This is a genomic window from Undibacterium pigrum, from assembly GCF_003201815.1.
In the GTDB taxonomy this organism is placed as follows: Bacteria; Pseudomonadota; Gammaproteobacteria; order Burkholderiales; family Burkholderiaceae_D; genus Undibacterium; species Undibacterium pigrum.
In genome coordinates this window covers 115,344-173,014 of sequence record NZ_QJKB01000004.1, presented here as the reverse complement: position 1 = coordinate 173,014, position 57,671 = coordinate 115,344, and the positions used below count along the sequence as shown (strand labels likewise).

Sequence of the window (57,671 nt, the reverse complement as noted above, 5' to 3'; positions counted from 1 at the left end):
AGGCTGAATGGCTGGCCAATAGGAAATAAGCAAAAATAACGAAGAAAGAAGCTCAATCTGCCGCAACGACAATACAGTTGCGACCACTCTCTTTTGCGCGATACAAGGCCATGTCGCTGGATGAGAGTGACACATCGGCATCCAGGTCGCTGGCCTGCATCATGGCTATACCTATACTGACAGTAACAGGGATGATATGGGTGTGCGCATTGACTGGAGTGTCGAGCAATTGCTTTTGCACGCGCTGCGCAAAAACAGTGGCATCAGTGATGCTGGTGCCTGCCAATACCACAGCAAACTCTTCACCGCCTACCCGGCCAGCATAATCACTCTTGCGCAATTCATCGTGCAGGATATGGGCAAAATGCCTGAGCACCAAATCACCTACCGCATGCCCATAAGTGTCATTGATGAGTTTGAAATTATCCAGATCACACATCAGTACTGCAGCAGTCTTGCTGGCACCGCGCTGTATGCGTGCCAGTTCTTCTTCGATGCGCCCCATGAAACTACGCCGATTGGGGATTTGCGTTAAGAAATCGATGGTCGCCAGTTCCTGCAATTCCTGCTCTATGCGCTTGTGTTCGGTGACATCGGTAATAAAACCATGCCACAAGGTAGCCCCATCTGGCAGGCGACGTGGCCTGGCGTCCATCTGGCGCCAGCGTATGCCTTGTTGTGGCAAATTGACGCGGTATTCCAGGTGCAGGTGCTCCAGCCTGCTGGCTGACTTTAAAACCGCATTGCGGTAAGCCGGAAAATCATCAGGGTGGATACGCGCATGCACCAGTGCCACGCTGTCATGTATTTGTGACGGACTTAACTCATAGATATCGCGTATGCCCTCGCTGACATAGCCAAAGCTTTCATCGCCATTGGCCTGCATGCAGTATTGGTAGGCCAGACCGGGCACTTCATTGGTCAGGCAAGTGACCAGATCGGCACTTTCCTGCAGACGTTGTGACAAGGCGCGCATGGCAGTGATGTCAGTGGTAGTGCCTATCATGCGCAGCGGGCTGCCATCTTCTGCCCGGCTGACGACTTTGCCACGACTGGATATCCATTTATAGCTACCATCCTTGCAGCGTACCCTGTGTTCAACCACATATTGCTCAGTCTGGCCTTCAAAATGCGCCTTGATGGTGGCCTGTACATAGGGCAAGTCATCTGGATGCAACCTGGCATAGCTGTCTTCTATGCGTCCCGTTATTTCTGAATCAGCATAACCCAGTATGGCTTTCCAGCCGGGGGAATAATGAATGCGGCCAGCCGGTATATCCCTGTCCCAAATGCCAGTGGCACTGCCTTCTATTGCCAGTGCCATGCGCAACATGCTGGCCTGGCTTTGCTCGGCCAGTGCCTGTGCCTGCCGGTTTTGCTGTTGGTGTAACGTATGTTGCAGCAGATCGGCAAGCAGGCTGGCCAGCTCTTGTCGCATTTGCTCACTGGGCGGTGTGGATGAAGACTCAGGCGGGGTTATCAGGAAGAGCGCGCCAAGCAATGGCTGTCCGGCGTTGCAGAGCGGGATGCTTGCCATCATGCTCAGGCCATGGTTTTGCAGGGCATCCTGCCAGGCAGCTTCAGCCTCTGGCACTTGGAAGTCTTCTGCCACCAAAGGAATATGGAGCGTATTTTCCAGAACAGGGGTCAGCAAATCAGAAGCGCTCAGCAAACTATCAGCACCAGTAACAAGGCTGTTAGCCACCACTACCACCTGCAAATGAGGATAATGCGTCTCCAGGCTGTTGATAATTTGACGCAGGCTGATCTCGAGTGCAGTATTGTCCGCGATAGCACTCATACATAGCTTATACAAGCTCAATAGATATCGAGCTTCATCATTACTTTTATGCAAAGTATCAGAACTCATATCTGCCCAATATCCCCGCAGGGAAGCCGCTTGCACATGCCAGAACTCATTTTCTCGCTATAGATCATCATATACTAAAGCGGCTGTGCCTGAATATGAGCGAGATTTTTTCATCTTAGTGGGTTTTACAACAAACAGCATGGATTAACTGATCATAATCCTTCCACATAAAAAGCTTCCGGCTTCCCTTTCCCGTGCATGAATGCAGAAACCTCGTCTTGCCACACTTGTGGCTGCAAATTCGCTGTACTGCGGGTAATGAAACGACGCATGGGCCTATGGTCAAAAGCCTGGGCCAACAGTTTTTGCATACCAGCAAAACTGTCCGGATTGATATGTATACCCTGAGCAATGCGCTCAGCAACCAGATTCACCTGACGCAGGATAGCCTGTTCCCGCCTGGGGTCTCCTTGCACAGCAACTTCATAAAATGAAGTAAGCACAGCAAAGCCGGGGCGCACGCCTTCCAGCAAGCTGGCTTGTAATCTGTCATGCCCATCGAGTATTAGATAAGCATTCAAGCCATGGATATACCAGACCAGGATGGGTGGCAATTGCCCGGCACGTGCCAGCTTGCGCCACCATTTGACACGACCGCTATCCTTGTGCTGAGCAGCAAATACGTTCAATACCTGTCCATTGCCCGACATGCACCAGTCCAGATAAACGACAGGAGCATGCAATAACTGGACGTCTTCTTCTCCACCACCAAGATGCCAGTCACGCAGACGGTATTTGCCACGCCAATGAGGATGATATACCTGGCTGCCATCACAATATTCAAGCGACCACAGACCGTCGGACAAGCAACTGATATCTACATTACGCAATGCCTTTGCAAAATGCTTCAGCCATAATCTTTGTTGTGACCCGGAAGCGGCAGATGCAATGTGCTGGACCTCTGCCGAGCTGATGGCTGGCAACCATTCCTGATGCTGCGGCAAATTTCGATAGACGCTTACGCCAGAATAGCCCTCATCAATTTCGGCCCACAATAAAGGCAAATCGCCTGCATCCAGCCGCATGCGCTTGCCCGCCGCGGTACGCAAACGCAAAGCTGGCTTGGATGCATTGCTGACATTCAGCAATAATCCGCGCCATTGCTCGTAGTCGCGCTCATGGTCGCCAGTATCGTCCTGATAATGGATGTTGATAGCCATATTGCTGCGCCTTATCCTGATGACTTCACAAACCCTGCTTTTTCAAAGCCTCAATCTCAAAATCACCATCATCCACCAGGCGCTCCCAACCGGTAAACTTGCCCAGACCCAGCGTCCTGCTCATGGATAACAACAAACTCTGCCCAGCCGCTTCACGCTCAGGTGCCAACTGATACACAGGATCATTGAAAGCTGCTGCTGGCGTCACAAACTTCCAGCCCATGATCTTGAACTGGGCCAGCACGTCATCAAGCCACAGGGCATTGATCAGATTGTGATGCATGAGCAAGACTTGGGGAATATCACGTCCCTGCAATTGCCATGACAAGGCACGATAGGCTTCGGCACGCTGGCGTATATGAGCCAGGTAAGCCAGCTTGACAGGTGTTACATCAGCCTCAGGATTTTTCTTGAGGACGGCTATCAATTTCTCATTCAGACGCCAGTCGCTGGTATCGAGACTGACATAGGCATTACGATAACTTTTTTGTTTTAAAAAATCGCGCATGCCATCGCGTTTTTCCGGTGTATTACCTTCGCGCAGATAAGTATAGCGATACCATTTCTGGTAACCCGGCAAAGTGCTGATGATAGCGTCGCAATCCAGAATTTCTTGCTGATATTGCGCCAGGCTGACTTTATCGCTATGCAAATCAGGATGACTCATGCTGTGGTTGCCAATCGCATGACCGGCGTCACCCCATGCCTTTGCCAGCGCATAACCAGCAGGTTCTTTTGCGGCATAGTCCGCGGTCACAAACAGTGCTGCCGACACACCATGTTTAGCGAGCGCATTCAACATGGCCTGATTGCGTTGCGCCGGGCTCAATCTTGGTGTTTGTTCCAGATCGGGACCATCGTCAATGGTGATGGCTACCGTCTGAGCGCTGACATTGGCCGCCAGTGATATGAAAGCAGATAAAAATACAGTGCTCGCTGCGCGAGTTAAATGACAAAAGAGGTTCAATTTTTTCGTTTTCTGGGTAAGGTTTAATCCACGACATAGTCGGCAGATTTTTTAGCGGCATCCGCAGTATCTGTGGTGTCGGCGGCTTCAATCAGCATGAATTGCTGGCCATTCCATTGATAAAGACCGGCTTGCTCTCCAGGATTTGCAGACAAGGCCAGCAGTGCTTTTTTATTTTTCACGGCATCGTAAGTCCACTCAAATGCCCCGGCCACCAGGGTCTGCAGGAGCTTGTATTCATTTTGTTGCATGCCATACACTTGCATTTCTTCATAAGCTGCGCCTCGCTGTATCCTGGCTATGAATACCGGTTTGCCTGCAATGGTAAATTCAGTATGCAATTGCAGGCGTGGATTATAGCTATCGTCAAACTGCTTTTGTGATACGACTCGCCAGGCCTGATTTTCTTTTTTAAGAATGCTGACAGTGCTGAAAATCCATGCCTTGTTTTTATTACCCGGTTCGCCTGATGGCTTGCTGGACCAGGTCACAAGCTTCCAGTCATCTTGCATGCTGAGCATGCTGTAGTTCTCAATTTCACTCAGATTGGTCTTGTTCAATGCGGGGGTAAAGTCTTGCTGGGTTGACTGACTGGTGACAGATTTGTCGCCCGAGTGGCAGGCAGTAAAAGTCATCAGAATGAATAGAGTAAGCAGTGCTTTTTTATAAGGCATGAATGAACAGTGTCGGTGGCGTCTGAATGCCAGTGAATTACCAAAAGGCAACAAATAATAGGCGATAGCATAACATTAAGTTTTATCAAGCGCAGAACTTGCATGAATACACATAGATTCTCATTTCAATTCCTCAACGACGACTTATAATTCCAAAGCTGCACCGCTATTTCTGAACTTGTTTGATCACACTTTCCACAAAAAATTGAAGGAGATATCAGCATGAGTATCGTTAGCTCGCACGAACCCGGCGCGTTTTGCTGGGTAGAACTTGGCACCAGTGATCAAAATGCCGCCAAGGCGTTTTATGGCGAACTGTTCAGCTGGACCGCACAGGATAATGAGATGGGCCCGGGAAGTTTTTATACCATCTTCCAGCTCGAGGGAAATGATGCCGCAGCAGCATATACCCTGGATGCCCAGCAACAAGCGGGCGTGCCGCCCCACTGGACAATTTATGTGTCTACCGATAATGCCGAAGCAACAGCAAAGCGCAGTGCTGAACTGGGGGGTGAAATTGTCATGCCCGCATTTGACGTGTATGACCTGGGGCGTATGGCAGTATTAAAAGACCCTACCGGTGCTTTCCATAACATCTGGCAACCCGGGAAAAATACTGGTGTAGGCGTACAAAACGAGCCGGGATCATTTTGCTGGGGCCAGCTCAATTGCAGTGATACGGCAAAGGCTGAAGCCTATTACAAAGCCCTGTTTGGCTGGGGAGCCAATACAGGCAGTGACGGTGGCATGACTTACACAGAATGGCAGCTCAATGGCACGCCCATAGGTGGCATGATGGACTTGCCACCAGGTGCCATGGCCCCTTCGCACTGGCTGGCTTATTTCAGTGTAGAAGACTGCAATGCCAGTGCTGCCAAAGCACGGTCACTAGGCGCTGCCGTCTACGTCGCCCCTACCGACATCCCCAACACGGGTCGTTTCGCCGTGCTGGCTGACCCACAAGGTGCAGTATTTGCGATATATCAGCAAGCTTAAAGGCAGACGACAGGGTTCAGCAGATGTTGCGATTACATACGCTGCAAGAGTCTGATCGCATGCGCCACGCCCAGTCTGGGACTGGACAAGACCTCCTTGTCCAGGTCCTGCAGTTCCAATGCTACAGCTGCCATTGATGCCTGCGCCAATACGACGACATCAATGGCGGTATTATTCTGCAACTCCCGCCTGACTGCACTTGCTATGCTCTGCCGGTAAGCTTCGCTATCACCTTGCTGGAAAAACCCCCAGGCATCTTCAACCCACAGATTGCTGATTGCCACTGGTTTGTTCAATGCTGTTGCAGATTCCTGTAATAGTTCAGTCGTAGGCAGCAAGGTAGTTTCTAGTGCCGCCACCAGCAAGATACGTGGCCCCAGCGTCACTGCACGATCAGCCATGGCGCGATCTATCCTCACAGCTTGCCAGCCTGCCATTCCAGACATGCGCTCAGCCACACCGCCAATACTGGAACAGGTACAGACCACAATACGTGCGCCACTAGCTGCAGCAGCTTGCATGGCTGCCTGTATATCGTTTATCACACCCGCATCAGCAACCCCAAGCTGCTGGGCAGCCGCAAGCAAGGATGCATCAACATGATGATGCATTTTGAGACCCGGTGCCAGTTCTTGCACCAGGGCCTCAAAAGTAGGAATGTGTACTGCAGATGTATGCAGGAAAGCAAGTTCGTGCAGCATAGGGGCCTGCGATTTAATTGAGTTTCTTCATATGGGCAACCAGTTGATCCAGCGCCGCCCCCCAGCCCTGATGGAATCCCATGTCCTTATGCTTTTGCATGTCTTCAGCATTTTTATGCATGACCACAGCCTTGTATTTTGTCCCAACTTCGTGCGCCTCAAATGTAACAGTGGCAGTCATGAAAGAGTTGCCCGTGGGACGAAAATCTGGTCCCAGGGCATCGGTGAACACCAGTTTTTTGCCCTGCACGACTTCTAGGAAGCAACCCGTATTATCATGATCCACACCCTCAGGTGAGCGCATGACGCTACGGAAGATACCACCCGGTCGCAAGTCAATTTCGCAATCGACGGTTTTCCATGGCGCAGGCGTAAACCATTCCAGCAAATGTGCGGGCGTAGTCCAGGCAGCCCACACCAATGAAGGCGGGATATCGACTGTACGTTCAAGCACCAGATCGAATTTGTTTTCTTCCGTTGTTACTTCCGTAGTTACTTCTGTATTTACTTCAGACATCCAGAGTCTCCTTGATTTTATTTGTGGTCGCCAGTGCACATTGGCGAAACGAGCGTTTTTCAACCAGTTCGCTGATACCAACAATTTAGAATATGTATGTCTTTAAAGCATACCAGGCTACGTCATCAACAAAATGCTGCTTACATAGATCAGGGCCAGCAGACATGCTGGCAAATATATCGCAAGCGTAAATGTAGATAAACACTTTTATGTGGAAATTTAATTTACTGTGCGATTTTTTCTTCTGCCCGCAGTTGCCTGATGCTTTGATCAAACTGTTCAAGCAAGAATTTGTAGCGGGGTGACAGATAGAGGTAGATGGGCTTGAAAAACAGGTCTTGCAAGAGATAACTGTCCGGTGCCAGCTTGCTATTTTCCATAATCTTCAGCGCCAGGGATTTGGTCATGATGCAAGCATCGCCATGTTTTCTCAAGACCATAAAAGCGCAATCAGCTTCGGAGGCAACTGGTATCAGGTGTTCCATTTCCTTGTGTGCAGCGATAACAGCATTGCCACGCACATAAAATACTTTGTGCTTGCTCAGATCACTCATGGACTTTACGGTGAGATTCTTGTCATGGCTAAGTACGCTGAAACTCAATTGTCCCAAAGGTGTTGGCACCCGTATTGCTGTCGGTGCCATTTGCTGGAATTCTTCAAAACGCGGCATTTCACCCACGCTTTCACTCTCTTGCAACATGCGCAATGCACGCCCGGGTGGATAAGCTGTCAGCTTGCATATCAAGCCATTTTTTTGACATAGCTTGTCCAGCAATGCCTTGCTGTCAGCAAAGACTTCGCTGGCATCACTAAGAGAGGATGTAAAACGCAATGTTTCCTGGTGCAATACCTGCTCGCGAGTATGCCCAACAGCGCAAATACAAAACAGTAGCAGTAAAAAACATGCGCGCACAAACACAGCTTTCTGGTTGAGTCTGGCTAATGATCTGGAAAATCATCTGAGAAATAAGCGGTGCATGCGAATACAAAGAACAGCGATTGCGCAAGCAGCGCCATCTCAGTATTCAACAATAATCAAGGACTTACAAGCGAGACTTGGGAGAGTGTTGCGGCACAGATGCAGCTTGTTAATTTCTGTCAAAAATCTTATGGCTCTGACATATCAAATCCATCATTTTCAGGTAACACAATCATATTCCATATGCGTTACCGGAATTTTTCTCATCTCGTCAGCAATGCTCAATGCGCTGGCAACTCTGCTTCCAGCGCCTCTGCAGTACGTTTTGCATTATAGAGTTCCAGATTCAACAAACCCAGACGCTTGGCAACAATGGTTGGCACCAGTGCCTGTCCTGCGACATTGACTGCAGTACGCCCCATATCGATAATGGGCTCAACTGCCAGCAACAGGCCCACGCCTTCCAGCGGCAAACCTACGGTAGACAAGGTCAGTGTCAGCATGACCGTGGCACCGGTAGTGCCCGCGGTTGCAGTAGAGCCAAGCACAGAAACCAGGGCAATCAAACCCAGTTGCGTAACATCCAGATGCAAGCCATAGAATTGCGCAATAAAAATCGCCGCGATTGCCGGGTAAATCGAAGCACAACCATCCATCTTGGTCGTTGCCCCCAGAGGCACGGCAAATGCTGCATATTCACGCGGCACACCCAGATAACGCTCGGTAACACGCTCAGTCAATGGCATGGTGCCCATGGATGAGCGCGAGACGAAACCCAGTTGCACCGCTGGCCAGACGCCACTGAAATACTGGCGCACAGACAGCCCATGCATTTTGACGAGCAGTGGATACACCACAAACAGCACCAGCAACAAACCCACATAAATAGATGCACTGAAACTCGCCAGCGAACCCAGGGCATCCCAACCATAACTTGCCACCGCGTCACCCAGCAAAGCCAGAGTACCTATAGGCGCCAGGCGTATGATCCACCACAGGATTTTTTGTACCACGGCACCAACCGCATCAGTAAAGCGCAGCAGTGGTTCGGCACGTTCACCCACCTTGAGTGCAGCAATGCCAACCGCGATGGCTATCACCAGCAATTGCAAGACATTAAAACCCAGCTGGGTACTGGCGACTGTGCGCTCACCTACCTGCTTTACAGAACTGCTGGCTGTCATGCCGAGGATATTGCCCGGTATCAGTTGATTCAAAAAAGCCCACCAGGACCCAGTTCGGGATGGCGCACCTGCCTTGGCAGCATCGACTAAAGCACCAGCACCCGGGTTAGCCAGCAAACCGATAGTCAGGCCGATGGCAACAGCAATGAATGCGGTAATGGCAAACCAGATCAAGGTCTGCGTTGCCAGTTGCGCCGCATTTTGCAAGCGTCGCAGATTGGCGATGCTGCTGACTACCGCAGTCAGTATCAGAGGCGGGATCATCAACTTCAACAAGCTGACATAGGCATTGCCGATAGCACTCAAGGCAACTTGCAGCCAGTTTGCCTCCGACCCCTGCGTACCCATTTGCCTGGCGATCAAACCCACCACTACACCAGCCACAAGGCCGATGACAATCTGTGGGCCGAATGATTTCCACCAGCGTGCGCCATGCCCGCTGGGCAGGGCTGCAATACTGCCCTTGTTATCCAAGTTTTGCATGCATGATCTCCAACTCTTTATTCAAATACCGAATAATCAAATGCTGGGGCCGCATGATGAAAACCATGAAGCAAAGGGCAAGTCAGTTACCTGCTTCACATGCCATGTATCCAATTGACTATGGCATCATCACTCATTACACCGCCGGGCCAGCGCAAGGATGGATCATACCATTCGTTGTTCCCGCGTACACGCTTGCGATAGACTTTGAGTGAATAAGAAAGACGCGCTATACCAGTCGGCAACATGCTACCGGTATTATCGATATACACGGCATCAGCCGCCGTGGGCAAGCCTATATGTTTAACACCTGGCAGGCGACGCGCCAGGTCTGCAAAATCCAGACAGGCGCTGAAACAATGCTGGTCTGTCAGGAAATACACTTTGCCCAGGAAAGGCGAGGCAGCCAGAGTGCCATTGGCAGGAGTCGGCGGAAAAGCTGTATGCAGTAAAAGCTGTTTATTGTGCAGGGCAGTCTTCATATCATCTGCCACGGCCTGGCGATATTGTGCGGCCTCAGTCAAGCCAGCAGCGCGCATGCGTGCAGCTTCTTTTTGCAGTGCCTGCAAATTTCCGGCTGACACGCGCCAGTCGGTAGTTTCATCAAAATACGAGCCTATATGATCGACAGCTTCCTGGCTAAACAGGATGGCCAGCATTTGCTCTGCCCAGCTACTATTGCCACCGTGATTGCCACGTACATCTATCACTACAAGCGGCGCTTTATGCAGTTCTTCCCGATGCGCCTTGAGTGCAGCCACCATCGATTGCAGTCGTGCCAATGCCGCTGCACCGCTATCGTCAAAACTTGGAATAGAGACGAACCAGGTATCCTGCACACGCCGAATACCCATCTCGGGAAGCACATCTCCGGCAGCCTGCTTCAACAATTCACCGCGCCTGCTTGTATCCAGGTTTGTCCATTTCAAACTTACATTCCGCACAGATTTATCAGCAGACTCAAAGCGACAGGATGTGATAGGTGCTTGCGCCCGCCCCGCCCACAACATCAGTTGCGGCAAATGCATATGACGCTGATGCGGGATGTCCCGGTTCCAATAATAAGGATCAACAAATTCCTGCAGCAGTTGGTCCACATTCTTGCCATCGCAATCAAGCAATTGAGCATCTTTCAGTGCACGCTGGCTGTCGTCAGCAACGGTCACTCTTGCCGGGTTTCCACCTACCAGAAATTGTGGCCAGCGTAGCGAGGTGGATTCCAGATCATAACTGACCGAAATATGACCATCACGAAATCCGTTTGTGTAAAACTGCAAGACCCGTCTGTAATCTTCAAAACTTTGAGCATTTCGAGCCCGCGTCCTGGCTTTTTCAAACCCTTGTTTCAGCCACAATTTAAAACCAGGGTTTTGTACATCGACTGGCCCTGGGTGATTTGCTTCCAGCGTATCGCGTACACCTTGCAGATCAGCCAGTGCAGCCTGAGACCAGGAAATTGCTGTGGATTTTGGAGTGTTGTTGCTTGTCGCATTGCTTAAAGCTGGCAACAGAAAAAAGCCAGCAAGTACCAAAAAATTGGGTGTCTTCATATCGTTACTCTTGAGATTCAGGATTGTCAACAAGGCCGTTTATGTGTCATCTGCAAAAGTAATTATTTTCCTTCCACCTGCAGAAAATTGGCTTATACACATTGCGAACTATGACACTTTTTAACGCACTTTGTTCCAGAAAATCACCCTTACTGGTCAAGCAAAAAACAATGAAACACCTAATAATTTATGAGCACATAAAACGGAATTCAAATGCATGTGATCTGGTATTTTTTATCCTTCTGCGCTTGGTGTTATCGGTTTCAGTTTTTCATTTCCGCCATTCAAAAAAACTTCTATAAAACTGTGCCTCACAAAAAAATGATAAGTGAGTAAACAAGATAAGCTCGTCAGGAGAATATTGCATACCATACGTCCCAACGCATCAAATGGGCTGTGATACAGCAAAATACCAAATCCCAAAGTACCCAGCATATGCACCAGATAAACCCAGTAAGAACTGTCTGCCATATAAGCCAATACACGGTTCTGTTTCGACAGGTAGCGCAGGAACAGACCTATCAAAGCAAAACTCCAGAACCAGCTTACGCAATTGTATAAATACGCCATTACTGCCTGAATGAAAAAACTGGCAGATGGCTGGCTGCCATATTGTTTACTCAAACCCAGAAACAGAATAAGCAAAGGAAAGCCAGCCATCAGAAAATACCAGCATTTACGAGCATAGATATCCAGCAAATCTCCCTGGTAATGGTGAATGAAAATTCCACATGTAAAAAATATACCACTATGAACAAACTCTGCAGCGTCAGGCAAAAACGAACCTAGTGGCGTCACTACCCCATTGCGATAAAACCCTCCTGCAATTGCCAGAGGCAGGGCCAGCATGAACACGCCCCACCAGTTTTTGCACAGGGTCTTCCAGACTTTGGCAAATGCCTCATTCCATTGAGCCGGAATATAAATTGAGCAATGCAACAACAGGGCATACACCAGGCAATACAAGAACAGGTAGTAGATGAACCACAAATGCAGCAATGCTATTGTCGGCCGTCCAGGTATGCGTGGCACAAGTGCAAAGTCGATTCCCAGGCTGTTAAATGCATTCAAATACGCATAGACCGCTACCAGCAAGCCCATGAAGATATACAAGAGTGGCCAGAACAACAGAAATGGCCAAACCAGTTTACTGACACGTTGCGTCAGCATGGCAGCGACTCCCCTTTTCTCAACCAGCATCGCAACGAAAAAGCCCGCCAGGATGAAAAACACTGGCATGCGAAAAGCATGAATAAAAATAATCAACAAATCTGCCACGATACTGGTCTGAACATCACGCCACGGCGTAGGCGAAGGATTGACCATGTAATTGACAGATACATGAACCACAATGCCTAGCCACATCATGACGGCCCGGAGATTATCGAGGGAATGCAGGCGCTGATCAGAATTCATAGGGTATATTCAAGCTTGGTGTGGGACTGCTCCGGCTGGCATCTTGCTTAAAGGCGGTAAATCCAGTCACTTTCATTTTTCCTTGCATCGTTGAGCAATTGCTGCGGGCTGCGCCCTGATACTTCCTTGCAGTCACGTATCAAGTGGGATTGATCTGCATAACCCAGGGCATCCGCATGCTCCACCCAATTTGGAGTTTGCCCCAGCGCCAGGTCACTCAAGACCTGGCTGTGGCTGCGCTTGGCGCGCCATAAACGCGACAAACCCAGCAAAGGCAGGCCTGCTTCCTTCCGGACCCGTCGTTGTAACTGGCGCGCGCCTACACCAAGCAGGCTGCAACTCAGGCGCAGACTCAGGTTCTGCCCCATCTTGCGCAAACGTGACCAGGGGCTGGAGAGCAGGAAGCTGCTGTTATGTGCGATATAGCTTTCAATCAGCGAGCGCCTGTCAGTATGAGTATCAGCCAGAGCAACTGCCTGAAGCAATGCCAGTCCTGAGGGATTCAGCACCTCCCTGGCATCGACAAACCTGTCCTGCAGTGTCGTCAGATCCAGTTCAAACAAGGTATGAAAGGCATCCGAGTAAAACACCGCCATGAAACTGTGTCTGTCCCCCAGGTTTATGGTCACTCCATACTGGCTCTGGCAACCAGCCACAAAGATCTGCGGCAAGTGCTGCTCAAGCTTGGTTTCCCCCTGTTGCAGCAAACTCACCTCACCCTCCAGCATCCAGGTGATGCAACAGAATGGCGTAGCTGGGTAGCGGTTCAGTTGGTCCGCCCCATCCAGATGACAGCCACGAGTGTCGCGCGCAATATACATCAGCACATGCTCTGCCGCCTGGCCACTGGCTGGCCAGATATGCGTTTGCGCTTTAGGGGTAATGTAAGTCTTGTGCATGTAGTGGATGCTACCTGCTTACGTGGTGGATGTATTGGACGTTTACGACATTTTTGAAGTTTTATGAGGGCCAGTGTTTGATTTGCCTGGCCATTGTTGGCAATTTGCTCAGATCATATGGATTGCTGCCGGGGGGGTGCTGTTGCTGTTGCGTTTGACGTTGGGGTGGTAGTTGTTTTTGACGTTCGGCAGTTCCCATGTGTCGACGCCGTTTGTGCTGTACAGAAAATGGAAAAAGAAGGACCGCTGTTTGAGCCGCAGGCGAGTTTCGGGCCTTCCCATTTTTTGTACTGCACAAACGGGAACCCCCTTCAGGGGGCGACGACGCCTGGGTCGCCTTTCTTTGAATTCTTTCTTTGGCGACGCAAAGAAAGAATTTCGGCCGCCGGGCCGAGACCCGGCCTGGTTCTACAGAGGGCAATCGCTTTAATAACGCCCCAAATGTACAGCGAACGCCGCTGGGCTCCTGTCTGCGCAGGAGCGACATTGACATGAATGCTGCATATCAAGCATATCTCATGTCCATCTTATACTGAAGGGAAGAGATCAAGACAATCCAGCAATTGCAACGATGCCTGATAACCAAGAGCCGCGAACGACTCCCTGAAATCACTCAGCCTTCACCCCCACAGGCTTAAACTGCCCCATCACATCCCTCTTACCGCGCTCCAGATAAGGCACAGGCTTGTCCATCCATTCAGGACGCGGGCTACCCAGCAAATAATGATCAAAGAATTCTGCCATATGCACAGTATAAAATTTCATGTTGTCACGTTCTTTGAGGCCATGTTTTTCGCCATTGAAATTGAACCAGTAGGCTTCCTTACCCAGCTGACGCAAGGCGGTGAAAAATTCTATCGCCTGATACCATGGCACTGCATCATCATCATCGTTATGGATGGTCAGGTAAGGCGTCTGCACTTTATCGATATGGAATATCGGTGAATTTTCTATGTATTCTGCCGTTTTGTTCCAGGGTGCGCCACCAATACGGCTTTGCTGTTTTTCATACTGGAAGGCGCGGCTCATGCCTGTGCCCCAGCGTATGCCGCCATAACCGCTGATCATGTTGGCCATCGATGCACCAGCCTCAACCGCACGGAACATATTGGTTTGTGTGATCAGGTAATTGATCTGGTAAGCACCCCAGCTATGGCCTTGTATGCCTACGCGCTTGGGATCGACATAGCCTTGCGCCAGCACTTTTTGTACTGCTGGCACAACTGCGTTATAGGCGCTCTTGCCTGGATGACCGGTTTTATAGACGATGTCCGGGCGCAGCACAATATAGCCATTACTCAGGTAGCGGGTGACATTGATGTTCTGGCTGGGTGCAGGTGGGACATATTTATGCAAGCCATCCGACATGTTTTCATAGATGTAGACCATCATCGGATATTTTTTTGCCGGATCAAAATTCTCAGGCTTGGCCAGCAAGGCTTTGAGCTTCTTACCATCCAGGCTGGTGTATTCAATCATTTCCTGCTTGCCCCAGTTGTATTGGGCTTGCTGGGGATTGGCATTACTGATTTTTTGCGGATTTTGCAAAGCCAGGTTACTGGTCCACACATCCGGGAATTCTGTAAAGCTTTGCTGTGTGAATACCACCGTATCAGCCTTCTTGGCCTTGATCAGGCCTGCATACAGTTTATCGCCGTGTATGAGCTTGACTGGCTCGCCAGATTTTGGATTTTGCTGGTAATAACCGGTGGAGCGATTGCCCTCATTGGTGGCGGCCAGTATCCATGAATCTGCAGGCAAAGCCTTGGCTTCAGCCACTGGTGAGGGTTCGTCAGCAGGCGGCTTTTTCTCCATATCGACAGGAACATAACGCAGTTCCAGATTATGCTTGCGGCCATAGCCAGCAGTCACATTACGGCTGGTTTGAGTCTGAGGATTGACTTCCCACAAGTCGAACTGATCATACAAAACCACGCTGGCATCACCCTCAGTCCAGCCTGCAAAACCATAGGCATCCTTGACTTCTGGCGTATCGCGCTTGGCATCTTCAAAACGCACCTTGATTTTTCCTGTCAGGTTGATCTTGCTGCCATCTGCCGTTGACCAGCAATACCAGATACTGGTATTGGCATCGAAGGCCATGACGTATTTGCCACCTGGCGACAGGCTGGGCACATAGCGCAGTTTTTGCGCCAGCAAACGTGCCTGACCAGTCTGCAAATCTACTGCATAAGCATCGTGATACAGGGCATCCCAAGACTGCTGCATTTTGTATGGCACATCGCTGGCACCCATGGCAAAACGCGGATTATCATTGATCAGCACATTTGGAATATTCTTGTTGGCAAGCTGAACAAAGCGTTGCTCAGCGATATGGAAAACCGCTTTATAACTGCGTTGTTTTTCTTTCTCTGCTCTGACCTTTTGCATGGATTGCAGCTCAGGATCTTTCCAGTGCCAGAGGTCTACCTTGAAAGGTTCTGGTGCATCCTTGGGATCGGCCTTGGCCAGCTCTGCGGTACCGAAGAACAGGCGCTGGCCGTCCTTGCTAAAACTCAGACTGGCGTGTTCACTTGGCAGCCAGCCTGCTGGCAAACCTGCCGTATCAGCTGTGACAATGGCTTTGGCTTCGCTATCACCGGCGCGCCAGTAATACAGGTTGAAAGCTGTAATTTCTTTTTCAGCCTTGTCAGTCTTGTCTGAGTCAGCATTTTTCTTGCCAGACTTATCTGCTTCGGCGTGTTTCTTTGCCAGGTCATCACGATTGCTGACGAAGGCAAGTTGACGGCCAGCTTCATCAAAATTCATGTGCTTGTAACTGCCTGCACCTGCCATGATTGCACGTGGAGTCAGGTCTTGCGGACTGATCAGGTAAACACCTTCACGCGCACCGTCTTTTTGTGCATCTTTGGTGATGACGCTAAAGGCCAGCAATTCACCATTTTTTGCCCAGGTAAAATCAGCGACATCCTTGAAACTGCTGCGTTTGGCATTGGCAACATCAATCAACAAGAATTCTGTGCCCGTGTCTTTTTTCTTTGCTGCGGCTGAGGCGGCAGCAGCTTGCTGATCTTCATCATCCTTGGCGGCAGGCTCGGCATCTTTCTTGGTATCTTTCTTTGCTTCCTTGGGCGCGTCGAATAAGACTGCCAGGAAATTGCCACCCTCTTCTGGCCAGGCAAAACGTTTTACCCGGTCCAGGTTTTCGATTTTGCCAGTCGCCAGATTCATGATACCCAGGCCAGACTTGGGCAAGTCATCGCCCTTCTTCTTTTCTTTTTTGGCCTTGTCCAGCTCTATCCTGGTTGGTGCAATTGCAAAAGCCAGGTAACGACCATCTGCACTGAAAGCTGGCATCGTGCCACGGGGTGCACGAAATTCGCGGCCATCTTTCAAATTTCTGACGACAACTTCGCCATCCGACTCTTGTCCTACCAGGGCATAGGCGGCCCAGTTACCGTCGCGGCTCAGGACATTGCCCTGTATGCTGCGCCAGTTTGCATAAACATCATGGCTGATCACTTTCTTGGCACTCACCGGAATGACTGCGGCTGCAGCACCATCTGCGGGGACAGGAGCAGCATGTATGGCGGGAACATATGCGCCATACGCCAGACACACCAGTAAGGCGGTAGTGCTTAGTCTGCGAAATTTGGAGCTACGGGAGGCGGAAAGTGAAGCGTGAGAGGAATAATGCTTATTAAACACTGGGAAGACCTTTCTGGAATACATTCGGCTTTACATCACCACATTGTAATGTCAAACCTTTTTTAATCGACAAAACAATTATGATTTATCGATATTGCATTGCAGCAACAACAGGCATATCAGGATTGCACTTGCAAGGTTTTGATGACGCGCATCTCCCCTTTTTCGCCTGCACCTGAACCACTGTTTTTGCTTTCTTTTTTAGTCACGACGAGCCTGTCACCGCTGACGCCATACACCAGCTCTTCTTCATTTTTTGTTTCAAAGCTGATCACAACGAAGGCACGCCCTGAGATAGCCTGATGCATGCGGCTGGCAAGCGGGACGCCATCCTGGCCTATCCAGACTTCCAGGCTGCCTTCGAATTTCTTGACATACTTGCGGTCTTTCTCGCTGAGCTTTTCAACAGGTATCTCGAAACTCAGCAAGCGTGCGGGCTTGCCATTGTAGCTAGCATCGGCTTTTTCACTTTTAAATATGGCTTTCTCAAGCATCCGCGAAAGATTACCAACGGCAGATACCATGGGGCGCAATTCGGATGAATTGACTTCCTTGATAGCAGCAATGGTGGGGGTTTTGGCTTTGGAGTCTTTTTCCTTGGCGCGCTCTTCGGTTTCGAGGCGTGTCAATAAATCTTTGCTGTACAAAATTTGCAAGCCGCGCGGGCTATCATCAAGGCTGATACTGGCCTGGCCATGTTGTTCATCAGCGTCTTTAGCTTCACCCTGGCGACCCCAGGTTTTGGCTTCAACGACAGCTTTCACTGGTGTTTGCCCTGGCAAGCGAGCTAGTGCGGCTTTTAAATCTGCCAGACCATCTGCCTGTGCCGACTGAGTAAACAAACTAAGCAAACTGAAACACATGCCCGCAAGCAGTAAAAGCATTTTCTTTTTGGCCAGCATACGTCCCCTGTCAATATCGCTATCGTGAGCCATCTGACCGCTGAGAGGTCTTAAAGTTCAGCCTTGCTTCAGTGCCAGCCACTTTCTATAGACCAGCAATGCCACTTGCGCATCATTGGCGGCATACATGATTTGCCTGTCATTCAAGGCTGGGGCGGCCCAGTTCGAGGTAGAGGTCTTCTTGGATTTTTGCAGTTGCATGCCAAAGAATTTGGCAACCGCCGCTTTTGCCCCCATGTCTCGCTGCTTGCTTTCACGCATGGCGCGCGCGAGATCAAGTACATGCTGCGGCGTGATACCGAGCTTGATTTTCAGGCGTTTCATGTCATCGCTGAGCCCGAAGCCAACCTTGAGTATGTCTTTGGATTCCAGCAAGGCTTTTACGGCGTCGGTATTTTGCACTTTGACTGTGGGGAAAAGGTAGGCCTTGCTGTCGGTCGCGAGTTGTATCAGATGCGGTCCATCAGATTGCTGGCCCTTGAAGAATACTGGCTTGGATTCAGTATCAAAACCCAAAATATCGGCTGCCAGCATCTCTGCATAGGCTTGCTCTGCGTCTGCTGGCGTCTGTACCAGCAGTATGTCTTTTTCCTGGATACCAGGATAAGGGGGGAGGAGAACTTCCTGATCTTCTGTCATGACAGCATGATAAGGGAAATATGTGGAATATGTCAGGTGCTGGCTTGCTGTCGTGGCCTATGTAAGAACAAATTAAGGCAAATAAGGACAAAAACAGCGTGCGCCTCCTGAAAAAATGTATTTTTTATATTATTTTAAGCCCTGAATTTGTCTGCATGCGCTTCCATTAATGCCGTCAGCCATTCGACAAATACTCTGACTCTGGGCGATAACTGCCGGTGGTGCGGGTAGAGTATCGATACCGGCATGGGTGGTGGCCGCATCTCCGATAAGACTTCCTGCATGCTGCCAGCAGCCAGTTGGGCAGCAACGTGAAAGCGCGGCAACTGTATCAGACCATAACCCGCTTCTGCACCTGCAACATAGGCATCGACATCATTGACTGCCAGTTGCCCTTTCAAAGGCAGTGCCTGTGTTTTGCCATTGACGACAAATTCAAAATCCATATTCCGGCCAGTCTGTGATGAGAAATAATTTACTGCCAGATGGGCATAGAGATCATCCAGCGTCCCGGGCACGCCATGCTTTTGCAGATAGGCGCTGCTGGCACAGGTAATTTGCGTCATCAGTGCCACCCGTTTGGCGATCATGCTGGAATCACGCAACTCACCGCCACGCAAGACGCAATCCACACCTTCGCGCACCAGGTCAACCAGGCGGTCACTCATGCCGACTTCCAGTTCTATCAATGGGTATTTGGCACTGAAGCCTGGCAGGGCCGGAACCACGAAAGATTTACCCAGCGAGCCTTGTAAATTAATCCTGAGCTTGCCACGCGGATTGAGCAGGCTATGGCTAAATGCAGATTCAGTTTCTTCCAGGTCAGCCAGCAAGCGCACGCAACGCTGGTAATAGGCATCGCCATCTGCCGTGGTATTCACCTGGCGCGTGGTTCTTTGCAAGAGGCGTGTACCCAGATGAGATTCTAACTGCTTAATGCTCAGGGTCACGCTGGCCCTGGGCATTTGCAATTGCTCGGCAGCTCGGGTGAAGCTGCTTTGCTCGACCACGGCGGTAAAGACTTGCATAGCCTGGAATTTGTCCATAATCGTCCCAACCCTAATTGTTTAGATTTTTTGCATAGTAAAGGCAATTTTAACGTATTTATCTAAAAATTCAGTCTAACTACAATGGCTACATCTTCAGCAACCTCGCTGAGGCAACAATGACAAAGGAGTTTCAGCATGGCACAGAACAACATGGCAACACGTCAATTGGGCAAACAAGGTCCGGCAGTCTCAGCACTGGGTTTGGGTTGTATGGGTATGTCGGACTTATATGGCCCGGCTGATCGCGGCGAAAGCATCGCCACTATCCATGCGGCACTGGATGCGGGCATAGACTTGCTCGACACAGGTGATTTTTATGGCATGGGCCATAATGAATTGCTGATACAGGAAGCCCTGCAAAACCTGCCACGTGAACAAGTAAAGATCAGCGTCAAATTTGGCGCACTGCGCGACCCGGCAGGCAACTGGATAGGTATGGATGGCAGGCCAGCCGCCGTCAAGAACGCCCTGGCTTATAGCCTGAAACGCCTGGGCACTGATCACATCGACGTTTACCGTCTGGCACGCATAGACCCACAAGTGCCTGTGGAAGACACCATAGGTGCGATTGCCGACATGGTGAAAGCCGGTTATGTACGCCACATCGGTATGTCAGAAGCTGGTGCTGCCAGCCTGCGCCGCGCGGCTGCAGTGCATGCCATCAGTGATTTGCAGATAGAGTATTCGCTGTTTTCACGCGGCATAGAAGCCGAGATTTTGCCAGTCTGCCGCGAGCTGGGCATAGGCATCACTGCCTACGGCGTATTGTCACGTGGCTTGCTCAGTGGTCACTGGAGTCCGGAACGTACTACTGGCACCAGGGATTTCCGCAGCATCAGCCCACGCTTCCAGGATGGCAATCTGGAACGTAACCTGGCTCTGGTGGAAGCCTTGCGTGGCAGCGCCAACAGCAAGGGTATCAGCGTGGCGCAGGCGGCAATTGCCTGGGTACTGGCGCAAGATGAGGATATCGTTCCCCTGATAGGCGCACGCCGTCGTGACCGTTTGACAGAGGCACTTGGTGCTCTTGATGTGAAGCTGGATGCGGCAGATTTACAAGCAATAGCTGCTGCGGTTCCCAGCGATGCAGTAGCGGGTAATCGCTACAATGATCATGCCATGGCTATGCTCGATAGTGAGCATGTGCCAAGCCACTAAACTATTGAACCATTCAGCTCTTATCGATGACATCTGCAAGCTGACCTGGCGGCTCAGCTTTCAATGGGTCAACCCGGCGACGGCGTGGTCTGCCACTGGGCAGCGGCTCTATGATGATTGCCTGACCATCGGGCAGGGAAATCGCCAGTTTTTCCTGCCCATCATGTTTGAAATGATAGACAGTCACCGCGCCGACGGCGGCTGATTTTTCCAGCGTTGCTGCCATCAGTAATTCCGGAATTTCGCTGACCTTGCCGGTGCGCCAGATGAGCTTGTTCATGGTTTGACTCATCATCTTATTCATTGATGTGCTCGCGATAGCGGGTGGCAAAACCGGCGGCATCCATGGGACGGCCAAAATAATAGCCCTGCACCTGGCTGCATCCCATTTTGCGCAAAAGTTCAGCCTGCTCTTTCTTTTCCACTCCCTCTGCAACCACACTCAGACTCAGGCTCAAGGCCATGGCAATGATGGCGCTCGCGATCGCTGCATCATCAGGGTTTTCATGGATATCATTGATGAAGGACTTATCTATTTTCAGTTCATCAATGGGGAAACGTCGCAAGTAAGAAAGACTGGAATAACCCGTACCAAAATCATCGAGCGATATCGACAAACCCAGGTTTTTCAAGGCGCGCAATGCGACCAGGGTACTGTTGACATCCTGCATGACCATGCTCTCGGTCAGCTCCAGCGTGACATTCGATGGGTCGGCACCCGTCTCGGTAAAAATAGCGGCAACGCGCTCGGACAAATCCTCTTGTCTGAACTGGCGTGGGGACATATTGACAGCTATCTTCAAATCAGCCATCCCAGATTTTTTCCAGCTGACTTGCTGACGGCAAGCCTCAGCCAGCACCCACTCGCCTAACGGCAATATCAGCCCGGTTTCCTCTGCTAGCGGGATGAACTCGATTGGATGTATCAAACCTATCTGCGGATGATGCCAGCGCACCAGTGCTTCTGCACCGACTATATGACCCGTAGCAAGTTCTATCTTGGGCTGGTAGTGCAGAGTGAGTTCATGCCTTTCCAGCGCACGGCGCAATGCGCCTTCCATATTCAGGCGACTGATGGCAGTGACGCCCATCTCGGGAATAAACTGGCGCACGCTATTGCGGCCATGCTCCTTGACGCGGTACATGGCAATGTCGGCATAGCGCAGCAAAATCTCGCCATGGTCACCATCACGCGGGTAGAGCGAAATACCTATGCTGGCCGTGACAAATACATCATGTCCATTGATTTCAAACGGTCGCGCCAATGCTGTCAGGATTTTTTCAGCTACGATATCAACATCACCAGTCTCAGGCAAATCAGTCAGAATGATGACGAATTCATCGCCGCCCAAACGCGCCACTGTATCGGTCTCACGCACACAATGGCTGAGCCTGTTTGCCACCTGCTTCAACATTTCATCCCCCGCACCGTGGCCGGAGGCATCATTGATGAGCTTGAAATGATCAAGGTCGAGCAACATCAAGCCCACCGACAAATCCTGGCGCTTGGCCCAGGCGATGGCCTGGGTGATTCTATCATTCAGCAAATTGCGGTTCGCCAGACCAGTCAGGCTGTCATGGGTGGCCTGGTATTCCAGCTCTTTCTGGTAATTGACGCGCTCACTCACATCATTGATGACACTGACAAAATGTGTGGTAGCCGCACCTGCCGCATCCTTGACGGGCGAGATATGTAATTCATTCCAGAATTGCGTGCCGTCCTTACGGTAATTGCGCAGCAGCGCGCAGCCTGATCTTTTTTCACGCAAGGCACTGCGGATTTCTTCCAGATCAGGTTGCGCCAGATCTTCCCTGACAAGGAAACGTCCTTCACGACCTATGACTTCCTGCGCCGTATAGCCGGTGATACGCTCAAAAGCCGGGTTCACATAGACAATGGAATGGTCTGTTTCATCGCTGCGGGTGATCATGATGCCATTACTGCTCGATACCAGCGCCTGCTCACGTAAAAGCAGGGCTTGCTCGACTTCTTTTAACTGGAATTTGCTATCCGTTATATCCTGTTTGACCGCGATGAGATGTGTGATTTGTCCATCTGCATTACACAAAGGGCTGAGCATCTGCCTTTCCCAGTAGGCTGTACCATCCTTGCGATGGCTGAGTACATCACCTTGCCAGTGTTCTCCAACCTTGAGCGCCTTGATGATGCGCATGACTTTTTCATCAGCAGGGTCACCAGAATTCCAGAACACATGCTTGCCCAGCACTTCGTTCAATGCATAGCCAGAAATACGACAAAAGCTGTCATTGCCATATTCCAGTTCACCATCGGCATTGGTAATGACTACTGCAAACGGACTTTGCTGCACCGAGAGTGCCAGCATTTCCATATTGTCTTGCAGATCATGGTGTTCATGGGTGCTGCTGAGGGAATGGATAGCCTGCGCAAGTTCATTGGCAAAACGACTCAATATGTTGTATGCATCACCAGTTTCACTGAGATCAAAATCAGCACCTACACGCAATTGCGCCAGCGCATAGCCATAACGCTGCAAGGGCAGAATCAGGTATTTTGTCTCTTTTCCAGCCTGCCTGTCGGCGCGAAAGCGGTAAATTTCCGACTTGTCACCCAAGTCCAGTTCCACCTCCGCACACAGATAACCAGCACGCTGCACCAGGATACGACAGAAGCCACGCAACATCTCAGGCAATTCAGCCGTGTACCACAAACAGTGGGAAAGCTCCCCCAACAAGAGATACCACTCTTCCAGCCGCTGTGTCTCGGCATCCAAAGTCAAATCAGGATCAACTATAGCCATTGCTCCGCGGTCTCCGGTTAAACTCGCTATTTTTTTTGGCAGGTGGATTTTTATACCGCGTAGCCACACGAATTGCAACAAAAACCGCCAGAGGCAAGCTGCCTATTTATGCTGCAATTGCGTTCAAACAAATTTTAAATTTATAGTATTTTTATTAATTTCAATGAATTAAAAAGCTAGCGCAAGCTTCTATTGCCTCAGGTTTTCTCCTGAATTTCTCTGTGTCTCGGTGCCTCTGTGTTGAGAGGTCTTTCAAAATAATCAAATTCAAGGCTCAAAATTAATAAAACAACATCAAGCAAATTCTCCTATCCTACGCAAAAGCCGTTAAAATCTAAGGTTTGGCAAACTTTATTCATCGCTTCTTAATGAAGTGACAAAGGCAGATAGCACGATGCTCACATTTCAACAAATTATCCTGACATTACAAGATTACTGGGACAAGCAAGGCTGCGCCCTGCTGCAACCTTACGATATGGAAGTGGGCGCGGGTACTTCGCATACCGGCACTTTCTTGCGCGCCATCGGGCCAGAACCATGGCGTGCGGCTTATGTACAACCGTCACGCCGCCCCAAGGATGGCCGTTATGGTGAAAACCCTAACCGTCTGCAACATTATTACCAATATCAGGTGGTGTTGAAGCCAGCACCGGAAAATATCCTGGACCTCTACCTGGGCTCTCTGAAAGCCCTGGGTCTGGATTTGCAACAAAACGACATACGTTTTGTTGAAGATGACTGGGAAAACCCTACCCTGGGCGCCTGGGGGCTGGGCTGGGAAGTCTGGCTGAATGGTATGGAAGTCACGCAATTCACTTACTTCCAGCAAGTCGGTGGCCTGGATTGCAAACCTATCCTCGGTGAAATCACCTATGGCCTGGAACGTCTGGCCATGTATTTGCAAGGTGTAGATAATATCTATGACCTGGTCTGGACTGAGCGTGAAGAAAACGGCAAGACCCTGCGCCTGTCGTATGGTGATGTATTCCATCAAAATGAAGTTGAGCAATCGACTTTCAGTTTTGAATATTCGAACACCGATTTCCTGTTCTCTCTGTTCACAAACTACGAAGCAGAAGCGAAGCGCCTGCTGGAAGTGACAGAAAAATCCCTGGCCCTGCCAGCTTATGAAATGATCTTGAAGGCTGCACATACTTTCAACCTGCTGGATGCACGTGGTGCCATCTCTGTGACCGAGCGCGCTGCCTACATAGGCCGCATACGCAATCTCTCGCGTGCCGTAGCTGCGGCTTACTATGCATCGCGTGAAGCACTGGGCTTCCCCATGTGCGCTGCTGATGACAAGCATAAGCCTGCTCCTGCTGCTGTTACTGCAGCCTAAGTAATGCATAGCCCACAAGAACATCATTAAACAGATTCTGGCACAGCGCCGGAACGTAGGATAAGAAACATGAGCCAAACACTGTTAGTAGAATTATTTACCGAAGAGCTGCCACCCAAGGCACTGGCCAAACTGGGTGAAGCATTTAGCGCCGGTATCGTCGCTGGTTTGAAGTCACGCGATTTTCTGGAAGCTGAGTCTGTAGCGACCAGCTATGCCTCACCACGCCGCCTGGCTGTCAGCATCACTGGTGTACGCGCCACTTCCCCGGACAAGCTGATGCGCGAAAAAGTATTGCCGGTATCGGTGGCACTGGATGCGGCTGGCAATGCGACGGCACCGCTGGGCAAGAAGCTGGCAGCACTGGGCTTCCCTCACTTGCAGGTCAGTGACCTGGAACGTGCTGTCGATGGCAAGGCCGAGAGCTTCTTTTACAGCTATACAGCGGCAGGTACTGCCCTGGCACCGGCAGTGCAAACTTCGCTGGAAGAAACCATAGGCAAGCTGCCTATTCCTAAAGTCATGAGCTACCAGCGTCCTGATGGCGAGACTGTGCATTTCGTGCGCCCTGTGCACAAGATCATTGCCCTGCACGGTGCTGACATCGTGCCACTGTCCCTGCTGGGTTTGAACAGTGACCGCATTACCAAAGGCCACCGTTTCCTGTCCGCCGGTGAAGTCAGCATTGCCAAAGCTGAAGACTATGCCACCAGCCTGAAAACCGAAGGCAAGGTCATTGCCAGCTTCAATGAGCGTAAAGAACAGATACGTGCCGCCTTGCTGGGCAAAGCGGGAGCAGACAAGGTGCTGATGCCTGAATCCCTGCTGGATGAAGTGACAGCCCTGGTCGAATGGCCAGTGGTGTATGAATGCAATTTCGAGCAGGAATTTTTGGCTGTGCCGCAAGAATGCCTGATTTTGACCATGCAAACGAATCAGAAATATTTTGCCCTGACAGATGCTTCTGGCAAATTGCGTTCACGCTTTTTGATCGTCTCCAACCTCGAAACCAGCGATCCGCAATACATCATCCAGGGTAATGAGCGCGTCGTGCGTCCACGCCTGTCGGACGCTAAATTCTTCTTTGAGCAAGACAAGAAAAAGACCCTGGAATCACGCCTGCCACTGCTGGCGAATGTGGTTTATCACAATAAACTGGGTAGCCAGGCAGAACGTACGCAACGCGTTAAAACCCTGGCAGGCCAGATTGCTGCCAGCCTGAATGGTGATGTTGCCCTGACCGAACGCGCTGCCCTGTTGGCCAAAACAGACTTGCTGACCGACATGGTAGGCGAATTCCCTGAGCTGCAAGGCATCATGGGTACTTACTATGCCCAGCATGATGGCGAGCACGCTGATGTAGCCGCTGCCGCGTCTGAACATTATCAGCCACGTTTCGCTGGTGATGCATTGCCTGCGACACTGACAGGTACTGCCGTAGCACTGGCTGACAAGCTGGAAACTCTGGTCGGTATCTGGGGCATAGGCTTGCAACCTACTGGCGACCGTGACCCGTTTGCGCTGCGTCGCCATGCCCTGGGCATCTTGCGCATGCTGGTAGAAAAACGCTTGCCGCTGTCCTTGAATACCTTGCTGGCGCAAGCAGTAGCACTGTTTGCCGGCAATGCCAATTTCACAGACCCAACAGCCGATGTATTGAACTTCCTGTTTGACCGTCTGCGCGGCCAGTTGCGCGACAAAGGCTTTTCACAAAATGAAGTTGAAGCTGTGGTTGCCCAGCAACCAGACACGCTGGATAACATCGTTGAACGCCTGCAAGCTGTACAAGCCTTTGCTGCCCTGCCAGAATCAGAAGCACTGGCTGCTGCCAACAAGCGTATTACCAATATCCTCAAAAAAGCTGAGGGTACGCCAGGTGCAGTCCAGCCAGCATTGTTACAGGAAGCTGCAGAGCAGGCACTGGCCAAGGCCATGGCCGACGTCAAACCAGAAGTAGACGCGGCATTTGCCAAAGGTGACTTCACCAGTGCCTTGAAAACCCTGGCAGCCCTGCGTGCCGCGGTGGACAGCTTCTTCAATGATGTCATGGTGAATGCTGAAGATTTGGCCTTGCGTAACAACCGCCTGGCCTTGCTGGCAAGCCTGCATGGCATGATGAACCAGGTTGCCGACATTTCCAAGCTGGCAGCTTGAGGCAAGTTAACCAAGAGTGCACCACTAACCAGGATTGCAGATGAAACTCATCATCCTTGACCGCGATGGCGTTATCAACCAGGACTCGGACGACTTTATCAAGTCGCCCGAAGAATGGAAGCCGATACCGGGCTCACTGCAAGCCATCGCCCGCCTTAACCAGGCGGGCTATACGGTGGTGGTCGCAACCAACCAGTCTGGCATAGGCCGCAAGCTGTTTGATATGGCAACACTGAATGCCATCCATCAAAAAATGCATACCAGTGCCCAGCAAGTCGGTGCCACGATAGATGCGATTTTCTTTTGCCCGCATATGGCAGATGACAATTGCGATTGCCGCAAACCCAAGCCTGGCATGCTGCAAGAAATAGCCCGCCGCTATGACACCAATCTGAAAGGTGTGCATTGCGTGGGCGATTCCCTGCGTGACTTGCAGGCTGGCTTTGTTCTCGGTTGCAAGCCGCATCTGGTGCTGACTGGCAAAGGCAGCAAGACCCAGGAAAAAGGTGGCTTGCCGCCAGGCACACAAGTCTTTGCGGACCTCGCCGCCATGGTCGACAAACTGGTGGAAAACTCGCCATCTGAATTTAATATCGCGATCTGAGTCATTAAAAAGATTCAAACCAGCATCGCTACAATGGAGACTACATGCTTAGCTTTACCCGTTTTGTTCGTTCGCTGATTTTCTTGCTGGTGATGGCAATCGTCACCATCGTCTGGGCCCCTATCAGCATGTTGTTTGCGTTTTTGCCGTACAACCAGCGCTATTACATTACTGCCCGCTGGAATGTCACCATTATCTGGGCAGCAAAAGTAATCTGCGGCATACGTTACCAGACCAAGGGCTTTGAAAATTTTCCGGATGGCCCGGCCATCCTGCTGTCCAAGCATCAATCGGCATGGGAAACCATTTTCCTGTTGATGGCAACACCACGCCCGCTGGTCTTCGTCTTCAAAAAAGAAATTACCTATATCCCCTTCTTTGGCTGGGCCATCTCCATGCTGCGCATGATTCCTATTGACCGCAGCAAGGGCAAGGATGCGTTTGCTCACGTTGTCACGCAAGGCCGCAAGCGTTTGGCTGATGGGCAATGGATCATCATGTTCCCCGAAGGTACACGTATCGCTGTTGGCAAAAAAGGCCAGTACAAAGGCGGTGGCGCTCGCCTGGCGGTAGAAACCAATACCCCAGTCGTGCCTATCGCACTGAATTCTGGTGAATGCTGGCCAAAAAACTCTTTTACCAAATTGCCAGGTACAGTCACAGTCTCGGTAGGTAAACCGATTGCTCCAGATGGCATGAATGCGGTTGAACTGATGCAGGAAGTCGAGAAATGGATAGAAGCTGAAATGCGCGTGATTTCACCGCAGGTGTATCAGTCTGAATCCAAATAGACCTTATAAGCTGAAATTAAGACCAGCTGCAATTAAGACTCGCTGCGATTTTCCAGTATTTGCTCGCACTTGTCGGGATGTTTAAGGTAGTCACCAAGCCAGTCGAAAACCCGACTGGCTTTGTTTTTTATATCATCACCAAAACCGTAAGTACCAAGCAAGCGTATACCATTCGGGTCAGCCAGAACGCCCTCATTCACTTGCAATCTCGATAGCTCACCAAGCTCTGCTGTGACGCATAATGGTGTCAGATAGGCTGCCAATATAGGTGCGAGTACCAGATTGTGGGATGAAACGATGACCATGTTTGCATTGGCCAAGCTTTGCAAAACTGCGGCGGCAGCCGAGATGGATTCCTGATGGTTAGTGCCACGGAAAATTTCATCAATGATGAACACAGCCTGCGTATCGCTTTTTGCGATATCCAATAATTCTTTGGCACGCCTGAGTTCTGCCTGATACAGGCTTTCATTTGCGATCAGAGAGTCTTCACTCTGCATGCTGGAAAACACTGCTGTCACTGGAACGCTGGCAGTAGCAGCATAACAAAAACCAAAAGCGCGGGCGACGATGAGATTCAGACCCAGGGTACGCAACAAGGTGCTCTTGCCTATGCCATTTTGCCCTGAAATAAAAGCGCCCTTACCTTCCAGTCTTACGTCCAAGCCAGTAGCTTGTGGCAACAAGGGATGAACGACTTGCTGCATGTGCAGTTGCTTCCTGTCTGCTGCTGAGGACCAGCAATATTGAGGAAGCGATTGCAAGTGCCTGGCCAGTGCCAGATCAGCCTCCAGATTTGCCACGTACATGTACACTCTGCGCAAAAAATCCTGATTTTTACGGGCAAGAATACTGGTCTTGAAAAAATGCCTGACATTATCCAGCAAGAACCAGTCAGCATATTCGCGCATGCCGGGCAGAGTCACCAGTTTACGCCCGCTCAATTCGGCAAGCATTGTTTTCGTCATGTGACGCTCTTCAACAGATGTTTGCACATCGCCTGGATGATGCTCAGAGAGCAGATCAAAGCTCCAGAGCAGGGCTTGCAATGCCTGCACTTTCTTTGTCCATTGCGTCACCGCTTCATGAAAATGCGTCTGTACTCCCAGCAAGATCAGCCATATCACCAACACGGCTATCCAGGCAGAGGCCAATGATGTCATGGCAACGATGAATAACAGGCTCATACTGACAGGCAGCAGCCCCATGAATTTATACCAGGCTGGCGGAACCGGGATTGTGTCTGTAAAAAGCTGTTCACTGACTTCTGTTTCCACGCCGCGTAATGGCAAACAGTGCTGCCGCAACGCATCAAGCAATGCAGTATCAGCCATCAGCTTTTGCAAGCGTTGCTTGCCTTGTTCATCCTGAGCACCTTCACGCAGTCGTTTATGCACGATCTGCTGAGCGAAAATACTGCTACCTGCTGTCAGTTGATCTGCATAGACATCAAGCAGCATATCGCTGGCCGTATGCTCATCAATGAGCTTCACCGTTTCGTCTTTGGTAAGACGATAAAACATGGCGATATCGCTACGGGCGAATGGAAAATCGACAGGATTTTTATCAGGGACATTCAAGTAAAATCGGATTTTTCCAGCAATGCTATTCCAGTGATTTTGCAGCAATGTCAGCTTCTTCATCAGGTCCTGTTGAGTAGGGGGCGATATGTGCTATCGCTTGTTCAGGCAAGTTGAGCTAGTTGCAGAAAATTCAAGTGAACAACGATGAATAAAAAGGATGGCAAGAAATGGTGATATCGAAAAAACCAGTTTTTGGAGACAAAAACACGAACTGCAAAAAATAGGTCAAACTAGTGGGATTGCAGTTTGTAAAACGCCCTTCCATGCAAGGATTTGTTGATACAAACCGAGCACAAATCTCATTAGCTATTGAATCAGGATTCCCCAAGCATAAATGAAGCCCCGTATTTCCTCGATAGGCAAGGCCATACAAATGGCTTTGCAACTGGATTTATTCAGTGATTTTCTGGTGCCGGACAAACTGCGTCCTGCGCCAGTCAAGACTCCGGTGCCGGCACCAAGCCCGCTCAAAGATATCGCTCAGCGTGATGAGCTGCAGCAGCGGCCTGCTGCGCCACCACCGTCTACCTTTGTCAACACCAGTAACAAGCGCCGCATCCTGATACAGGATTATTTGCTCGAATATGATTTGCAACGCTCGAAACGACGCAGCATAGGTTTTTTGATCAATGAAGATGGCTTGCGTATTACCGCGCCACGCTGGGTCACGATTGCCGATATAGAAACAGCGATACAGGAAAAGCAAGCCTGGATTTTGCGCAAACTGACCGAGAGGCGCGAACGTACCCAGCGCAAACTGGAACCCAAAATGCAATGGCAAGATGGGGCAAAACTACCTTATCTGGGTGGTGAAATCACTTTGCGGATAGCTCCTGCTTCTGTCAGCGGCACACATTTCCTGAGTGAGCAGGCCGAGTTGATCATCAACCTGCCACCTGATGCTGGTGAACAGCAATTGAAAGACCGTGTACAAGCCTGGTTGCAGCAGGAAGCAAAACGCATATTCAATGAACGCTTGCCAGTATTCGCAGAAAAACTGAATGTGCGCTACCAGAGCATGGCTTTGTCGGCAGCGGCAACGCGCTGGGGTTCTTGCACCTCACAGGGCAAGATCAGGCTGAACTGGCGACTTATCCATTTCTCGCCCATGATTATTGACTATGTGATTGCGCATGAACTTGCGCATTTGCGTGAGATGAACCACAGCCCACGTTTTTGGGCAACAGTGCAATCCGTTTTCCCTGACTTTGAAATTGCACGTAATAACCTGCGTCAGCATGCCAGTGCTGACCTGCCGGTATTCTGAAGCAAGCCGACGCTGGATTTACCTGCCTGGCACATCCAGCGCTCCAAATTCAATTAGCTCACATCATCTGACCTCACCTCACCTCATCTCACCTCACATATCAGGCTACCTGACTTGCTTTCATTACTGACATTGTCCTGAGTCAGATTGGCCGGGAAACTGCCTGGTAGCGTGAATTGCATGCCAGGGTTGTTTGGCAAAATAACAGGTGGCCTGTTGAAGCTGATGGCAAAGCCAAACTGCCCTGTTGTCACATCGAGGATGCCGGCGCTGTTGCGCAGGAAGATAGTGCCATCCAATACCTGCACGTACAGTCCTGGCACGCGCCCCGAGCCTGAAGCGGGCGTTTCGTTAGCGGCAAGTTGCAAAGGCTGGATGGCGGCAACAGGCGCATCAGCATCACTGCGGCTAGTCCTGCCATCTGCTCCTGTTGTCTGCAACGCTGCTGTTGTTGCCATGTTGTAAGCTGCGACGCTGCTATCAGGCGCAACGTATTCAGCAATAAAAGTCGTGCCGCGTATACCTATGGATGCGGTAGGTGTGTTCAGGCCAAACCTTTCTTTATTACGCTTGCCCAATAAGCCAGTGACTGCACGCAAGCCACCTTTGATGAGGGTCATGGTGAAACCATCATTATTGGGTTTGTCTTCTTCAAAAGAAAACTGATCTATCTTGAGCTGGGAATTCGGGCGCAAAACGATTTCACTATTGTCGGCAAACTTGATACGCGCATAAGTATCTTTCTCGGCAATCAGGGTATCGCCCTGCTCTATGGCAGATTGCAGGGACAAGACCTTGACCGCACCATCGGCTTTTTTGGCGATCAAAGGCCCGCTCAAATGCGTCACGGTGCCAGCGACCTGCGCAGCAAAACTCAGCGCGCAGCTCAGGTACAGTGCTGCAAGAAAGAAAAACTTAATTGCAGTAGAGTTTTTTATCTGTAGCATTTTTTAATACTCCGTTGTCCCTGGTACCGGCAAAACTGCTTCTTTGCTCGAATCTGGTTTCACGGCCAGAATCACTACTACCACTGTCAAAGAAATTGGAAGAATTGGAAATCGCATTCGACATCGCCAAAGTAGAACTGATAAAACTGTTCAAGGCAAAATTAATCGTGTTGTTGAGGATATTGCCAGTCCTGAGATCACCTATAGGCAAGACCAGCGTACAACCCAGCAAGCCAGGATTGGCCGCACATTGCGCCTGACTAGGCAAGACAACCGAACAACCATTCAAAGCCGGATTGGCAGCACAACTCGCCAGGGCTGGCAAGACTGCGCTACAACCGGCAGTAGCTGGATTGGCAACGCAAGTCGCCAGACTGGGCAAGACTACGCTACAGCCAGATGCAAACGGTGTGGCGATACAGGTTGCCAGTGTAGGCAAGATCAGGTTGCAGCCAGGCAAACCAGGATTGGCGACGCAACTTGCCAAACTGGGCAAGACCGCGCTGCAACCAGTAATGGACGGATTGGCCGTGCAAGCCGCCAGGCTGGGTAAAACCGCGCTACAACCAGCCAGGGCAGGATTGGCGGTACAGGCAGCCAGGCTAGGCAAGACTGCAGAGCAGCCTGCTGTAGTTGGCGCAGCAGTACAAGTAGCCAGGCCAGGTAATACAGCATTACAACCTGCCAGGCCAGGGTTGGCAACGCAACTAGCCAAACTAGGCAACACCGCACTGCATCCTGGCAATGCCGGGTTAGCTGTACAGCTGGCCAGACCAGGCAAGACACTGGAACAACCCGCCAACGTAGGTGCCGCTATACAAGCTGTAAGCGTAGGCAGAACTGCGCTGCAACCAGGCAAAGCAGGGTTGGCGCTGCAAGCTGCGAGTGTAGGCAGGACAGCCGAACAACCAGACAGGGCAGGATTGGCGACACAGGCACTCAATGCCGGCAACACTGCAGAGCAACCGGCCAGGCTTGGACTGATAGTGCACGCAGCCAGCGTAGGCAAGACTGACGAGCAGCCAGACAATGCCGGATTGGCAGTGCAGGCAGCGAGAGTAGGCAAGACTACGCTGCAACCAGCCTGCGAAGGATTAGCCAGGCAAGCGCTCAAGGTCGGCAAGACATTATTACAGCCAGACAGCGTCGGTGTTGCGATGCACGCAGTCAAACTAGGCAAGACGGCACTACAACCAGGCAAGCTGGGGCTGGCGGTACAAGCGGCCAGGGTAGGCAAAACAGCAGCGCAGCCAGGCAGGCTGTTATTGCTGATACAGGCACTCAGGCTAGGCAGCACTGCGCTGCAACCAGGCACACTGGGGCTGGCTGTACAGGTAGCCAGCGTCGGCAAGACTGCACTGCAACCTGGCAAACTGCTATTGCTGACACAGGCACTCAAGCTAGGTAACACAGCACTACAACCCGGCACACTGGGACTGGCCAGACAAGCCGCCAAAGTAGGCAAGACAGCACTGCAACCAGCCAGGCTGCTATTACTGATACAGGCGCTCAAGGTAGGCAGCACAGAGCTACATCCTGGCAAGCTGGGGTTCGCCGTACAGGCCGCAACAGATGGCAGGACGGCTGAGCAACCAGCAATATTTGGCGACACCAGGCAAGCTGCCAAAGCTGGCAAGACCACGCTGCAACCTGGCGTGCCCGGGCTGGAAGTGCAAGTTGCCAAAGATGGCAGTACAGCACTACAGCCAGTCTGGGCAGGATTGCTGATGCATGAAGTCAGGCTAGGTAAAATCGAACTGCAACCGCTGATGGAAGGATTCGCCAGGCAAGCCGACAAGCTGGGCAAGACTGCGCTGCAACCGGCGATATTCGGATTAGCCAGGCAGCTACTCAGGCTAGGCAAGACATTCGAGCAACCAAACTGCGAAGGGTTGGCAATGCAGGAACTAAGGCTAGGCAACACCACACTGCAACCAGCCAGTGTAGGGTTGGCCTGACAGGCAGCCACACTGGGCAAGACTACGCTGCAACCGGCCAGACTGGGGTTGCTGATACAGGCGCTGAGACTAGGCAAGACCGAGCTGCAACCGGGCGTAGTCGGGCTGGCGACACATTGCTCCAGGGTAGGCAAAGGCGCATTCTGGAAAGCTTGCTGTGTCACCGTACCGCCACTGACATTGCCAGAAATCAAAATAGCATCGCCCGCCTTGAGCAAAATATTGCCACTGGTCGTAACCGAGCCTGTGCTGCCTACGGTCAGCTTGTCAGCAGTGCTGCCGCTGGCCCCGGCTTCCAGGGTGATATTGCCGCCATTTGCACTGGCAACTGTACCATTCACCGTCAAGGGGCTATGTGCCACCAGACTGATATTACCGGCCTTGGTGCGCACCGCATCTGCGCTATCCAGGGTGATTGCACCTATATTATCGATGAGCACACTGCCGGTACTGCCAACCGCGCTTTGCTGCACATTGCGGACATTCAGGGCACCGGTATTCTTGATATTAATATCGGTGTTTGCACCCGTATTATTTGCCAGCAGGATGGGCACACTGGTTTTCAAACCGGTACTATGCCCTATACCACCATTGGCAGTTGCATCCAGTGCTCCGCCGCTGACTATATTGCCAGCCACCTGGGTAATAGCACCATTGCTTGCGGCCAGCGTGGCAGTCGCAGTGCCAGTATTGACATTTGCCCCCAGCGCGATATTGCCCGAGCTGGCAGTCAGGTATAAATTGCCGGTTGTATTGATGCCACTCAGGCTGTAGGTGCTTGAACCATTGCCACCACTTAAGGTGGTGACATTGATGCCCTGGGTATTCACCAGACTCATGCTGGTGTTGCTTTTCGCTGCCAGGTTGGTGATCACATTCGTGCCATTCAGTATGATGCTGTTACCAGCGACCAGGCCGAGATCCTGAACAGTGATAGGATTGACCTGGGTAATATCGCTACCAGTCAACAAGCCTATGCGCGTAGTCGTCAGATGCTTGATATCGGTGATAGCGCTGGTGTTGGTGTCAGTGATACCAACAACAGAGATGGACCCTGAGGCAATGCCAGGGTCGCTGCTGCCTATCGCAATATTGGGAGCGGTAACTTTATACAGATTGGTGATGCTCAGACATGGGGCTGAAGTGCAGGTACCAGAACCAACTGTAATGGCGCGCCCTGCCGTGGATGTACGAATACCAAAGTCGCCGGCTGTGATGCCACCAGGTCCACCAAGAGTCAGTTGGTCAGCAATAAAGCCAACTTTGCCAGTACCAGCATTGACGTTATCAGAAACTGTCAGCGAACCCGCACCCGCAGTCACGGTAACAGCCTGATTATTGGTCGTAATACCCGTGATAGCTGCCAGATTGCTGATGGTCAGATTGCCTGAATTATATACATTCAGGCTGCCACTCCCCATGCCACCGGGATTGAGGTCTGCCGCAAAGGAACTGAAACTATTGCCGGTATTGGTCAGATTGGCTGAACCCTTGGTCTGCAAGGCAAGACCACCAGTCGTGATATTGCTACCTGCCGCCTGAGTGATACCTGTGTCCGAACTCAGCTTGACGCTCGATGGAGCATTAATACCGCTATAGCCATCTACCGTCGCCACATTGATGGCATTGGTCGAGTTATAAAAGAAACTGCCGGTACTGGCAGAGCCGGATATCACACCTGTAGCATTTGCTTCAGTCAGGGTGACGCTGTAACCGCGTGCCTGTACAGAACTGGCACCATTGATAGTGGCACCTGATTGTTGTGAAATCGTGTTGCCAGAATTCAGGGTCAGTGAGGTAGAGATGTTTTGCAAAGCTCCACCAGCACCCGAACCCATGGCCCCTTTGATATCAATGCTGCCGCCACTCATATTGCCAACTTTAAGCCGTGCAGCGCTGACATTATTCAATTCAGCTGCAGACAACTCCAGCGTGCCAGCCAGCGCATTGGTCGCTCCTGTGGCAAGGTGAATAGTACCAGCCGCATTGGAATCCAGCGTCACTGCACCACTACCTGCATTCACGTTACCCTGCAAATTCATCTTGTCAGACTTGATGGATATAGCCGCGCCAGAACTATTTATTTGTGTGCCAGATGCAGTACTGGTCAGTGCATCAGCGTCCGTTGCCAGCAAATTAATGCTGCCACCGGCGCTATTGATGGTGCCGCCCGCATTCAGGTTAATGCCGCCCTGGCCATTGATGCTTAACAAACCATTATTGGTGATGACTGGCGAATTGATTTCTGTTGTAAAGCCAGTAGGGGAACTCAGATGTATTGCTCCGCCAGAAGTCTGCTGCTTGATACCGTAGCCAGTTCCACCTACATCATTGATAATCAGATTGGCACCAAGGCTGGCGATACGGATATCACCGCTGCCGGTATTAATGGCATTCAATTTTGCCGCCAGCACACCCATACTGTCAGTTGGTGTATTGCCATACAGACCGCTGACTGCACTCAGCTTCAGGTCTTTGGCATATATGGTAGTGCCGTTTTGCTGCGTAATATATGCGCCTGAAGTCAGCGTAACATTACCAGCTGCCGATGAATTGCCACGGGCATCAAGGCCACCAGAACCTACATTGATATACCCCGTGCCATTGAGCAGGATATCGCCGCCCACACCCACCGTAGCCGGTGTTGTCGTCATGCTCTTGGAGACAGTATTGCCGCTGGCACTGGTACTGATCTGGCTACTATTGGTGGACAGCCTGGCGACTACGATATCGGCACTCTGTGGCGATGCTCCCGTACCAGTTTGCAGGGTAATCGTACCTGTGCCATTGGTCTTGATTTCCAGATTGGGGTCTGCCGCTGTCAGGTTAATGCCGCGGGTGGCGCTGACATCAGTAGAAGCATTACGGGTTCTCAAGGTGATGCTGGAATTGCTTGGCAGGGATATCGAACTACCAAAAAAAGTGCCGCTGGTATTAATATAATTTGTCGCTTCCAGCACGATGTTTGTGCCAGGTGTCAGCCCTTGAAGTTCCGACTGATAGACCGTTGTCGGGCTGCCATCAGCAAAATTGATGGTTCCTATTGCCGAACCTTGAAATGTCCCCGTACCATCAGATGCACCATCGCCATTACCACCAGCGATGGTAATTGAAGATGGGTCAAGCAATAAAGTACCAGCCTTACCACGCGCGGCGCCGACATTGACTTTTGCATGGAAATCCAGGTTTTGCTTGCCCGATGTCTCTACAAAACCGCCATTGCCACCCAGTGCGCCGCCCTGCGCAGAAATACTGCCGTTGACCCTGGTGACTTCATCTGACCAGACGATAACTTTGCCGCCGTCACCCGTTTTCAAGGCATCAGCGCTAATTTTTGCTTCGCTGCCAACAAAGGCGCGTTTGGCATTCATGACGGCAGGATTATCGCCATGATAGTCGCCACCAAGCAATACCTCGCCACCACCGGTGTTACCGCTGGCATCCACCTGGGCATTGCCAGCCAGCGCCACGCGTTGCCCCAGTATTTGTATATCACCGCCCCTGCCTTTACCTGTGGCCGTGGTAGTACTGCCTGTATCAAGTATCGTATCCTGGCTGGCCTTGAAATAGATTTTGCCGTTTTCACCGACGACAGCGCTATTGGCACTGACCAGGCCACGCTGGCTGATCAAGCCGCCATAGATACCGACCTTGCCACCCTGGGCAACGACCTGTCCGAGATTGAGCGCCTGGTTATTATCAGCACTGACGACGACATGCACATCAGGATTGGCAGAATCCACCAGCTTGACTGAGCGCCCTGCCGCCAGCAGGATTTCACCCTGGGGTGATGTAATGATGCCGCTGTTTTCTACATCAGGTGCAATCAGATAGACATGGCCGCCTGATGGCGTGGTGATCGCGCCCTGGTTACTGACCTTGCCAGCCGATGTGCCTGCGCTAAAATTCAGCTTGCCGGCCTTGAAATCTGCGTCCGACATGCCAAGGCTGGAGACTGTCAAACCATTGACATCGACTTGCGCCCCTTTGCCAAACAGCACGCCATTCGGGTTGATCAGAAATACCCGCCCGTTTGACTGCAAAGTCCCCAGAATCTGGCTGGGGTTTTGGCCTGTCACACGGTTTAATACCGTGCTATTGGCACTTTCCTGTACGAAGCGGGCGGTCTCACCGGCATTGATGAAAAAATCCTGCCAGTTAATGATTGCGCCGGGTGTATTGGTGATCGTGAAAATCTTGCCATCCTGGTTGAAGATGACCTTGCCATTGACGATCTGTGGACCGACAGGATTGGCGTTAGCCACGCTGGCAACAAATCCTGACCCAAAGCAGGCAGCCAGCAACACTGGCATAAGCCTGGGGAGCAACCTGCCTGACAGGCCCTTTCTCAGGTTCGACCTCAATACAGATTCAGATTGAGTGAACATAACAATTTCTTTTCTCATGCTCTTCCTCATCCATCATTAATAGTTGACGCCCAGCCTGACATGCAAGCGCTTGTCATCCTTGCCCAATTCATCCGGTGCACGTAGTGACTTGCCATAATCCATCTGCAAGGACATCATGCGTGAAATCGCCAGCCTGATACCGATACCGACACTGGCAATCGAGCCTGAGCTTTGCTCGCCCGGTAGTGCCTTGTTGCGTGACACATGGGCAGCATCATAAAAACCCAGTAACTGGCATTGGGTAAAACTGGCGGTGAAGCCTGTACATAAGTTGGGGGTATAAATTTCTGCGCTGACCAGGGTGCCGTAGTCGTTTGCCAGCGCCCTTTCGGTAAAGCCGCGCACGCTGCTGGCACCGCCAGCACCAAATTGCTCACCGGGCACCAGGCTGTCCCTGGTGTACTGGCCGCTGAGCATGAGTTTCAATTGCCAGGCTGCTGGCAAGACACGGCTATATCCGAGGCCATAGCGCAATATGCTATATCCCGCAGTAGCACCGCTGCGTACTTTCAGGAAATCTTCAGTCTTGCCCTTTTCGCCGCCCGGCAGATTGTGCACAGCCGTCAGATAAGCATTTGCCTCACCTGATGCAGAACTCATGGTAGCGGCATAACTAAGGCTGAGCGGATGCACCGTGACATCATTGCCCAGTTGTATGCCCTGCAGGGCTACATTATTCTTGAAAGCCTTGTAATCCCATCCTAGGATAAGGCGTGAATCAAAATCCTCTGTACGCCCGAGATTGTAGTTATAGCGGCCACCAATGACAGAACCACGGCCACTGACATTCAAGTCAAAAATACCTGCCGCAATCGAACCGGAATCTACATTTGAATAGCTGGCATATAAATCCACGCTATCGCCTAGCTGATACAGGGGTAAATGATAGCCAACGCCAAACACTGCGTATTTACTGGGCTTTTGCAGCGTGGTTGTGTATTGCAGGCTGAGGACATCATCACGCCCACTGATATTGGCATGCTGGAACAATAACCCCAGATGGGATTTACCGGTATTACTATCCCCCGCATTGTCGAGATTGGCACCCACTGTCCAGGGCTTGTTGTCATTGACATTCAGGACAGCATTGACTTCGCCTTCTTTGGTGGTAGTCTCAAACTGCAGATTGGTTTTCTTGGCAGGGTTTTCATTGGCTGTTTTCAGGCTATCAGACAGCTTCTTGATATTTGGCGTATCGCCTTCGCGCAATTGCGGCAGGCTGCGCCTGACATTGTCGTTATCAAAATGACGGTTACCCTTGACGCTGACACTGGCAATACGGGCTTGCACGACGACAAATTTCACCACACCCTGATTCAATTCCTGCTCAGGCAAGACTACCTGCACCAGGCTATAGCCTTTCTGGTGATAGGCTTTTTCCAGCGCCTCCAGGGCTTTTTGCACATCGGCAAAACTGCGGCTTTTGCCCGTATAGGGTGCCAGCAGGCTTTCAAGGGCGGCGGCTGTCAGTAAATCATTTCCCTTGACCTCATAGCGACTGATGTCAAAACGCCCAATGACACTATCTGTATCCTGCGCTGCCAATGGCTGGCTGAACCCGATTGCCAGGGCAAAAATCAGGCTGAGGCTGAAACGAGATTGGACTTGCTTGTTCTTCAACGGTCTCATACTAAGATTTCCCAGTTACTGAGTCGTGCTATACCAAGTTCTTCTGTGTGCAGGGCCTTGCCAGGCTCTACTGATCGTGTCGATAATGCATATCGAATTTTTATATCGAATCTTTGCTGAAGATAGACGCAAAAGAAAATTGCGTCTGAGATGCGTAGTAGAAGTATCCTGCAATCCAATTCCGACTACAAGCACTATGTTGTTAATTCAGACATGGCTGTCAGAATTTGTTTTTTGGGAATTTTTTGTGCTAGTTACTGCTTGTCTGCACGGCGCTTGTCAGCACCTGCTTTTGTTTCAACGATGTGACCATATTCATCGATATGAAACGTACGGGTAATCTCCACAGAAGGACAGCATAGGGCATCGCCAGCCCCTGTTTCCACACCTTTCAGGGTAACTGCATGCTGTCTGATACTTGCACTGGCAAAGTCAAATGCACGCCAGCCGCGCTGTCCCAGTTTAGTGACAGCAACCAGGCGATAAGGCCGGCTGTGTTTTCCGGCGATGTCGGCAGGCGCCTGCTCTTGGAAGAAGGCGATAAATTCTGCCTGATGATTGCTACCACCAAAACCTTCCAGATTAAACAGGACGACGGCATCATTTTTATTGTCATCAAATAATTGCCCATATTTGATGACAGATGGATTACCGCTGTAAGTTTCGGCGATACCATCACCAAACTGCGTGATCAACCTGGCCAGTTCAGCCTTCATGGCTGCCTGTTGTGCTGGTGTTGCCGTACGTGAAGACGCCGCGACTGCCGGCTTGAAAACAGTCAAAATCAAACCACACAGCAACAAATTCAATAAAAACTTCATACGACCTGCTGATGAGTATCTACTTGTCTATTCAGACACGGGGTGAAAATCCTGCCACGATGGCAATCCATGCTTGCGCTTGCCATAGGCATAGTAGCAAGCCAGGGTCAGTCCAAACAGGAAACCCGCGATGAGGGAAGAATTCAGCATGAGAAGTGGCGGAATGACCACTTTTGACCAGACAAAGAAATACATCAGCAAACCCCAGCCTACCGAGTAAAACAAACCAGTAAACAAGGCATTTTGCCAGAACGGAGAAAAATGCGGTGGAGCAACATCGAAACCCATACGCCATAATAGCCGCAGATAGGGAGGAGCATAATTGCTGCGCATAATGCCGGTTTTTTCCAGCAGCTTCAAAGCCGCCTGGCGCTTAAATTCACGCCGGTCATGATTGTTTGTCTCAGTGGTATTCATCAATCCGTTTTTTAAAATAGTCGTAAAAAATATTACTTCTTGAAAGTTGCAAATAATTGCAAATAAGCATGCGTATTTTAATCTCTTTACTCTTCTGGGAAATGTTGATTTACAGAAAGGGAACCTTCACTCTGAAAAAGACAATAACCCAGACTTATATCTGATGAATAAAAAGTCAATCGCAGTAAACTGGTATTACTGCCTATCATATAAGCAATCCTTCAAAGTTTGAGGGATTACTCTCAGGACTCCCCCAAGATGATAGAGACCTCCAAGGGCGCGCAAGCGCCCTTTTTTTGTTGTGGCATCTGCCTCATACAGCCTTGCCAACCAAGAGCTTGCTTGTTGCTCGCCTGATGAATATGGAAGAAACGCTGGTTAGTCAAAGTGTAATGCAGTAGCATCTCAGGTCTTTCGCCTTTTTATCAGTCTCAGCTTACGCATGTCTTCGTTTTTATCATCGTCACGTTTCGTTTTTACTTTGAAAACTTACCTGCTTCCGTATAAATTGCCTGCGCTGGCAGTTGCCGCTTGCGCCATGTTGCTGGCCTGTTCAACGCCGCCGGAAAAGCAAACTGCCATTAACAAGCCTGGCAAAACCAATCTGACCATCGTGCCACAAAACGCACCTGTCAATTATCCGCCCCAGGTACGCGAAGCACCGCCCTTGCCGCGCGAATTCAGAGCCGCCTGGGTTTCCACGGTCGCCAATATAGACTGGCCATCGCGTCGGGACTTGAGTACAGAAAAACAAAAGAATGAAGTCATCGCCATTCTCGACAATGCAGTCCAGCTGAAACTGAACGCCATTGTTTTGCAGGTACGCCCGGCTGCTGATGCTATTTACCCTTCTGCGATTGAACCCTGGTCAGAGTTCCTGACAGGTGAACAGGGCCGCCCGCCTTCGCCGTATTATGATCCCCTGCAATTCTGGATAGATCAGGCGCATGCGCGTGGTCTGGAATTGCATGCCTGGTTCAATCCCTTCCGTGCCCGTACTGCGCAATCCAAAACAGTAGTCGCTGCCAACCATATCAGCAAGCTGGCACCGCAAGTGGTCAAGACCTATGGTGACCTGCAATGGATGGACCCGGGTGAGCCTGTCGCCATGCAGCAAACCCTGAATGTCATCAGCGACGTAGCACGCCGCTATGATGTCGATGGCATACACATGGATGATTATTTTTACCCCTACCCTGTCAAGGCTGGCAATGGCAGTGAAGTAGACTTTCCGGACGACCCTGCCTGGATTACTTATTTGCAGTCAGGCGGCAAACTGGCCCGTTTCGACTGGCGCAGGGATAATGTAAACCGCCTGGTGGAAGCAATCAACCAGCGTGTGCATCTGGAAAAACCGTGGATAAAATTTGGCATCAGCCCCTTTGGCATAGGCAGGCCAGACCGCCTGCCGCCAGGCATTGCCGGGTTCAGTCAGTATGACAAGCTGTATGCTGATGTAGAACTGTGGCTAAGCAAGGGCTGGATGGACTATCTGGCCCCGCAATTGTACTGGCCTATCAACCAGGGGCCACAAGCCTTCAAGGTCTTGCATGACTACTGGCTTGCTCAAAACACCACCGGCAAGCATATCTGGCCTGGTCTTTACACCAGCCGGATAGACAGTAGCGACAAATCCTGGTCTGCCGATGAGATACTGAACCAGGTCGAAGCCATGCGCGAAAAAGGCGGCAATGGTCACCTGCATTTCAGCATGGTGGCGTTAAACCAGAACCGCAAGGGCATACGCCAGCGTCTGGCGACAGAGAAGTACACTTCGCAAGCCCTGATCCCGGCCAGCCCCTGGTTGGACAATAGTTTGCCTGCCAGCCCTTTGCTGGAAGCCAGTACAGACAAGAAATCGCTACGCCTGCAACTGGGCAGCGCCGACAACACACGCTTGCTGGCCATCTGGAAGCGTACTGAGCAACAATGGCTGTTTTCTGTGGTGCCTGCACAAAATATGAACATCGACTTAGCTGATGACCCGCAATATGGATCCGTCAGGCAAATTACTGTCTCGGCTATCAGCCGTACTGGCGTAGAAAGCGTGCGTGCCAGCTATAACCTGCCCTGATACTGGCGGGCTGTAAAAGCCCAATAGTGTGGTTTTTAAATACCTGAGAGTGGCCTGCTCTCAGGTATTTTTTATGGGAAAACGCTTTACCAGACTGCCGAAACCGGCACTGCCACTGGCAAATCCACTATTTCAAGAAAACCCCATATCTTTTAGTTATCGGCCGTCTTGATATTTTCATTTGTCAGCTGAGAAGGCCTGACTCTAGTCTGGAACATGCATAAGATTTATATCAATTTTAATTGACCTTCGAATTGTCAGACTCCAGGAGAGACCAGTGAAGTTAAAGACCATAGCCAGGTGCATCGCCCTGATGGGCATTTCTGCCAGTAGTAGTGGATGGGTACTGGCGCAGGACAAACCTGCTCCAGCGCCGCAAAGGGTAGAAATTACCGGCAGCAGCATCAAGCGCATTGCCAGCGAAGGTGCCTTGCCTATTGAAATCATTACCCGCAAACAACTGGAAGCCTCGGGCATAGTCACTGCAGAGCAATTCATTGCCAACCTGAATATCAATGGCAATGGTTCTGACAACCTCGCCAGCAATGCCGATGTCACTTCCGGCGCGCAACGCGGCAATAATGGCGCATCCTCCGCCAACCTGCGTGGCCAGGGCGCTGACAATACTCTGGTGTTGTTAAATGGCCGCCGTATTGCCACCCATGGCATGAAGGGTTCTGCAGTTGATTTGAATTCCATCCCCATGGCGGCAGTGGAAAGAATAGAAGTGCTGAAGGATGGCGCATCAGCCATTTATGGTACTGATGCCATAGGCGGTGTCATTAACTTTATCCTGCGCAAGAATTACAATGGCCTGGAAGCCCAGGCCTTCACCGATATCTCCCAGCAAGACGGCGGCAATATCAAGCGCGTCTCGGTGGTGGGTGGTTTTGGTGATCTGGAGCAGGATAACTACAATGTCCTGCTGACTGCCACCCACAGCGAGAACGATGCGCTACGCGGTGATCAACGTGATTTTGTGAATACCTTCCAGCCCAACCGTGGCTTATCTGTTGATACGCGCGGCACACCCAATGCCACGGTATTTGCGACTTCACTGGCAAATACCATACTCAGTAACAAGAGCAATAATGGCCCGGTCTTTCCTGGCACTACCCAGGTCATGAATGCGATCAATGTGCTGGCTCTGCCTGGTGGTGCCGGATGTGGCGCCATCGATGGCATGGCGGCCTATGATGCCAAGCTGTGGGATGTGGCATCTTCCAAATATGCCTGCGCCTGGGACACAGGTCGTGCAGCAGTATTGCAGCAACCGGTCAAGAACGATAACTTTGTCGGCCGTGCCACCTTCAAGATAGGCACACATCAGTTGTTTGCCGAAGTTGTTGGCTCACAGGTTGAGGTGTCCAAGCGTTTTTCACCTAACCAGGTTTCTCCTGGCACCAACTTTCCTGCTTCTTCGTTTTATCCCAGCACTGGTTCTGCTTATAACAATGTATTCAATGCCATCGTCGCGGTGTTCCCCAGCATAGAAGCCAATCGTGGTGCGCCTATCGCTTACCGCTGGCGCTGTATGGAATGTGGTAACCGTGAAATCACCACCAAGACTGAGGCAGGCCGCCTGCAACTCGGTGCCGATGGCCAGATAGGCAAATGGGATTATCGCGTCGGCCTCTCACGCGCCTATAGCGAGTCTGAATCCAGGCTGGGCTCAGGCTATAACTACACCGTGGCTTTGGCGAATGCGCTGGGTACTGGTGTCATCAACCCTTTCCTCAAACCTGGTGAGAAACAGTCGCAAGCTGCACTGGACCTGATCAACAGCACTTCAGCCGCAGGCGTCACCTTGTATGGTGGCAAGACCACGCTGACACAGGCAGACGCTGCCCTGTCTGGTGAAATCTGGCAATTGCCTGCCGGTGCCGTCATGGCCGCTGTTGGCATGGATATACGCAAGGAAGAATATACTTTCAACGGCGATGCAAGAGCAGCCAGCGTCCGACCAGCCATTTTGAATGCCCCTTTCGATGATGGCAATGCCTTGCCCAAAGTCAGCCGCGATATACGTGCCGTGTATGCCGAGGTACTGGTGCCTGTATTCAAATCACTGGAAGTCACTGTTGCAGGCCGTCAGGACCATTATTCTGGCTTTGGCAATACCTTCAACCCAAAACTGAGTTTCCGTTATACACCGACAGAGACGCTGCTGTTCCGTGGCTCGTATAACACCGGTTTCCGCGCGCCCTCATTCAACCAGTTGTTTAATGGCATTACCGATTCACCGTATGCCGGTAAAGACCTGGCCGATCCTGCTACCTGTCCAACCTTGAAAGTCGATAGCAGCAAGCCTGGTTGCTCATCCATTACGCCAAACATCCTGACTGGTGGCAAGACTACCTTAGGCCCGGAAAAAGCCAAACAAGGTACGGTAGGTGTGGTCTGGGCACCGAGCAGTAATTTCAGTGCAAATGCTGACATATGGGAAATCCGCAAGGAAAACTCCATCACCACCATAGACCTGCCTACCATGCTGGCCAACTATGAACTGTTCAAAGCACAGTTCTTGCGCGACAGTACAGGTGCCATGATTTTTGTTGACCAGCGCTGGGTCAATGCCGGTTCTGCCATCACGCGTGGTGTGGAGATTGGTGCCAAGGCGAATGGCGAAATCCTCAGTGGCAAATGGACAGCTGGCCTGGATGGTTCTTACCTGCTGGAGAAAAAATCCCGCCCTATGGCGAACGCTCCTTACGGCGAAAGCGAAGTCGGCCGATTCACCTTTACCGGCGACCTGGGCCTGAAGTGGAAGCACACTGCCTATGTCACCTATACCCGGGGTGACTGGACTGGTACATTCACCCAGATCTATCGTGATGGCTACAAGGACCAGGTTTTGCCTGGCGTACAAAATGGCCTGATCGTGCCATCCAACTACAACCCTACTGTTAAAGCCTATACCATCTACAATATGAGTGTGAGCTATAGTGGTATCAAAAACCTGACGCTGACGGCTGGCCTGAAAAACATTTTCAATACCGACCCGCCCTTTGCCATCACTTATGACAGCAACACTGGTGCAGGTAGTTCCTGGGAACCAAGGGTAGCTGATCCGCGCGGACGTTCATTTACTTTGCTGGCGAATTACAAGTTCAAGTAAAAATCCACTGCAATACAAAAAATCCCCCGGCTTTAAAACCGGGGGATTTTTTTGGACTGAAACAAAACCAGCTTAACTTGCAGCGGGATTCATCAACTTGCCCATGAAGATGATGAGGCCAGTCTGCCTGTCCCTGATCATGAACAGGAAAGGCCTATCCAGCGTCAGCTTCAGCGGTTGATTCACATTGATGCTGGTAACACCTATCAGCACCCCGGTCGCGGCGGCTGCCTCGGTTCCCTTTTCATCGACATTGATAAAGGCCTTGTGTACCACGCCAGAAATCGATAACTCGCGGTTACCGCTTATCCCGGAAAAATCTGCCTTGCCTGCATCGAATGCAGCACCCATGCCCAGACTGCTCAGGCTGGCATTCATGGCCGGACTGGAACTGAAATTAAACTTGGGCATGCTCAAGGCCATGTATTGATCTTTCAAGCCAGCCGTAATCTCATTGAGGGTGGCGCTGCTCAAGCCTTGCGCAACACTGTCGAATTTACCTGCATCCGGCAGCACGACCAGCATCGCCAGTTTATTGTCGATATACGGCAATTCCACAGCCTGGTAGCCTTTGCCTTGCAGATAAGGAAGGTTCACAGTCTGGTTCATGAAAGGGAGGCTGCTTACTGTGCCCATGCGATTTGTGAAGTCCTGATTGCGGGTGTTTTCCTTGGTAAATTGATGTGCCCAGTCTGACTTGAACCAGATGGCATTTGTCAGCACCACGCGGGTCATTGATGACACGCCGCCAGCCGGTATCAGGTCCTTGATTTTTTGCTGGGTCTGATCTGCCACCCAGTTATTGATCGTCAGGCGCGAAGGCTCCGCCGCGTTGACAAAATCCTGCAAGTTCACAGCAGCACCAAAATTCACGCTGAGCGCATCCAGATAAGTGCCTTGCAAGTTGTAGCCTTGCTGCGCCCACAGGGCATTGGCGATATTCAGATTGGGTAACTGGGCATTGGGTTTGGCAGCAGTCGAGGTTTTATCTGTCAGTGACAAATCCAGGCGATTCAATGCTGCCTGCAAACGGCTTTGCTGTAATTGGAAAGACAGTGCTTTTTCCATGCCAGTCAGCGTGTCACCTTTGGCACCGGCGGCTGCCATTTCCAGAGCCAGTGTCAGGCTATATGGTGAATACACCAGGTTGCTGTCGCCTTGCGCATCCAGCAATGGCAGGATTTTCAAGGCAAATTCGGTATTCCCGGCTACTGCCGCTGCCAGATCGGCATCGCTGGCCTGAGGTGCAGTATTGCGTACCAGCGAGGACTTGGCAACGCCAAGTGCTTGCGGCTTAGCTGCATCGGCTGCCGTGGCAGTAACTGAGCTGCCCGCACCGCCACAGGCAGCAAGCAGAGCAAGCGACAAACATGAACATAATAATCCAGAGCGCATTTTGAGCTTCCAATATAGGGATATAGGGACACAAGGCGATGATAAGCCAGGCACCTGCCGGAATCAGCTCAAAAATGTACTCAAATTGTCATGAAATTGTAAATTCTGAAAGATTTCAGCTTGCCGATGGCTGGGCATCAGCTGGTCTATCGGGCTTTTCAAGCACGTCGACCACAGTACCAACCTCTATACGCTCAAACAACTCGGCAATATCAACAGAACGCATGCGTATGCAACCGTAGCTGGCGGGTGTGCCCAGCAAACTTTCTTGCGGCGTACCGTGGATATAGATGAAACGAGGATAGGCATTGCGGTTGCGTAGTTCTGTCCCACGCAACCAGAGTATGCGGGTGACGACCGGGTCACGTCCTGGCGCATCTGCAGCGACTACCTCACCGGTTGCCAGCCTGTCTTTGAAAACTGCTCCTAACGGTGCACCCGCACCGATTTTCTCGGCAACCTGCATACGGCCACCAGGTGTCATATAACTGTCAGGCATATCCCCTATGCCACGTTTGGCAGTGGAAATCACATACGCCGCAACAACTTGACCATCTTCCAGCAACAACATCTTTTGGTCAGGCACGGAAATAATCAGCCTGTGGCGGGTGTCGCCTCCCTGCAACCAGCCCCACTGACAGGCAGACAGCAACAGGCTGGCAGCCAGTATCAGCAGCCCACGAGTGATGTAGCCTTGGCGACGGAAAATTTGCATTGTTTACCTGGGTTTTAATGAGCAGCCAGCATAAGCTGATCTATAGGCATCTGCAAAATAATTCCTGCAGCCGCATGCATTACCTGAAGTTATGGGCCGGGTATCAGCTTTCATTTGTGCTCTGCCTGCACAGAGCTTAAGTTATGCAATAAAAGGATAGCGCCATGTTGAATACCGAAGCACCAAGCATCAGCCACACCGAGCTCGATTTATACCCGACCACGCAACTGGTTGACGTGCTCATTGATGATCAGTTGAATGCCATACGCGCAGTCAGCCTGGCTGCCGCGCAGATCGCTGCCGCCGTCGATGCGGCAACACCGCGCATACTGGCTGGTGGCCGCCTGGTGTATGTGGGCGCGGGCACGTCTGGTCGCCTGGGTGTGCTGGATGGGGTGGAATTATTGCCGACATTTTCATGGCCAAATGAACGCGCCCTGTCCTTGCTGGCTGGCGGCAAGCAAGCCATGTTTGTTGCCGTCGAAGGTGCTGAAGATGATGCCGCACAAGGTGCCAAAGAAATCATGCAACTGGCTCTGACAGCCAATGATGTGGTGATACTGATCGCCGCATCTGGTGCCACCCCCTATGTGCTGGGGGCCTTGCAGGCTGCCCGTGCAACAGAAGCTTTGACCATAGGTTTTGCCAACAACCCGGGCGCGCCAGTGACTTTACAGGCAGAGATAGGCATCACGCTTGATACGGGTAGTGAAGTGATTTCTGGCAGTACCCGCCTGAAGGCAGGCACTTCGCAAAAGGTTGCCCTGAACAGTTTTTCCAGCGCCCTGATGGTGCGCCTGCACAAGGTGTATGGCAACCTCATGGTGGATGTCAAACCCACCAACGTCAAACTGCTCAGGCGTACCGTCAGCCTCACCATGCATGCGACTGGCCGCGATGAAGCCTATTGCCGCCGCATACTGGAAGAATGCGATTTCCACGTCAAGATCGCGATACTTGCCATCGTCAATAACATCAGCACAAGCAGTGCAAGTGAAAAGCTGCAGGCTTGTGGCGGTGATTTGCGCCTGGCCCTGCATAAAACCAGTACGTGACCTTCAAAAGCAATAAAGCCTTGCAGGCGTTACAATCAAGTCCATTATTTGCTGAAGGTATTTCATCATGCGTTTGCGTCATATAGAAGTTTTTCATGCCATCATGCAGGCAGGCACGATCAGTGGTGCTGCGCAATTGCTGAATATTTCCCAACCAGCCGCGACCAAGGTATTGCAGCATTGCGAAATACAGCTGGGCCTGAAACTGTTTGAACGCATCAAGGGCAAACTTCATCCCACACCGGAAGCGCACAAACTGTTTGCTGAAGTTGACAAGCTCAACCGTGATTTGCAATCCGTACGCAGGCTGGCCAGCAATCTGAAAAATCATCCTGACGAGGCTGTCCGGCTGGCATCGACACCCACTTTATCGATTACGGTAGTGCCAACCGCACTGGCCGCCTGGCGCAAGAAATTTGCCAATGTGCATTGCACGCTGGCGACTCATCACACCAGTGAAATCGTCAATGCCCTGCTACTGGGCGATGTTGATTTTGCGCTGTCGCTGTATGACCCTTGTCACCCAAACATTGCGTCCGAACCTTTGATACGCGGCAGCATGACCGCTATTGCGCCGCTCGGTAGCTGGGCTAAATCACTGGATAATACTGCCCTGCCGATTGCTGACTTGCCCAAAAATTTGATTGCCCTGGACCTCGATGACCACCTTGTCAGCCGCGTCATGGATGCCTGTGAAGAACAAGGCCTGAGTTTTATCTCGTACACTGTGGTGCAGACTTATCTGCTGGCGAGAACGCTGGTGGAACTGGGTGCAGGTGCAGCAGTCATAGACCCATTCACTGCCGCTACCTCAGACCAGAGCAAAGTACAATGCCGCCCGCTGTCACCCAATGTGCCTGTAGACTTGTATTTGCTGACAGTGAAATCAACGCCACTGTCACGCTCAGCCCGTGCTTTTGTCGAATGCATCAGGGAAGCCGGAGCAGAATTCATCGGCCGTACCAGCTAAAATAATTGATATGTTGCAGTGAGTATCTGCTCTTCCCAGATACTCAGGCTGGAATAGTCTCCTGGATTTTTATCAGGGTCAGCGGCAACACCTCCTATGACATAGATAATGCCATTGCGTGTTGCCGGGTCAAACAGGAAAGCCGATTGCAAGCCATAGGCAAAACCCAGATGACCGACGGGCTTGAAGGCGGGTCTGGCTTTTACCAGCCTGTCACCATAATGCCCGGCACTGGTATCAGTGAAGCTCTGGAAACCCAACCCCCAGGATAGAAACAATCCACGGTAATCATCACCATTGCGAGTAGCTGCGTCATAGCTCCATTGCTCAGCAGTCAAAGCCCTGACACTGTCAGGCTTTAGCAGGCGCACACCATCAAGTTCACCCTCGTTCATGAGCATCAGCATGATGCGGCTTAAACCTTGCACACTGATGCGCAAGCCACCTTGCGGGCTGGACAATGTCGCGTTCGTACCAGGCTGGTAATTTTTGATTTGCCGCTTTATCAGAGGCTTATTGCGAAAATCATCTGTCTGCGCCACCCATGGGCCTTGTGCATTCCAGACTTCATTAGCCTGCTTGCGGTACAAGACAGCCAGACGCGACAAGGTATCTGTAGCCAAGAGTTCAGGATGATATGCGCCTTCTATTTGCAAGGATTGCAATACCAGCTTGTGCATGAGCACATCGAAACGCTGGCCGCTGACAGCTTCCATGACGCTGCCAAGCACGCCCCAGTTCAGATTCACATAATGGAAATAAAAGCCGGGAGCAAAGTTTTCACCCGGTTTGGCTTTTGCCGGATCAGCCCATTGCAAACCCTGTGCATAATGTTTGCCACCGGTCTGCAAAAAACTCTGCATACTGACCTCAGCCGGGAAGTTATAGCCACCGTCATCCCGCAGGGATGATGTATGGCTGAGCAACATGCGTGTCGTAATGACTTTGTCTGGATAATGCGGGTTCCTGAGCTGGAAACCGAGGTAGTTGCTGATATCGGCATCCAGGTCCAGCTTGCCCTGCTCTACCAGACACATGGCACCTGTTGCAGCGACCATCTTGGAAACCGAGGCAACGCGGAACAGGGTTTGCTGATCCGCAGGCAGGCTGTTGGCGGGATTTTGCTGATCGATATAGCGCTGTCCAAACTGCTGCTGGTAGACCACCTTGCCAGACTTGATTGCCAATACGGACAGACTGGCAAGCGCTTTATTAGGCTGCGCAACAATAGCAGCCAGTTGATTAGTCAACTGCAGACTCACCTGCTGTTCATTTACGGTATCGACTTGCGCCATAGCCGGGCTTAGCATCAAGGACATGAGTATCAGCAGGCAGCGGGCAGGCAAGCACTTCATCCCTAATCAATACGCAAATAGGTTTCCCGCACGACAGTGGGGTCGCCACAGTTGAAATGCCACCATTCGCTATTGATACCCCTGAAACCACCATGTGCCATTGCTGCCCGCAATATGCCGCGCTGGTCTAGCTGGTGCTGGGTCAACTGGCCTTCAGCCAGCATTCTTTGTTCAAGCGCAGGGTGGGATTTTTCTTCAAGGGCATCGAAACCGCTACCCATGTCCAGTTCCTTGCCTTCAGCATCAATCAGGGTAACGTCTACCGCCATGCCAAAGGAATGGATGGAACCACGTGCCGGGTCAGCGACATACATGCGCAAGGGCGTGCCGTCCAGATGCTGCCACAGCATTTCCTGCACCCTGTGCGGGCGCAAAGCATCCAGCACCAGGATGCGCAGGCCGGGATGATGTTCATGCAGCCAGTTGACGGCTGCTTGCAGGGCCTCTACGGCTTCCCTATGCAACCAGCTACAGTCAAGCTCACCATACAATTCCCTGCCGACAAAATTGTCGGCCCCTACATAACGTAAATCGATAACAATGCCGCTGACGGTGTCCAGCCGGCAAAAATCAGGATGATCAGCAATCAATTCACAACGCACAAAGGCTCCACACAACTGAGTTTTTCATATCGGCAGCATAGGGTGAGTCACCTGTGCCTGCCAATGAATACTTACCGATGACATATAACCGCAGGGAATGCTCAAACCATAGGTCCGCTTGTCTTTTCCTGCATCAATCACCGGGATTTATTTTAATGCTTTATTACGCGCCGCCACATCAATATCAAGATAACGCCAGCTCGTAAAATCCACAGGATGGCGGTAATAATTTTGCAGCCATGGCTGCAAAATATCTGCAGTCACAGGATGTATGCGTGGCACCCAGGGGGTATAACCGTGCATGAGCTGCGCCATCTGCCGGTATATGGCCGTTCTTTCGGGGCTGTCGCTGAGCCGCATAGCCTGTTCATAGAGTGTATTGAAGGCTGGCAGGTTGAAGCGCGAGTAATTGGCACGACCCGCATTTGGCCCATATAGCAGCTGGTAAAAATTCTCGGCATCGGGGAAATCAGCTATCCAGTTGGCTTCTGTCATCTGTACCTTGCCCAGGCGGGCTGCCCGCAAGACTTCAGAATGCTTATCGGTCTTGAAGCTGACATGGACGCCGATCGCATCCAGGTTCTTGCGCCAGACTTCATCACGCAAGCGCCCGGTCGTGCTGGCCAGGCTATGCATTTGCAGGTGCAGGGGCTGGCCATCAGGCAAATTACGATAGCCATCTGCTGCGCGTTTATAGCCAAACTTGTCGAGCAAGGCATTTGCCAGCTTCACATTGTATTGCACCGGTGTTTTGTAGTTGGCATCATAGCCCAGCACATTGGGCGGCAAAGGTGATTGCGCCTGTATCGCCAAACCTTTTTCCATCAGGGCGATGTCTTCCTTGCTGTCATAGCTGAGGGCAATGGCACGACGCAGCGCGATTTTCTCCGGGGTATAACCACCTATCACCGGGTCTTCCATATTCATCCACATGTAATAGGTTTGCAGGGGCGTGAACAGGGACAGGCGTATGCCGCGCTGCTGCAAGGCCGGTTTTAATTTACCATCATCAAGCACCATATTCGACAGTGGCGGCGGCACCTGTTCCAGATAATCAAATTCATTATTCAGGAAACCCAGCACGCGTGATTGCTGCTCTTCCATGATCTTGATTTCCACCTTGCTGACACGTGGCAAAGTTTGCCCGGCCAGGCTGGCAGCGATTTTTTTTGTAGCTTCATCCGTACCCTGGTCATTGAATACCTGCTTGCGGTACTGTGGATTGGCCAGCAGTTCTATGCGAAAACTGCGTTGCCATTGTCCCAGGATAAAAGGGCCGGTTCCTATGGGATGATTACCTACCTGACCAGCATAGGCATCCACCACTTCTTTTGCCATGGCACCAGTTGCCGTGGTTGCCAGGATGAACAGGAAATTGCTGTCAGGCGCATTCAGGCGTATGCGCAAGGTATATTTATCGACAGCCTGCAAACCGGGGATACTGGTTTGCACATTGAATTCTTGCGCTTTGCCATCTTTGGCCGTGCCGGGGCGTAGTTTTTCATCACCAAGCAGCTTGCCTTCAAACATGAACAGCCAGGGTGATTTGACTGTCGGATCATAAATACGCTTGATGCTGTAGATATAATCTTCTGCCGTCAACTCCCTGGGCTTGCCCTTGAATGCCGGGTCGGGTGTGAACATGATGCCTGGTTGCAGGCGCAAGACATAGGTCTTACCCTGGTCCAGGATTTCCGGCATGCTGGTCAGGGTATTTGGTTTGAGTTTCACCGGGCGCGCCAGATAGTCATAGCGCAGCATGGGTTCGAAAATATTTTCATTGATACTGACTGAGGGTACATCCGACGCCACAGCCGGGTCCAGGCTGCTTTCTGGCGTGCTCACCAGTACCCGCAAGACTTTTTCCGCACTGCCTGCCGCCTGTACTGGCAACACCTGCATCAAGCTACTCAAACCCAGCGATACTGCAAACAAAACTCGCAAACTCATGCTTTCACTCCAGCGTGTTCACCAAGACGCGGGTTGGCCATGGTCAGGTAAAACCATTCTTCGCCAGCCTTGGCACCCATATCCGGGAAAATGATACGGCCAGCCTGGTCTGCCCTGACCTCACTGCCGTCGGCACGTATGCCTATCAGTTCGCCCTGTTTCAATTCATCAAAACTGCGCCATGCGCGCACAAAACTATCATCATCATGCAATTTATCGATGACATCATAAATGCGCAGGGCTTCCATTTGCGTGACTGGCTCTGGTGCTGTACCGGCAATCACACCAAGATGGCGCAGGCTGTTGACGATGGCAGTATAAGCAACTTGCGGCGCTTGCGGGTCCTGATGCTGGCCGCATTCCAGCGTCATGGCATAGCCGCCGGTTGAGCGCATGTATTCTGTCGTGCCCACGCCAAACTGGGTATTGGCATTAGCGATAGTCTTGGCATCTGCATCATGGGCAAGACGCTGCTGGCGGCGCTGTACGCCTCGTGCATAGGTACTGAGCCAGCCATCCACCAGCCTGTGTACACCAAGCCGCATGGCCATCGCCAGTTCATGCTTTTCATGGCTGAATGATTCTATGGGGCCACGGTTATTCTCTGGCCCTATCAGCACAAAAGCTTCACCCTCGCTACGGAAAGAATGCAGGTCCAGCAAGACATCATGCTGCGCCAGCAGGGGGCATAGCCAGTTTGCCACATGGTCTTCAAATTCCTGCACATCCGTGGTTGGTATCAGTCGGCGATTCAGGTTGCGCTCGCCTTCCCTTTGTCCCAGCTGATAAGCCAGGGGATTGCACACTGGCACCAGTGTCAAACGTCCTGCCAGCAATTGCAGGCTACCCTCTTCCAGTTCAGCAATGACACGGCGTATTGCCTGTGTGCCGCAGGTTTCATTGCCATGCACAGCACCAGTGATGATGACACTGGAGCCTGGCTGAGGTGAACTATAGCTGGTGCTTTGAAAATGATAGGGATAGATATTTGTATTCATGCTTTGTTGAGCCTCTATTCAGCTTTTTTTCCAAAGGCCGGGTCCACTTTAATGAGGGCAGTGACAACGAAAGTAGGCACGGCAGCAATGCATATCCAGACAAAGAAGTGGGCATACCCCAGGTATTCCTGCAAGCGGCCACTGATCATGCCGGGCAACATCATGCTGAGTGCCATGAAGCCTGTGCAAATTGCATAGTGGGCTGTCTTGTGTTCACCATCGGCTATCATGATCATGTACAGGACATAGGCCGTAAAACCAAAGCCATAACCCATTTGTTCTATGGCGACCGCAGCACCAATCAGATAGATATTCTGTGGTTGTACAAAGGCCAGATAGACATACACCAGATGCGGTACATTGATAGCCAGCGCCATGGGCCAGAGCATGCGCTTCAGGCCAAAACGCGAAATCAATGCACCACCTGCCAGGCCGCCAACAGTAAGGGCAATCATACCCATGGTGCCATACACGATACCAACAGCCTGGGTAGACAGACCCAGCCCGCCCTTGTCCAGACTATCAAGCAAAAACGGGGGAGCCATCTTGACCAGTTGCGCTTCACCAAAGCGGTACAGCAAGAGGAAGGCAATCGTCAGCAAGATGTTTTTCTTCATGATGAACTTGCCAAATATCGTGAAGAAAGTCGCCACCACCTGATTCGGGTCTCCATGCGCCGTATCGCTGGCAGGCCGTGGCAAAGCCCATTTATGGTAAGCGGACAGACTGATGAATTTTATCGCCAGCACGCCAAAAACCACTATCCAGGCAAACCTCACATCCCCCGTAAAATCACGCAGTGAACCTGCCAGATACACCAGAGCCCCCTGCCCGTACAGCATGGCCATGCGAAAAAACATACTGCGAAAACCAACAAAAGCCGCCTGTTGATGCTGTTCCAGCGCCAGCATGTAAAAACCGTCAGAACTGATGTCATGGGTAGCAGCACTGAATGCCAATAGCCAAAAGACCAACAGCGTCGCCTGGAAAAAACCCGGCATGGGAATGGTTAAGGCTACCAGGCCAAACAGCGCACCTATCACCAGTTCCAGCGTGATGATCCAAAAACGCTTGGTCTTGAACATATCTACGAAAGGTGACCAGAACGGTTTGATCACGAAGGGCAGGTATAACCAGCTTGTATATAATGCAATGTCCGAATTGGAAATATCCAGGTTTTTGTACATAATGACGGATAGTGTCATTACCACGACGTAAGGAATCCCCTGACTGAAATACAATGAAGGTATCCAGCGCCATACTCCACCCGCCGGAACCTCCGATTTTTTGACTGCAGCAGCTGTCTCGCTTGTCATCTTGATCTTTTTCTTAAGTAGTAAAGCATCTTCCCAGTAAAATACCGGGATTGCGATTGAAATTTTGCCGCTGCTTCATAGCAAAAAGTTATAAGCCGGGCGCATCTTTTCATTCGTTGCCAGTAACAGAAGCGCCCTATGATAAACGAACAACTGCCGGTTATTGCAATTCAGCTCCACGATGCCGCATCATTTTCTCCAGAAACCTGCACATAAACTTGTATATAGACCCGCATACAAACCCATTCATGCCATCTGACCAGCAAATATCCGCTCAGCAAAGCACGGCCATTGCGCTAGGGATAGATGCGGGCGGCACACAAACCCGCTGGGCGCTGGCAAGCCGGGATGAGCAAATACTCGCCAGCGGCACAGCCGCCGGACTGACCGCACTGCAAACCGACACGCACGAAGGCATACAAGCCCTGGAACAGGTATTTGCCGGACTGGCTGCTGCGACCAGCAGCCATGGCCAGGTGGGCAGCATACGTGCTGGCATCACTGGTTTTGGTGGCGATGCCCACACCCTGCCGCATATGCTGGCCGATTGTTTTGGCCTGCAACATGCCCACGTCTCCGTCAGCAATGACATAGAAATTGCCTATCTCGATATTTTCAAACCGGGAACCGGTTATCTGATCTATGCAGGTACTGGCTCGATAGCTGC

The 57,671-nt window shown here is 51.2% G+C and carries 43 protein-coding genes (2 of these 43 cut by a window edge); 13 read left to right on the top strand and 30 right to left on the bottom strand.

The window, feature by feature from the left end:
- Nucleotides 1-29, top strand: the 3' end of a protein-coding gene (locus tag DFR42_RS14430; RefSeq protein ID WP_110255704.1) for a GNAT family N-acetyltransferase. 499 nt of this gene lie to the left of the window's left edge; the window shows 29 of its 528 coding nt (coding positions 500-528); its start codon lies off the left edge, out of view; its stop codon occupies nt 27-29.
- A gap of 23 nt (nt 30-52) precedes the next feature.
- Here the strand turns inward: DFR42_RS14430 and DFR42_RS14425 are convergent, their stop codons facing one another.
- The 4 genes from DFR42_RS14425 to DFR42_RS14410 all read right to left on the bottom strand — a co-directional run bounded on the left by DFR42_RS14425 (nt 53) and on the right by DFR42_RS14410 (nt 4,632).
- Nucleotides 53-1,801 carry a sensor domain-containing diguanylate cyclase gene (locus DFR42_RS14425; protein ID WP_170133534.1) on the bottom strand — a complete coding sequence of 583 codons (1,749 nt, stop codon included), beginning with the start codon at nt 1,799-1,801 and terminating at the stop codon, nt 53-55.
- A gap of 221 nt (nt 1,802-2,022) precedes the next feature.
- Nucleotides 2,023-3,030, bottom strand: a complete 1,008-nt coding sequence (locus DFR42_RS14420) for a hypothetical protein (RefSeq protein ID WP_110255702.1) — start codon at nt 3,028-3,030, stop codon at nt 2,023-2,025.
- A 25-nt stretch (nt 3,031-3,055) separates the two neighbouring features.
- Nucleotides 3,056-3,997 (bottom strand): polysaccharide deacetylase family protein, encoded by a 942-nt coding sequence (locus tag DFR42_RS14415; protein ID WP_245936975.1) that lies wholly within the window; start codon nt 3,995-3,997, stop codon nt 3,056-3,058.
- A gap of 23 nt (nt 3,998-4,020) precedes the next feature.
- A complete protein-coding gene (locus DFR42_RS14410) occupies nt 4,021-4,632 on the bottom strand; it encodes a hypothetical protein (protein WP_146218855.1) in 612 nt (203 codons plus the stop codon).
- Nucleotides 4,633-4,893: 261 nt separating this feature from the next.
- On the opposite strand from DFR42_RS14410, the gene DFR42_RS14405 reads away from it, so the two are divergent.
- On the top strand, nt 4,894-5,667 hold the full coding sequence (locus DFR42_RS14405) for a VOC family protein (protein WP_110255700.1): 774 nt from the start codon (nt 4,894-4,896) through the stop codon (nt 5,665-5,667).
- Nucleotides 5,668-5,699: 32 nt separating this feature from the next.
- Here DFR42_RS14405 and DFR42_RS14400 read toward each other — a convergent pair whose 3' ends face one another.
- The 11 genes from DFR42_RS14400 to DFR42_RS14345 form a co-directional block, all read right to left on the bottom strand.
- The gene (locus DFR42_RS14400; protein ID WP_110255699.1) at nt 5,700-6,368 is read right to left on the bottom strand and encodes an aspartate/glutamate racemase family protein; all 669 of its coding nucleotides are present in this window, start codon (nt 6,366-6,368) and stop codon (nt 5,700-5,702) included.
- A gap of 13 nt (nt 6,369-6,381) precedes the next feature.
- Nucleotides 6,382-6,885: an SRPBCC family protein gene (locus tag DFR42_RS14395; protein ID WP_110255698.1), complete on the bottom strand. Its 504-nt coding sequence runs from the start codon at nt 6,883-6,885 to the stop codon at nt 6,382-6,384.
- Nucleotides 6,886-7,109: 224 nt separating this feature from the next.
- Nucleotides 7,110-7,718: a type 2 periplasmic-binding domain-containing protein gene (locus DFR42_RS14390; RefSeq protein ID WP_110255697.1), complete on the bottom strand. Its 609-nt coding sequence runs from the start codon at nt 7,716-7,718 to the stop codon at nt 7,110-7,112.
- A 368-nt stretch (nt 7,719-8,086) separates the two neighbouring features.
- A complete protein-coding gene (locus tag DFR42_RS14385) occupies nt 8,087-9,472 on the bottom strand; it encodes a dicarboxylate/amino acid:cation symporter (protein ID WP_110255696.1) in 1,386 nt (461 codons plus the stop codon).
- A gap of 95 nt (nt 9,473-9,567) precedes the next feature.
- Nucleotides 9,568-11,022, bottom strand: coding sequence for a S41 family peptidase (locus DFR42_RS14380; protein WP_110255695.1), 1,455 nt, complete (start codon nt 11,020-11,022; stop codon nt 9,568-9,570).
- 234 nt (nt 11,023-11,256) lie between these two features.
- Complete coding sequence (locus DFR42_RS14375) at nt 11,257-12,438, bottom strand: acyltransferase family protein (RefSeq protein WP_110255694.1); 1,182 nt, start codon at nt 12,436-12,438, stop codon at nt 11,257-11,259.
- 47 nt (nt 12,439-12,485) lie between these two features.
- The gene (locus DFR42_RS14370; RefSeq protein ID WP_110255693.1) at nt 12,486-13,337 is read right to left on the bottom strand and encodes a helix-turn-helix domain-containing protein; all 852 of its coding nucleotides are present in this window, start codon (nt 13,335-13,337) and stop codon (nt 12,486-12,488) included.
- A 609-nt stretch (nt 13,338-13,946) separates the two neighbouring features.
- Nucleotides 13,947-17,030: a S9 family peptidase gene (locus DFR42_RS14360; protein ID WP_110255691.1), complete on the bottom strand. Its 3,084-nt coding sequence runs from the start codon at nt 17,028-17,030 to the stop codon at nt 13,947-13,949.
- Nucleotides 17,031-17,125: 95 nt separating this feature from the next.
- Nucleotides 17,126-17,941, bottom strand: coding sequence for a hypothetical protein (locus DFR42_RS14355; RefSeq protein WP_245936974.1), 816 nt, complete (start codon nt 17,939-17,941; stop codon nt 17,126-17,128).
- 24 nt (nt 17,942-17,965) lie between these two features.
- A complete protein-coding gene (locus DFR42_RS14350) occupies nt 17,966-18,547 on the bottom strand; it encodes a 3'-5' exonuclease (RefSeq protein ID WP_110255690.1) in 582 nt (193 codons plus the stop codon).
- Between the two features lie 134 nt (nt 18,548-18,681).
- Entirely contained in the window at nt 18,682-19,593 is a 912-nt protein-coding gene (locus DFR42_RS14345) for a LysR family transcriptional regulator (protein WP_110255689.1), read from the bottom strand.
- Nucleotides 19,594-19,746: 153 nt separating this feature from the next.
- On the opposite strand from DFR42_RS14345, the gene DFR42_RS14340 reads away from it, so the two are divergent.
- Nucleotides 19,747-20,754 carry an aldo/keto reductase gene (locus DFR42_RS14340; protein WP_110255881.1) on the top strand — a complete coding sequence of 336 codons (1,008 nt, stop codon included), beginning with the start codon at nt 19,747-19,749 and terminating at the stop codon, nt 20,752-20,754.
- Between the two features lie 13 nt (nt 20,755-20,767).
- Here the strand turns inward: DFR42_RS14340 and DFR42_RS14335 are convergent, their stop codons facing one another.
- Both DFR42_RS14335 and DFR42_RS14330 read right to left on the bottom strand, forming a co-directional pair.
- A complete protein-coding gene (locus DFR42_RS14335; RefSeq protein WP_146218854.1) occupies nt 20,768-21,034 on the bottom strand; it encodes a hypothetical protein in 267 nt (88 codons plus the stop codon).
- A 16-nt stretch (nt 21,035-21,050) separates the two neighbouring features.
- Nucleotides 21,051-23,534, bottom strand: a complete 2,484-nt coding sequence (locus tag DFR42_RS14330) for a GGDEF and EAL domain-containing protein (protein WP_110255687.1) — start codon at nt 23,532-23,534, stop codon at nt 21,051-21,053.
- Nucleotides 23,535-23,928: 394 nt separating this feature from the next.
- Between DFR42_RS14330 and glyQ the strand changes: the two genes are divergently transcribed.
- From glyQ to DFR42_RS14310, 4 genes are all read left to right on the top strand, one after another.
- Nucleotides 23,929-24,876: a glycine--tRNA ligase subunit alpha gene (gene glyQ, locus DFR42_RS14325; RefSeq protein WP_110255686.1), complete on the top strand. Its 948-nt coding sequence runs from the start codon at nt 23,929-23,931 to the stop codon at nt 24,874-24,876.
- A gap of 69 nt (nt 24,877-24,945) precedes the next feature.
- Nucleotides 24,946-27,030, top strand: a complete 2,085-nt coding sequence (gene glyS / locus DFR42_RS14320; RefSeq protein ID WP_110255685.1) for a glycine--tRNA ligase subunit beta — start codon at nt 24,946-24,948, stop codon at nt 27,028-27,030.
- A gap of 40 nt (nt 27,031-27,070) precedes the next feature.
- Entirely contained in the window at nt 27,071-27,634 is a 564-nt protein-coding gene (gmhB, locus tag DFR42_RS14315; protein WP_110255684.1) for a D-glycero-beta-D-manno-heptose 1,7-bisphosphate 7-phosphatase, read from the top strand.
- Between the two features lie 44 nt (nt 27,635-27,678).
- Nucleotides 27,679-28,425 carry a lysophospholipid acyltransferase family protein gene (locus DFR42_RS14310; protein ID WP_110255683.1) on the top strand — a complete coding sequence of 249 codons (747 nt, stop codon included), beginning with the start codon at nt 27,679-27,681 and terminating at the stop codon, nt 28,423-28,425.
- Nucleotides 28,426-28,457: 32 nt separating this feature from the next.
- On the opposite strand, the gene DFR42_RS14305 is transcribed toward DFR42_RS14310, so the two are convergent.
- The gene (locus DFR42_RS14305; RefSeq protein ID WP_110255682.1) at nt 28,458-30,068 is read right to left on the bottom strand and encodes a MutS-related protein; all 1,611 of its coding nucleotides are present in this window, start codon (nt 30,066-30,068) and stop codon (nt 28,458-28,460) included.
- 274 nt (nt 30,069-30,342) lie between these two features.
- On the opposite strand from DFR42_RS14305, the gene DFR42_RS14300 reads away from it, so the two are divergent.
- On the top strand, nt 30,343-31,275 hold the full coding sequence (locus tag DFR42_RS14300) for a M48 family metallopeptidase (RefSeq protein WP_110255681.1): 933 nt from the start codon (nt 30,343-30,345) through the stop codon (nt 31,273-31,275).
- A gap of 83 nt (nt 31,276-31,358) precedes the next feature.
- Here the strand turns inward: DFR42_RS14300 and DFR42_RS14295 are convergent, their stop codons facing one another.
- The 5 genes from DFR42_RS14295 to DFR42_RS14275 form a co-directional block, all read right to left on the bottom strand.
- Nucleotides 31,359-32,222, bottom strand: a complete 864-nt coding sequence (locus tag DFR42_RS14295) for a FecR family protein (protein WP_110255680.1) — start codon at nt 32,220-32,222, stop codon at nt 31,359-31,361.
- The gene (locus DFR42_RS14290; RefSeq protein WP_245936973.1) at nt 32,191-38,568 is read right to left on the bottom strand and encodes a two-partner secretion domain-containing protein; all 6,378 of its coding nucleotides are present in this window, start codon (nt 38,566-38,568) and stop codon (nt 32,191-32,193) included. The genes DFR42_RS14295 and DFR42_RS14290 overlap by 32 nt, the downstream gene beginning before the upstream one ends.
- A 36-nt stretch (nt 38,569-38,604) precedes the next feature.
- A complete protein-coding gene (locus DFR42_RS14285; RefSeq protein WP_110255678.1) occupies nt 38,605-40,218 on the bottom strand; it encodes a ShlB/FhaC/HecB family hemolysin secretion/activation protein in 1,614 nt (537 codons plus the stop codon).
- A 254-nt stretch (nt 40,219-40,472) separates the two neighbouring features.
- Entirely contained in the window at nt 40,473-41,039 is a 567-nt protein-coding gene (locus DFR42_RS14280) for a hypothetical protein (RefSeq protein WP_110255677.1), read from the bottom strand.
- Nucleotides 41,040-41,066: 27 nt separating this feature from the next.
- The gene (locus DFR42_RS14275; protein WP_110255676.1) at nt 41,067-41,456 is read right to left on the bottom strand and encodes a DUF6404 family protein; all 390 of its coding nucleotides are present in this window, start codon (nt 41,454-41,456) and stop codon (nt 41,067-41,069) included.
- A gap of 442 nt (nt 41,457-41,898) precedes the next feature.
- On the opposite strand from DFR42_RS14275, the gene DFR42_RS14270 reads away from it, so the two are divergent.
- Nucleotides 41,899-43,530: a glycoside hydrolase family 10-like protein gene (locus DFR42_RS14270; RefSeq protein ID WP_245936972.1), complete on the top strand. Its 1,632-nt coding sequence runs from the start codon at nt 41,899-41,901 to the stop codon at nt 43,528-43,530.
- A gap of 277 nt (nt 43,531-43,807) precedes the next feature.
- A complete protein-coding gene (locus DFR42_RS14265; protein ID WP_110255675.1) occupies nt 43,808-46,648 on the top strand; it encodes a TonB-dependent receptor domain-containing protein in 2,841 nt (946 codons plus the stop codon).
- A gap of 72 nt (nt 46,649-46,720) precedes the next feature.
- Here DFR42_RS14265 and DFR42_RS14260 read toward each other — a convergent pair whose 3' ends face one another.
- Together DFR42_RS14260 and DFR42_RS14255 are read right to left on the bottom strand one after the other, a co-directional pair.
- Nucleotides 46,721-48,043, bottom strand: coding sequence for a serpin family protein (locus DFR42_RS14260; RefSeq protein ID WP_110255674.1), 1,323 nt, complete (start codon nt 48,041-48,043; stop codon nt 46,721-46,723).
- Nucleotides 48,044-48,158: 115 nt separating this feature from the next.
- Nucleotides 48,159-48,758: a L,D-transpeptidase gene (locus DFR42_RS14255; RefSeq protein ID WP_110255673.1), complete on the bottom strand. Its 600-nt coding sequence runs from the start codon at nt 48,756-48,758 to the stop codon at nt 48,159-48,161.
- Between the two features lie 164 nt (nt 48,759-48,922).
- On the opposite strand from DFR42_RS14255, the gene DFR42_RS14250 reads away from it, so the two are divergent.
- Both DFR42_RS14250 and DFR42_RS14245 read left to right on the top strand, forming a co-directional pair.
- Nucleotides 48,923-49,813 carry an N-acetylmuramic acid 6-phosphate etherase gene (locus tag DFR42_RS14250; protein ID WP_110255672.1) on the top strand — a complete coding sequence of 297 codons (891 nt, stop codon included), beginning with the start codon at nt 48,923-48,925 and terminating at the stop codon, nt 49,811-49,813.
- Nucleotides 49,814-49,880: 67 nt separating this feature from the next.
- Nucleotides 49,881-50,783, top strand: coding sequence for a LysR family transcriptional regulator (locus tag DFR42_RS14245; RefSeq protein ID WP_110255671.1), 903 nt, complete (start codon nt 49,881-49,883; stop codon nt 50,781-50,783).
- Here DFR42_RS14245 and DFR42_RS14240 read toward each other — a convergent pair.
- The 5 genes from DFR42_RS14240 to DFR42_RS14220 all read right to left on the bottom strand — a co-directional run bounded on the left by DFR42_RS14240 (nt 50,780) and on the right by DFR42_RS14220 (nt 57,004).
- A complete protein-coding gene (locus DFR42_RS14240; RefSeq protein ID WP_170133532.1) occupies nt 50,780-52,102 on the bottom strand; it encodes a serine hydrolase domain-containing protein in 1,323 nt (440 codons plus the stop codon). The genes DFR42_RS14245 and DFR42_RS14240 overlap by 4 nt on opposite strands.
- Before the next feature lie 38 nt (nt 52,103-52,140).
- Complete coding sequence (locus DFR42_RS14235; RefSeq protein WP_245936971.1) at nt 52,141-52,740, bottom strand: M15 family metallopeptidase; 600 nt, start codon at nt 52,738-52,740, stop codon at nt 52,141-52,143.
- 147 nt (nt 52,741-52,887) lie between these two features.
- Nucleotides 52,888-54,690 (bottom strand): ABC transporter substrate-binding protein, encoded by a 1,803-nt coding sequence (locus DFR42_RS14230; protein ID WP_110255669.1) that lies wholly within the window; start codon nt 54,688-54,690, stop codon nt 52,888-52,890.
- Nucleotides 54,687-55,688, bottom strand: coding sequence for a M14 family metallopeptidase (locus DFR42_RS14225; RefSeq protein WP_110255668.1), 1,002 nt, complete (start codon nt 55,686-55,688; stop codon nt 54,687-54,689). The genes DFR42_RS14230 and DFR42_RS14225 overlap by 4 nt, the downstream gene beginning before the upstream one ends.
- Nucleotides 55,689-55,702: 14 nt before the next feature.
- A complete protein-coding gene (locus DFR42_RS14220) occupies nt 55,703-57,004 on the bottom strand; it encodes an MFS transporter (RefSeq protein ID WP_110255667.1) in 1,302 nt (433 codons plus the stop codon).
- Nucleotides 57,005-57,252: 248 nt separating this feature from the next.
- Here DFR42_RS14220 and DFR42_RS14215 point away from each other — a divergent pair, with 248 nt between their 5' ends.
- Nucleotides 57,253-57,671: the 5' portion of an N-acetylglucosamine kinase gene (locus DFR42_RS14215; RefSeq protein ID WP_110255666.1), read on the top strand. Its footprint extends 523 nt past the window's final position; only the first 419 of its 942 coding nucleotides appear in the window; its start codon is at nt 57,253-57,255; its stop codon lies off the right edge, out of view.

Excerpts from the sequence above, each read along its gene's own strand:
- DFR42_RS14425 (WP_170133534.1), bottom strand. The coding sequence starts at position 1,801 with ATGAGTGCTATCGCGGACAATACTGCACTCGAGATCAGCCTGCGTCAA.
- DFR42_RS14420 (WP_110255702.1), bottom strand. The coding sequence starts at position 3,030 with ATGGCTATCAACATCCATTATCAGGACGATACTGGCGACCATGAGCGC.
- DFR42_RS14410 (WP_146218855.1), bottom strand. The coding sequence starts at position 4,632 with ATGACTTTTACTGCCTGCCACTCGGGCGACAAATCTGTCACCAGTCAG.
- DFR42_RS14405 (WP_110255700.1), top strand. The coding sequence starts at position 4,894 with ATGAGTATCGTTAGCTCGCACGAACCCGGCGCGTTTTGCTGGGTAGAA.
- DFR42_RS14400 (WP_110255699.1), bottom strand. The coding sequence starts at position 6,368 with ATGCTGCACGAACTTGCTTTCCTGCATACATCTGCAGTACACATTCCT.
- DFR42_RS14395 (WP_110255698.1), bottom strand. The coding sequence starts at position 6,885 with ATGTCTGAAGTAAATACAGAAGTAACTACGGAAGTAACAACGGAAGAA.
- DFR42_RS14385 (WP_110255696.1), bottom strand. The coding sequence starts at position 9,472 with ATGCAAAACTTGGATAACAAGGGCAGTATTGCAGCCCTGCCCAGCGGG.
- DFR42_RS14380 (WP_110255695.1), bottom strand. The coding sequence starts at position 11,022 with ATGAAGACACCCAATTTTTTGGTACTTGCTGGCTTTTTTCTGTTGCCA.
- DFR42_RS14375 (WP_110255694.1), bottom strand. The coding sequence starts at position 12,438 with ATGAATTCTGATCAGCGCCTGCATTCCCTCGATAATCTCCGGGCCGTC.
- DFR42_RS14370 (WP_110255693.1), bottom strand. The coding sequence starts at position 13,337 with ATGCACAAGACTTACATTACCCCTAAAGCGCAAACGCATATCTGGCCA.
- DFR42_RS14360 (WP_110255691.1), bottom strand. The coding sequence starts at position 17,030 with ATGTATTCCAGAAAGGTCTTCCCAGTGTTTAATAAGCATTATTCCTCT.
- DFR42_RS14355 (WP_245936974.1), bottom strand. The coding sequence starts at position 17,941 with ATGGCTCACGATAGCGATATTGACAGGGGACGTATGCTGGCCAAAAAG.
- DFR42_RS14350 (WP_110255690.1), bottom strand. The coding sequence starts at position 18,547 with ATGACAGAAGATCAGGAAGTTCTCCTCCCCCCTTATCCTGGTATCCAG.
- DFR42_RS14345 (WP_110255689.1), bottom strand. The coding sequence starts at position 19,593 with ATGGACAAATTCCAGGCTATGCAAGTCTTTACCGCCGTGGTCGAGCAA.
- DFR42_RS14340 (WP_110255881.1), top strand. The coding sequence starts at position 19,747 with ATGGCAACACGTCAATTGGGCAAACAAGGTCCGGCAGTCTCAGCACTG.
- DFR42_RS14335 (WP_146218854.1), bottom strand. The coding sequence starts at position 21,034 with ATGAACAAGCTCATCTGGCGCACCGGCAAGGTCAGCGAAATTCCGGAA.
- DFR42_RS14330 (WP_110255687.1), bottom strand. The coding sequence starts at position 23,534 with ATGGCTATAGTTGATCCTGATTTGACTTTGGATGCCGAGACACAGCGG.
- glyQ (WP_110255686.1), top strand. The coding sequence starts at position 23,929 with ATGCTCACATTTCAACAAATTATCCTGACATTACAAGATTACTGGGAC.
- glyS (WP_110255685.1), top strand. The coding sequence starts at position 24,946 with ATGAGCCAAACACTGTTAGTAGAATTATTTACCGAAGAGCTGCCACCC.
- gmhB (WP_110255684.1), top strand. The coding sequence starts at position 27,071 with ATGAAACTCATCATCCTTGACCGCGATGGCGTTATCAACCAGGACTCG.
- DFR42_RS14310 (WP_110255683.1), top strand. The coding sequence starts at position 27,679 with ATGCTTAGCTTTACCCGTTTTGTTCGTTCGCTGATTTTCTTGCTGGTG.
- DFR42_RS14305 (WP_110255682.1), bottom strand. The coding sequence starts at position 30,068 with ATGAAGAAGCTGACATTGCTGCAAAATCACTGGAATAGCATTGCTGGA.
- DFR42_RS14300 (WP_110255681.1), top strand. The coding sequence starts at position 30,343 with ATGAAGCCCCGTATTTCCTCGATAGGCAAGGCCATACAAATGGCTTTG.
- DFR42_RS14295 (WP_110255680.1), bottom strand. The coding sequence starts at position 32,222 with ATGCTACAGATAAAAAACTCTACTGCAATTAAGTTTTTCTTTCTTGCA.
- DFR42_RS14290 (WP_245936973.1), bottom strand. The coding sequence starts at position 38,568 with ATGTTCACTCAATCTGAATCTGTATTGAGGTCGAACCTGAGAAAGGGC.
- DFR42_RS14285 (WP_110255678.1), bottom strand. The coding sequence starts at position 40,218 with ATGAGACCGTTGAAGAACAAGCAAGTCCAATCTCGTTTCAGCCTCAGC.
- DFR42_RS14280 (WP_110255677.1), bottom strand. The coding sequence starts at position 41,039 with ATGAAGTTTTTATTGAATTTGTTGCTGTGTGGTTTGATTTTGACTGTT.
- DFR42_RS14275 (WP_110255676.1), bottom strand. The coding sequence starts at position 41,456 with ATGAATACCACTGAGACAAACAATCATGACCGGCGTGAATTTAAGCGC.
- DFR42_RS14270 (WP_245936972.1), top strand. The coding sequence starts at position 41,899 with ATGTCTTCGTTTTTATCATCGTCACGTTTCGTTTTTACTTTGAAAACT.
- DFR42_RS14260 (WP_110255674.1), bottom strand. The coding sequence starts at position 48,043 with ATGCGCTCTGGATTATTATGTTCATGTTTGTCGCTTGCTCTGCTTGCT.
- DFR42_RS14255 (WP_110255673.1), bottom strand. The coding sequence starts at position 48,758 with ATGCAAATTTTCCGTCGCCAAGGCTACATCACTCGTGGGCTGCTGATA.
- DFR42_RS14250 (WP_110255672.1), top strand. The coding sequence starts at position 48,923 with ATGTTGAATACCGAAGCACCAAGCATCAGCCACACCGAGCTCGATTTA.
- DFR42_RS14245 (WP_110255671.1), top strand. The coding sequence starts at position 49,881 with ATGCGTTTGCGTCATATAGAAGTTTTTCATGCCATCATGCAGGCAGGC.
- DFR42_RS14240 (WP_170133532.1), bottom strand. The coding sequence starts at position 52,102 with ATGTCCTTGATGCTAAGCCCGGCTATGGCGCAAGTCGATACCGTAAAT.
- DFR42_RS14230 (WP_110255669.1), bottom strand. The coding sequence starts at position 54,690 with ATGAGTTTGCGAGTTTTGTTTGCAGTATCGCTGGGTTTGAGTAGCTTG.
- DFR42_RS14225 (WP_110255668.1), bottom strand. The coding sequence starts at position 55,688 with ATGAATACAAATATCTATCCCTATCATTTTCAAAGCACCAGCTATAGT.
- DFR42_RS14220 (WP_110255667.1), bottom strand. The coding sequence starts at position 57,004 with ATGACAAGCGAGACAGCTGCTGCAGTCAAAAAATCGGAGGTTCCGGCG.